Raw genomic sequence first — 56,944 nt, 5'->3', positions numbered from 1 at the left:
GGCGAGCTGCAGCGTTCGCTGGAAACCGCGGCCGCGCAGGAAAAGTCGCTGGTCGATGAAGAACAGCGCGCCACCGACGAACTGGCCCGCCTGAGCGCCGCCGCCGCCGAGGCCGGGTTGCAGAACGTGCTGGCCGTGAAGCTCGAACGCGAGCAGACCCTGGGGGCCCTGCGCAGCCAGTACGACGACCTCACGATGAAGCTGCGCGCCAGCGACGAGCGCCGCCTGCAGCTGGAGCGCGAACTCGATCCGCTGCGCAACCGCATCACCGAGTTCCAGCTCAAGGAACAGGCCGCGCGCCTGGGCGTGGAGCAATACAGCCAGCAGCTCGAAGAAGCCCAGGCCGACCTGGCCGCGGTGGCGCAAAGCATCACCGAAGGCAATGTGCGGCTCACGGGTCTGCAGGGTGAGATCGATCGCATGCACCGCGAGATCCAGGCGCTGGGCGCGGTCAACCTCGCGGCGTTGGACGAGCTGACCGCCGCGCGCGAACGCAAGACCTTCCTGGACGCCCAGTCGGCCGACCTGAACGACGCGATGAACACGCTGGAAGACGCGATCAAGAAGATCGACGCCGAGACCCGCGACCTGCTGGGCAGCACCTTCAACACCGTCAACGAGCACTTCGGCCGCATGTTCCCCGAGCTCTTCGGCGGCGGCAACGCCCGGCTGGTGATGACCGGTGAGGAAATCCTGGACGCGGGCGTGCAGGTGCTGGCGCAGCCGCCCGGCAAGAAGAACCAGACCATCCACCTGCTCTCGGGTGGTGAAAAGGCGCTCACCGCCATCGCCCTGGTGTTCGCCATCTTCCAGCTCAACCCGGCACCGTTCTGTCTGCTCGATGAGGTCGACGCGCCGCTGGACGACGCCAACACCGATCGCTACGCCCGGCTGGTCACCAGCATGAGCAAGCAGGGCACCCAGTTCCTGTTCATCAGCCACAACAAGATCGCCATGGAAATGGCCGAACAGCTGATCGGTGTGACCATGCAGGAGCAGGGCGTTTCGCGTATCGTCGCGGTGGACATGGAGTCCGCCGCCGGCATGCTCGAAGCCTCCTGAGCACCCCACCCCACCTCCCATTTCTCCTCGCACCATGAGCACACTGCAACTCAGTCTGGCCATCATCGGAGGGCTCGTGCTGGCGGGCGTGGTGGCCTACAACGCCTGGGTCACCAGCAAGAGCGCGCCCCGCACGGCACGCGAGCGCGGGCCGCAGGACGCCGCGCCTGGCGCCTACGAGGGCGGCGCCCAGACCGGACGCTTCGACGACACCGCCCCGGTGGACCTCGCCGAGCGGTCGCACACCGGGCCGGGGCTGGACATCTCACAACGCATCGAACCCGTGCTCGACGACGGTCCGTCACCGGTCGCCGCCAGCGACGAGCCGCCCCAGGAGGCCCGCCACCCGGGGCCACCGGTGGTGCCCGTGACCCTCAGCAACGTGGTCCATGTGCCGGAGAAAAAGCCCGCGCTCGACGCCCTGATTGACGTCATCACGCCGATGCTGCTCGATGGCGAGGTGTCGGGCGACGCCTTGCTGGCCGCGCTGCCGGGCACGCGCCGCGTGGGCAGCAAACCGTTCGCCGTGGAAGGGCAAAGCGAAACCACCGGCGAGTGGGAAAGCCCGCGCGCGGGCCAGCGCTACCGCGCGCTGCAGGCCGGGGTGCAATTGGCCAACCGCGCCGGCGCGCTCAACGACATCGAGTTCTCCGAGTTCGTCGTGAAGGCCCAGGCTTTCGCCGACGCCGTGGGTGCCACCCCCGATTTCCCCGACATGCGGGCCGAAGTGGCCCGTGCGCGCGAGCTCGACGCTTTCGCCAGCGGACACGATGCCCAGCTCGGTTTCGTGTTGCGGGCGCGCCGCGCCGCCTGGAGCCCGGGCTATGTGGCGCAGAACGCCGCCCGGCTCGGCTTCGTGGCCGGTGCCTTGCCCGGGCGCATGGTGCTGGCGGGCAGCCAGAGCGGGCAGGCGCCCATCCTGAGCCTGGTGTTCGACCCGCAGGCCGCCATGGCCGAAGACCCCGAACAAAGCGCGCTGCGCGAGATCGCGCTGTCGCTGGAAGTGACGCACGTGCCGCGCAGCGAACAGCCGTTCGTGCGCATGCGCCAGGCCGCGATCGCGCTGGCCGAAGCCATGGACGGCGTGGTCACCGACGATGCCGGACAGATGCTGTCCACCGACACCATGGACCGCATCGGGGCCGACCTGGAAAGCCTGTACGACGCTCTGGACAGCCACGACCTGTCGGCCGGTTCGCCGCAGGCCCGAAGATTATTCAGTTGACCCCCCCCGCCACGCTTCGCGTGACCCCCCAGGGGGCGATGCTGGCGGCCCGGCAGAGCCGGTTCCGCGGCATCCTCGGTTGACTTCCCCTCATTCGCTGTGTGATCTTGTCTGCATGAGCACTTCTGATCTTTTTTCCTCTGAGCCCGCGCCGGCCGAACGCGCGGCCGAGTTGCGCGAGCAGCTGAACCACCACGCCCACCTGTACTACACGCTGGACGCGCCGGAGATTCCGGATGCCGAGTACGACCGGCTGTTCCGCGAATTGCAGGCGCTCGAAGCCGCGAACCCGGAGCTGTTGACGCCGGATTCGCCGACCCAGCGTGTCGGTGGTCGGGTGCTGGACGCGTTCACGCCGGTGCGTCACGCCGTGCCCATGCTGTCGATCAACACCGAGACCGACACCGAACCCAGCGGCGCGCGCCAATTCGACACCCGCGTGCGCCGCGCGCTGGGGCTGGCCGAGGCCGACCCGCCGGTGGCCTACGTGGCCGAGCTCAAGTTCGATGGCCTGGCCATGAGCCTGCGCTATGAAAACCGCGTGCTGGTGCAGGCCGCCACGCGGGGCGACGGTGAGGTGGGCGAGGACGTGACGAACAACATCCGCACCATCGGCCAGATTCCCCTGCGCCTGCCGTCCGACGCTCCGCCGGTGCTGGAGGTGCGCGGTGAGATCTACATGCGCCGCGATGATTTCGACGCGCTCAACGAGAAGCAGCGCGCCAAGATCGCCGCCGGTGCCAAGGGCGAAAAGACCTTCGTGAACCCGCGCAACGCCGCGGCCGGCGCGGTGCGCCAGCTGGACTCGGGCATTGCCGCCCAGCGCCCGCTGAGCTTCTTCGCCTACGGCCTGGGCGAGATCACGCCGCCGGAGCAGGGCGGCCCGGTGTTCGACACCCACTACGCATTGCTCATGCAACTCAAGGCCTGGGGCTTTCCTGTGGCCGAGCAGACAGCGGTGGCCACGGGGGCCGACGAGCTGGTCGCCTTCCACCAGCGCATCGGCGCCAGCCGCGACCAGTTGCCCTACGACATCGACGGCGTGGTCTACAAGGTCAATTCGCTCGCGTTGCAGCGCCGGCTCGGTTTCGTCACGCGCGAGCCGCGCTGGGCCGTGGCGCACAAATACCCGGCGCAGGAACAGCTGACCACGGTGCTCGCCATCGACGTCCAGGTGGGACGCACCGGCAAGCTCACGCCGGTGGCCAAGCTCGCGCCGGTGTTCGTGGGCAACGTGACGGTGACCAACGCCACCCTGCACAACGAGGACGAAGCGCGCCGCAAGGACGTGCGCGTGGGCGACACGGTGATCGTGCGCCGCGCGGGCGACGTGATCCCCGAGGTGGTGGCTGTGCTGCCCGAAAAGCGGCCCGAAGGCGCCGAGGTGTTCACCATGCCGCGCCAGTGCCCGGTGTGCGGCAGCGATGCCGTGCGCGAGGAGGGCGAGGTCGACTACCGCTGCACCGGCGGCCTGTTCTGTGGCGCCCAGCGCAAGGAGGCGATCCTGCATTTCGCCCACCGCCGTGCGGTGGAAGTCGAGGGCCTGGGCGACAAGCTGGTGGAACAGCTGGTGGACTCGGGCGTGGTCAAGACCCTGCCCGACCTGTACCGCCTGGGCTTCACCGCGTTGGCCAGCCTGGACCGCATGGCCGACAAGTCGGCGCAGAACATCGTGGCCGCGCTGGAAAAGTCCAAACACACCACACTGCCGCGTTTCCTCTTCGGCCTGGGCATCCGCCATGTGGGCGAGGCCACGGCCAAAGACCTGGCGCGCCACTTCGGTCAGATCGACCGCATCATGGACGCCACGGTCGAGCAGTTGCTGGAGGTGAACGACGTGGGGCCGGTGGTGGCGCAAAGCATCCGCACCTTCTTCGAGCAGCCGCACAACCGCGAGGTGGTGGAGCAGTTGCGGGCCTGTGGCGTCACCTGGGAAGAGGGCGAGCCCGCGGCGCAGGTGCCCAAACCGCTGGCGGGCAAGACCTTTGTGCTGACCGGCACTTTTCCGACCCTCAGCCGCGATCAGGCCAAAGACCTGCTGGAAGCCGCGGGCGCCAAGGTGGCGGGCTCGGTGAGCAAGAAGACCGACTACGTGGTGGCCGGCGCCGAGGCAGGCAGCAAGCTGGACAAGGCACACGACCTGGGTGTGGCGGTGCTCGACGAGGCCGCCATGCTGGCCCTGCTCGCGCCCGGTGCGGACGCCTCAACCGGCGACGCCTGAAGCCAGGGGCGGCTCAGCCGTTCAGTCTTCTTCCCACCACGACGCTTCTTCGTCTGTCGGTGCGCTGCGTGCCGCGTCCACGCGCTGTTGCAGCGCGGCCGCGCGGTCGCTGAAATCCCCCACCGGCACGGGCCGGGCCAGGCGCCAGCCGGGGTGGGCAATCTCTTCCATGGTCTGGATGTCGCTCAGCCGCTGCTGCGAAATCCAGGTCTGGCCCAGCGGCACCAGGAAGGCGCCCACCGTGACCACCAGCACTCCCCAGCGCGTGGTGGGCCAGTGCCGGGGGTCGGCCAGGCGCAGGTGCTGGCGCACCGCCAGGGCCACCACCACGATCAGCACATAGGGCGCGATCTGCAGCGGCCACAGCCAGCCGGTGGAAAAGGCCAGCGACTCCAGCCCCGCGTGGATGGCTTCCGCGCACAGGTAGCCGCAGCAGGCGATCAGCAAGTGGGAAAAGAAGCGGTCGACACCGCTGATGAGCCGGCCGAACAGCGCATAGGCGGCGCTCCAGATGCCAAACACGGCGGCGACGCCGCTCAGCACGTACAGGTAAGGGGGCGACTTGTCGTTCAGGTCGCTGAGCCAGACCTCCCAGGCGCTGTAGCCCAGCACCGCCGCCAAGGCGAGCAGGGCCCAGGGCCATACCGTGCGTGAAGACAGCGGTTTTTCGGGCGCCAGCGGCCAGTCGGTGGACCGCACCCGCAGCAGGCTTTGCCCGACGCGCAGCGGCTGCTCGCCGGTGATGGCGATCGACCCGGCGGGCTTGCCCGGGTGCCGCGCGATGCCGTTGACGCTGCCCAGGTCTTCCAGCACGGCGCTGCCGTCGGCCTGGAGGCGCAGACACGCGTGGTGCGCCGCGCAGTGCGCGTCGTCCAGGACCAGGTCGTTGTCCAGCGCGCGGCCGATGCGAAAGGCCTCGCCGTGCACCGCCACCCGGGCCAGCACCGAACCATCGCGGTGCACATGTTCGACAAACCAGGTCATTGCAGCCGCTCCAGGAACATGCGGCCCAGGCGCTGGGCGTTGTCAAACGAAAAACCGCGCAGGTCGATGTGGCTGCTCAGCCGTTCCCGGGCGTCGTCCACCTGGGTGGCCTGCACGCTGTAGTCATACACGCCTTCGAACTTGCGGTAGGCCCGCGCGCAGATGGCCACGCGGTACACATGGCTGGTGGTCTGCACGTAGTCGTCCTGGCATTCGGCCCGCGTGAGCTCGCCCGTGCCCTGGCCAAAGCCGCGCCAGCCGGGGCTGCCCAGCGCACCCAGGGCGAGGAACTGGGGGGTGGCCAGCCGGTCGTTGCGCAGCAGGGTGTGGCCGATGCTCAGGCTGCCGGTGTGGAGGTTGCCGCGCACGAACAGCTCGGACTGCAGGTCGCAGTTCAGGCGATCGCGCTGGTAGCGCAGGCGTTCGCCGTCCATGCCGCTGGCCCAGCACTTGGTGAGGTTGCCGTCCAGCGTGGGCACCGGGCGGCCACTGAGCACCTGGCTGGAGAAGCCCGCCTGCGCTCCGGCACCACTGGGCGCGGCACTGGCGGCGGGGTCGAGCAGCTTGCCCGCCACGAAGTGCTGGTGGGTCAGCAACTGCCGGGCGATCTCGCTGCGCCATTCCGGGCGTGCGCCGCCGTCGTTGCGCCAGGCGGTCTGCAGCAGGTCGAGCGCATAGCGCTTGGGCACGAGGAAGCTCAGCTGTTCACCGTCGCGGCGGGTGGCCACGTTGACGCCCACCACCTGGCCGTTTTCGTCGATGGCCGGGCCGCCGCTCATGCCCGAATTGAGCGCGCCCGAAAACAGCATCTGTTCGTAGATCCGGGACTCCACCGAGCCGTTGTAGATGCCCTCGGAGATCAGGAACCCGAGTTCCAGCGGGTTGCCGAGCGAAAACACCTTGCTGCCCTGCACCAGCGGAGCCTCGCGCAGCGTGAGCACCTGCCAGGCGGTGTTGCTGGCGCTGGCCTCGGGTTCGGTGCGCAGCACGGCCAGGTCGTGCACCACGTCCAGGGCCACCAGCCGGGCCCGGGCCACGCGCTGGTTGCTGCCGCGCAGCTCGATGCGGTACTTCTGCGGGTCGATCGCGAGCGCCGACACCACGTGGTAGTTCGTCACCACCCAGGCGCCCTGGGCGCCGTCGTCGCGCACCAGAAACCCGGAGCCCAGCGACGACTGCTCGCCCGCGCTGGCCAGCAGCACCCGCACCTGCACGATGCCGTCCTTGGAGCGGGAAAACAGCGCACGCGCCGACGACGAGGGTTCGGGGAGGGCGGCCTGTGCCACCGAGGGGGCTTCGGTGGTGGCGTTGGCCGGTGCCTTGTCCTGGGCCAGAGTGGCCGGTGTGCTCAGGAGGAGCCCGAGGGCAAGACAGGCGGGCGCAAACGGGGTGAAGAAAGACATGGAGGCGTGCTGTAACAAGCGGTGAGCCAGTCTAAAGCAGGGGCCGGTTGCCTCTGTCTGCGGCACGCCACACCGGGTGTGGCTCGGAAAAGCCTATTTGAACTTGTAGTGGTCGCGGTTGAGCACCGCGGCCACGGCGGTCACATCTTCCGGAAACATCTGCAGATTCATCGTGGTGTTGCACTGCTCGACCATGCCGCGCAGCAGCCCGGCGGTGCTGATCCGACCCTGGGGTTTGTAGATGCGGCTGCCGTCGCCGCCGACCTTGCTGGCGTGGCATTGCGCGCAGCGGTGTTCGGCGATGAGCTTCTCGCCCAGCGCGAGGTCGGCGCCCTTGAATATCTCAGCGCCTTGGGCGCGGGCCGGGGCGCTCCACAGCGCCAGGCCGGCGGCCAGCAGCAAACCGGTGGCGAGCGCGGCGCTGAGCCCAGGCCTGGACGGTGCGGCCTGTGCCCGGGTAGCTGCGGAACGGGATGAATGCATGGAAAATCCTCCTGAAGCGCCCCGGGCACACTGTGCCCGGTGGGCGAAGGTCAATGTACCGCGACCCGCGCCCGACACCCTACGGGGTAAACCACTGAACCGCCATCCATTTCCGCACCATGACCGTTCAAACCATCCTGAAAATGGGCGACCCGCGCCTGCTGCGCGTGGCGCATCCCGTGACCGCGTTCGACACCCCCGAATTGCACCAACTGGTGACCGACCTGCTCGACACCATGGCCGCCGCCAACGGCGCGGGCCTGGCCGCGCCACAGATCGGCGTGGACCTGCAGGTGGTGATCTTCGGCAGCGGCATGCCCAACCCGCGCTACCCCGACGCGGCGCCCGTGCCGCGCACGGTGCTGGTCAACCCGGTCATCACCCCGCTGGGCGACGAGGAAGAAGAGGACTGGGAGGGCTGTCTGTCGGTGCCCGGCCTGCGCGGGGTGGTGCCGCGCTGGCGGCGCATCCGCTACCAGGGCTGTGACATCATGGGCAAACCGATCGACCGCGAAGCCGCCGGTTTTCATGCGCGGGTGGTGCAGCATGAATGCGACCACCTGGTGGGCAAGCTCTACCCCATGCGCATGCGCGATTTCAGCCGGTTCGGGTTCAATGAGGTGCTGTTCCCCGGGTTGGTGCCCGAGGACGACTGAAGGCGCCCGGGGGAAATACCCGGGATGCCGGCAGGGACGTAACGCATGGTCACACCCGTGACGTGAAAACAGCAGAGAGTCAACCGCCCAAAAAAGCCATCCAATGGGGGAGTTCCGAGTTTCATGAAGAGAACGTTTGCCATGGCGGCACTGGCCACCGTGCTGGCCGCTTGCAGTACCACCACCCCGCCCACCGACACAGCGGTGGCCTTGCCCGAAGCCTGGTACGCGCCACCCCTGGCGCACCAGGGCAGCAGCCAGAACCTGACGCAGTGGTGGAACCAGTTTGATGACCCGGTGTTGACCGGGTTCATCCAGAGCGCCCAGACCCTGAGCCCCAGCATCGCCGCTGCACGGGCGCAGGTGTTTGCCGCGCGCGCCGACCTGGCGGGCGCGCAGAGCGCCGCCGGCCCCCAGGTCGCCGCAGTGGCCAACGCCTCGCGCGGCGAAACCCCGGGCCAGCAGCCCCTGGGCACCAGCCTGAGCGCGGGCGCCCAGATGTCGTGGGCGCTGGACGTGTGGGGCGGCCAGGCGGCCGGTGCCCGGCGCGCCCAGGCCCAGCAGGACGCGGCCCAAGCGGGTTGGCACGAGGCGCGCGTGCTGGTGGCGTCCGAGGTGGCCCAGCTCTATTTCGCCCACCGCCTGTGCCTGGCGCAGCTCGCCGTGGCCAGCGGCGACCGCGACTCGCGCGCCGCCACGGCCAACGCCAATGCGCAGAGCGAGCGTGCCGGACTCACCGCGCCCGCCGTGGCCGCCCTGGCGCGCGCCAGCAGCGCCGATGGCGCCATTCGCGCCGAGCAGCAGACCGAGCAGTGCGAGCGGCAGCTCAAGTCGCTGGTGGCGCTCACCGGCCTGGACGAGCCCACGCTGCGGGCCCTGCTGGCCGCTGCGCCGGGCTTGCCAGCCAGCCCCCGGCTCGAAGCCATGCTGGCGGTGAACGCCGTACCGGCGGAGGTGATCCGCCAGCGTCCCGACGTCTATCGCGCGCAGCGCGACCTGGTGGCCGCCAGCGAAGGCGTGGGCGTGGCCCGCGCGGCGCTGCTGCCCAGCCTGAGCCTGTCGGGCAACGTGCTGCGCAACCGGGTGTCCAGTGGGGGCACCACCAGCTCCTTCAACAGCTGGTCGGTCGGTCCGCTCACCTTGAGCTTGCCGGTGATCGGGCGTGCCGGCCTGCGCGCTGGCGCGGACGCCGCCGTGGCCCGGTACGACGCCGCTGGCGCGGCCTATGCCGGCACGCTGCGGCGCGCGGTGTCCGAGGTGGAGCAGGCGCTGGTGAGCCTCGCCAGCCTGCAGCAGCGGGTGGACGCCACCCGGATCGCCGTGGAGGGCTACACCCGCTCGTTCAACGCCACCGAGGCGCGCTACCGCGTGGGCCTGGCCAACCTGAACGAGCTCGAGGAGGCGCGCCGCCTCAAGCTCAACGCCGACAGCAGCGCCGTGACGCTGCAGCAAGAACGCATCAACGCCTGGATCAGCCTCTACGTCGCCCTGGGCGGCGGCTTTGATCCGCTGGACACCCTCAACGCATCCAAAGAGCCGTCATGAACCCCGCGCCGCTGCACACCCCATCTCCCCGCAAACGCTGGCTCTGGCTGGCGGTCGCCCTGGCGGCGCTGTTGCTGCTGGTCCTGGCCGTGTTCCTGCGCCAGCCTGCGCAATCGGCCGAGGCCACCCTGCCGGCCGACGAGGTCGGCCCCAAGCCGTCCATGACGATCACGGTGGCCCGGCCTTCCAGTGACAACCTGGCCATGACCCTGCAGGCCAACGGCAACATCAGCGCCTGGCAGGAGGCCAGCGTGGGCGCCGAGGTCAACGGGCTGCGCCTGTCGTTGGTGAATGTCAACGTCGGCGACGTGGTGCGCAAGGGCCAGGTGCTGGCGGTGTTTGCCAACGAGACCACCCACGCCGAGAGCCTGCAGAGCCGGGCCAGCCTGATGCAGGCCGAGGCCAGCTATGAAAACGCCAAGGCCGATGCCGAGCGGGCCCGTTCGATCCAGGACACCGGCGCCTTGTCGGCCTCGCAGATCGCGCAGTACCAGACCCAGGAAAAAGTGGCCCACGCCCAGTGGGAAGCGGCCAAGGCTGCCCTGGGCGCGACCCAGGTGCGCCTGGACAACACGAGGGTGCTGGCGCCGGACGACGGCATCATTTCCGCGCGCGCAGCCACCGTGGGCGCGGTGGTGGGCGCCGGGCAGGAACTGTTTCGCCTGGTGCGCCAGGGGCGCATGGAGTGGCGCGGCGAGGTCACGCCCAGCGAAGTGGGGCGCATCAAGCTGGGGCAGAAGGTCCAGGTGACCGCGGCCACCGGGGTGCAGATCGCCGGCACGGTGCGCGCCATCGCGCCCACGGCCGACCCGCAGACCCGCAACATCCTGGTGTTCGTGGACCTGCCCCGGCACGGCGACCTCAAGGCCGGCACCTTCGCCAAGGGCAGCTTCGCGCTGGGCGAGAGCACCGCGCTCACCGTGCCCACGCAGTCCATCGTGGTGCGCGACGGCACCACCTTCGTGTTCGTGATCGACGCGCAGAACAAGGCGAGTCAGCGCAAGGTGACGACCGGGCGGCGCGTCGGTGAGCGCGTGGAGGTGCTCACCGGACTCAAGGCCGACGAAACGGTAGCGGTGCAGGGCGCGGGCTTCCTGAACGAAGCCGACCTTGTCAAGGTGACGCAATGAACGTCTCGGCCTGGTCCATCCGCAACCCCATCCCCGCGGCGATGCTGTTCGTCATGCTCACGCTCGCCGGGCTGTTTTCGTTCCAGTCGATGAAGGTGCAGAACTTCCCCGACCTGGACGTGCCCAATATCACCATCGTGGCCAGCCTGCCCGGTGCCGCGCCGACGCAGCTCGAAAACGACGTGGCGCGCAAGATCGAGAACAGCCTGGCCGCGCTGCAGGGGCTCAAGCACATCTACACCAAGGTGCAGGACGGCACGGTCTCCATCACGGCCGAATTCCGCATCGAAAAGAGCACGCAGGAAGCGCTGGACGACGTGCGCTCGGCCGTGGCCAAGATCCGGGGCGATCTGCCCACCGACCTGCGCGAACCCATCATCAACAAGCTCGAACTCGCCGGCGGCGCGGTGCTGGCCTACACCGTCAGCTCTGACAAGATGGACGACGAGGCCATCTCCTGGTTCGTGGAAAACGACATCGCCAAGCTGCTGCTGTCGGTGCGCGGCGTGGGCGCGATCAATCGGGTGGGCGGGGTCAACCGCGAGGTGCAGATCCTGCTCGACCCGCTCAAGCTGCAGGCGCTGGGCGCCACGGCGGCCGACATTTCGCGCCAGCTCGCCAAGGTGCAGATCGAAAGCGCCGGCGGCCGCGCCGACGTGGGCGGCAGCCAGCAGCCGCTGCGCACGCTCTCCATGCTGACCTCGGCCGAAGAGCTGTCGCGTCTGGAGCTCTCGCTCCCGGACGGGCGCAGCATCCGCCTGGACCAGATCGCCGAGGTGAAGGACACCGTCGCCGAACCCACGGCCGCCGCTTTCCTCGACGGCAAGCCGGTGGTGGGCTTCGAGGTGGCGCGCAGCCGTGGCGCCAGTGAGGTCGAGGTGGGCCATGGCGTGCGCGCCAAGCTCAAGGAATTGCAGGCCAGCCGCCCCGACCTGAAGATCACCGAGTCGTTCGATTTCGTGACACCGGTAGAAGATGAATACGACGCATCAATGACCCTGCTGTATGAGGGCGCCATCCTCGCGGTGCTGGTGGTCTGGCTGTTCCTGCGCGACTTCCGCGCCACCGTGGTGTCGGCCGTGGCGCTGCCGCTGTCGGCCATTCCGGCCTTCATCGGCATGCACTATATGGGCTTCACCATCAACGTGGTGACGCTGCTGGCCATGTCGCTTGTGGTGGGGCTTCTGGTGGATGACGCCATCGTCGAGGTGGAGAACATCGTGCGCCACATGCGCATGGGCAAGACGCCTTACCAGGCGGCCATGGAGGCGGCCGACGAGATCGGTCTGGCGGTGATCGCCACCACCTTCACCCTGATCGCGGTGTTCCTGCCCACGGCGTTCATGTCGGGCATCCCGGGCAAATTCTTCAAGCAGTTCGGCTGGACCGCGTCGTTCGCGGTGTTCGCTTCACTGGTGGTGGCGCGCGCGCTCACGCCCATGATGGCGGCCTACCTGCTCAAGCCCGTGGTGCTGGCCAAGGACCGGCCCGCCTGGGCGCGCCGCAACCGCGTGCTGGGCGCCATCTGGGGCTGGATGACCAACCAGAGCGAGCCGGGCTGGCTGCACACTTACGGCGGCTGGGCGGCCTGGTGCATCCGCCACCGCTGGATCACCATGGTGGCCGCCGGCGCGTTCTTCGTGGGTTCGCTGATGCTGGTCCCACTGTTGCCACAGGGCTTCATCCCGGCGGACGACAACTCGCAGACGCAGGTCTACCTGGAGCTGCCACCCGGCGCCACGCTCAAGCAGACCGTGGCCACGGCCGAGCGCGCCCGCCAGCTGGTGGGCGCGGTGCCCCATGTGAAGTCGATCTACACCACCATCGGTTCGGGCTCGGCGGGCACCGATCCGTTCGCGCCGCAAGGGGCGGCCGAGTCGCGCAAGGCGGCGCTCACGATCCAGCTCGACGAGCGCGGTACGCGCCCGCGCAAGCAGCTCATCGAAAACCAGATCCGCGCGGCCATGTCCAACCTGCCGGGCGTGCGCAGCAAGGTGGGCCTGGGCGGTTCGGGTGAGAAATACATCCTCACCCTGACCGGCAACGACGCCGGCGCGCTGGGCACCGCGGCCAGGGCGATCGAGCGCGATCTGCGCACCATCCCGGGCGTGGGCAGCATCCAGTCCACCGCGGCGCTGGTGCGCACCGAGATCAGCGTCGCGCCCGATCTGGCCCGCGCCGCCGAGATGGGCGTGACCAGCAGCGCCATCGCCGAAACCCTGCGCATCGCCACCGTGGGCGACTACGACAGCGACTTGCCCAAGATGAACCTGCCGCAGCGCCAGGTGCCCATCGTGGTCAAGCTGGACGCCGCCGCGCGCGAGAACCTGGAGGTGCTGGGGCGCCTGGCAGTGCCGGGCAGCCGGGGGCCGGTGATGCTGGGGCAGGTGGCCACGCTGTCGTTTGGTGGTGGCCCGGCGGTGATCGACCGCTACGACCGCTCGCGCAACATCAACTTCGAGGTCGAGCTCGCCGGCATTGCGCTGGGCGACATGAAGACCGCGGTGGAGAAGCTGCCCAGCATCCACAACCTGCCCGCAGGCGTGTCGGTGCTGGAGATCGGCGACGCCGAGGTGCAGGGCGAGCTGTTCGCCAGCTTCGGTCTGGCGATGTTGACCGGTGTGCTGTGCATCTACATCGTGCTGGTGCTGCTGTTCAAGGCCTTCCTGCACCCGGTCACCATCCTGGCCGCGTTGCCGCTGTCGCTGGGCGGCGCTTTCGTGGCGTTGCTGCTGACGAACAAGGCGTTCTCCATGCCCTCGCTGATCGGTCTGATCATGCTGATGGGGGTGGCCACGAAGAACTCGATTCTGCTGGTGGAGTACGCGATCGAGGCGCGGCGCGAACACGGCATGGACCGGGTGCACGCCATTCTGGACGCCTGCCACAAGCGCGCCCGCCCCATCGTCATGACCACCATCGCCATGGGCGCGGGGATGTTGCCGATTGCGGTGGGCTGGGGTGCGGCCGACAGCAGTTTCCGTTCACCGATGGCGGTGGCCGTGATCGGTGGCCTGATCACCTCAACTTTCCTGAGTCTGCTGGTGATTCCGGCGGTATTCACCATCGTGGACGACGTGGCCAATTTCTTTTCGCGGCTGTTCGGACGTCGGCCGGAACCCATGGAGGTGCCGCCAGCGGTGGCACCCTCCAGCACCTGAAGGGTTCGCAGGCATTGCGCTCAGAGGGGTGGGCGGGCACTTGAGACTGGGCGGGCGACTCCGCTCATGTCCCCCGACGCGGGCTGCGCCCGTGTCTCCTCCTTGACTTCGCTGCGTCACCCACCCAGCATCAAGTGCCAGGCCGAACGACCTATCGCATGCCGGCCCGCTCGCAAGATCAGGAGGGCGGCCCGCTCAGCGCAGCGAAGTAAAGGAGGAGGAACGGCGCAGCCGTTCCGGGGGACATGAGCGGAGCTGAGCGGGCCGTCCTCCTGATCCCGCCAATCCGCCATGTATTGGAGGGCTTCACCCCTCCAACGTCTCCAGCAGCTCCGTCTCGATCTCGATCTGGCGCTTGTTCACCTGCAGTTGCGGGCCGCTGATGAGGAAAGTGTCTTCCACACGCTCGCCCAGCGTGGTGATCTTGGCCAGTTGCACGCTGATGCCGTTCTTCGCCAGCACGCGTGAAATGCAGTACAGCAGGCCGGTGCGGTCGCTGGCCGACACGCTGAGCAGCCAGCGCTGGGCCTTTTCGTCGGGCCGCAGGTCCACGCGTGGCGTCACCGGGAAGCTCTTGACCCGGCGCGACAGCCGGCCCTTGTTTGGCGCGGGCAGCGGGCCGCGCTGGTCGATCGTCTGGGCCAGGTTGTTTTCCACCATCGCGATGAGTTCGCGGTAGTGCTCCGACAGCGTGGGCGCCACCACCTGGAAGGTGTCGAGCGCATGGCCGTTGTGCGTGGTGTGGATGCGCGCGTCCAGGATGCTGAAGCCCGAGGCGTCGAAATAGCCGCAGATGCGGGCAAACAGGTCGCTCTGGTCGGGCGCGTACACCAGCACCTGCAGGCCGTCCCCTTCGGGTGACAGGCGGGCGCGCACGATGCAGTTTTCCGTGGCGGCGGCGGTCTCGCTTCCCGGGGCTTCGGCCGGGCGCAGTGCCGCGGCGCGCGCGTGTTGCGTGGCCAGCTGCGACGGGGTCTGGGCCGCGTTGAGCGCGAGCTGGCGCGTCAGCACCCGGGTGTGCCAGGCGATCTCGTCGGCCTGGTGGCGCATGAAATAGCTCACGTCCAGCGTGTCCCACAGCGCCTTGTGCGCCAGGTGGGGCAGGGCGTGCAGCGCCAGCATGGACAGGGCTTCGCGCTTGCGCGCCTCGATCACGGCGCCTGGGTCGGGCGCGCGGCCACCGAGCGCGCGCAGGGTGTAGCGGTACAGGTCTTCCAGCAGCTTGCCCTTCCAGGCGTTCCACACCTTGGGGCTGGTGCCGCGGATGTCGGCCACGGTCAGCAGGTAGAGCGCGGTCAGGTAGCGCTCGTTGCCCACCCGCTGGGCGAACGCGTTGATGACGTCGGGGTCGCTCAGGTCTTCCTTCTGCGCCATGCGGCTCATGGTCAGGTGCTCGGCCACCAGGAACTCGATCAGTTTGGCGTCTTCGCGGTCCAGCCGGTGCTGGCGGCAGAAGGTGCGCACGTCGCGCGAGCCCAGTTCGGAGTGGTCGCCGCCTCGGCCCTTGGCGATGTCGTGGAACAGGGCCGCGATGTAGAAGATCCAGGGCTTGTCCCAGCCGGCGGCCAGCTGCGAGCAGAACGGGTACTCGTGCGAGTGTTCCGCGATGAAGAAGCGGCGCACGTTGCGTAGCACCATCAGGATGTGCTGGTCCACGGTGTAGACGTGGAACAGGTCGTGCTGCATCTGGCCCACGATGTTGCGGAACACCCAGAGGTAGCGGCCCAGCACCGAGGTCTGGTTCATCAGCCGCATCGCGTGGGTGATGCCTTCGGGCTCCTGCAGGATGCGCAGGAACTGCGCGCGGTTGACCGGATCGGCGCGAAACTGCGCGTTCATGACCGGGCGGGCGTTGTAAAGCGCGCGCAGCGTGCGCGCCGACAGGCCCTTGATGCCCACCGTGGTCTGGTAGATGTGGAAGGTCTCTAGGATCGCGTGCGGCTGCTGCACATACAGGTTGTCGCTCGCGACCTCCAGCATGCCGGCCTTGTCGAAGAAGCGCTCGTTGATCGGACGCAGGCGGTCCACGCCGATGTCGTCGCTGTTGAGGCGCTCCTCGATGTTGAGCAGCAGGATCTGGTTGAGCTGGGTCACCGCCTTGGCGGCCCAGTAGTAGCGCTTCATCAGTTCTTCGCTGGCGCGCCGCGCGCCGCGCACGGCGGGCGCCGGAGCCTTGTAGCCGAACGACTCGGCCACCACGTTCTGCAGGTCGAACACCAGGCGGTCCTCGCGCCGGTTCGACAACAGGTGCAGGCGCGCGCGGATCAGGCTCAGTAGGGCCTCGTTCGACTTGATCTGGCGCGCTTCGAGCGGCGTGGCCAGGCCCCGGCGCGCGAGCTCGTCCCAGCTGCGGCCCAGGCCGGCGGCCTTGGCCACCCAGAGGATGATCTGCAGGTCGCGCAGGCCACCGGGCGACTCCTTGCAGTTGGGCTCGAGCGAATAGGGCGTGTTCTCGAACTTGTGGTGGCGCTGGCGCATCTCCAGCGTCTTGGCCACGAAAAAGGCCTTGGGGTCCATGGCCTCGTTGAGCTGGTTGACCAGCGCCGCGAACTGGGCCTTGCCGCCGCGGATCAGCCGGCATTCCAGCAGCGAGGTCTGCACCGTCACGTCCTTGACCGCCTCGGCCACGCAATCGGCTGTGGTACGCACGCTGGAGCCGATCTCCAGCCCCACGTCCCAGCAGGCGCCGATGAAGGTTTCCAGCCGGGCCTTGAGGGCGCTGTCCTCGTCGGGTTGGCTGCCTTCGGGCAGCAGCACCAACACGTCCACGTCGGACGATGGAAACAGCTCGCCCCGGCCGTAGCCGCCCACGGCGATGAGCGAAAAACCAGGGCCGAAGCCGGCGCGCGCCCAGAGTTCCCGCAGGGTCTGGTCGGTCAGTCGCGAGAGCTTTTGCAGCGCGCTGTGCACGCCGCGGGTGGACGAACCCTGCACGGCCAGTTGGGCCAGCAGGGCGGCTTTGTCGCGGCGGTATTGCAGCCGCAGTTCACTGAGATCGCCCATGGCGGCAGCGTGTTGGCCCTTCACGGGCTTACGCGGTGAGGCTGTTGGCTGGGGGCACGAAGGCGGGTGCGGCGGGGCTGCCCGCCGACAGCGTGAGCACCTCGTAGCCGGTTTCGGTGACCAGGATGGTGTGTTCCCACTGGGCCGACAGCGATCGGTCCTTGGTGACGATGGTCCAGCCATCGCCCATTTCCTTGATGTCGCGCTTGCCCGCGTTGATCATGGGCTCGATGGTGAAGGTCATGCCGGGTTTGAGCTCTTCGAGCGTGCCCGGGCGGCCATAGTGCAGCACCTGGGGTTCTTCGTGGAAACGGCGTCCGATGCCGTGGCCGCAGAACTCGCGCACCACCGAATAACCGTTGCTTTCCGCAAAGACCTGGATCGCGTGGCCGATGTCGCCCAGGTGCAGGCCGGGTTTGACCATGACGATGCCCTTCCACATGGCCTCGTAGGTCACGCGGCACAGGCGCCTGGCCTGGATGCTGCAGGCGGCCTCGCCGCCGATCATGTACATGCGGCTGTTGTCGCCATACCAGCCTTCGGGCGTGATCACGGTCACGTCCACGTTCAGGATGTCGCCCTTCTTGAGCGGCTTCTCGTTGGGGATGCCATGGCACACCACGTGGTTGATCGAGGTGCAGAGGTGGCCGGGGTAGGGGGGGTAGCCGGCGGGCTGGTAGCCGATGGTGGCGGAGACCGTACCCTGCTGCTTCATGTACTCGGCCGCCAGGCGGTCGATCTCCAGCGTGGTCACCCCCGGCTGGATCAGTGGCGTGAGGTGGTCCAGCACTTCAGAGGCCAGCTTGCAGGCCACGCGCATGCCCGCGATGCCGGCTTCGTCTTTGTAGGTGATGCTCATGGGACGCGATTATCCTGCGGACCGCAACGCCTTGAAACGACAGGGGAATCCGCCACGGGCCCCGAGTAAAATGCCGGGTTTCCACCCATCCCCCCGGGCCATCCCGCGCCCGCCAGCCCCAAGGCCACCCACCGTGACCCTGCACCTGCGCTTCTTCGATGGCGGCAACGCCGTCAGCGACTTCAAAGTCCAGCAAATCCTGCCCCGTCTCGCGGGTATTTCCGACAAGATCACCGGCCTCTCGGCCCGCTTCGTGCACCTGGCGTCGTTCGACGCGGCGCCTGATGCGGCCACGCTGGACCGTGTGGGCCAGCTCATGGCCTATGGCGAGCCGGCCACCGAGGCCCACTTGGCGCTGGAAAAAGCGGGCGCTCCAGCCCTGCTGGTGATGCCGCGCCTGGGCACCGTGTCGCCCTGGGCGTCCAAGGCCACCGACATCGCGCACAACTGCGGCCTGGCGCTGCACCGCGTGGAGCGGCTGGTCGAGTTCCGCATTGGCCTCAAGAGCGGCTTGCTGGGCAAGGCCAGCCTGAGTGCCGAGCAGTTGCGCGCCGTGGCCGATGTGCTGCACGACCGCATGACCGAGGCCGTGACCACCGAGCGCAGCCAGGCCGAAGCCCTGTTCACCGAGCTGCACCCGGCGCCGATGGAACACGTGGACGTGCTCGGCGGTGGCCGCGCTGCCTTGGAAAAGGCCAACGCCACATGGGGCCTGGCGCTCGCCGACGACGAGATCGACTACCTGGTCAACGCGTTCAATGGTCTGAAGCGCAACCCGACCGACGTCGAGTTGATGATGTTCGCGCAGGCCAACAGCGAACACTGCCGCCACAAGATCTTCAACGCGCAGTTCACCATCGACGGCGTGGCGCAGGACAAGAGCCTGTTCGGCATGATCCGCCACACGCACCAGACGGCGCCGCAGCACACCATCGTGGCGTACTCCGACAACGCCTCCATCATGGAAGGCAGCGAGGTGGAACGTTTCGTGGCGCGCGCCGGGCAGGGCGCATCGCCGGCCTACGCCAGTCAGGCCGCGACCAATCACATCCTGATGAAGGTGGAGACCCACAACCACCCGACCGCGATTTCCCCGTTCCCCGGCGCCGCCACCGGTGCGGGTGGTGAGATCCGCGACGAAGGAGCCACCGGTCGCGGCTCCAAGCCCAAGGCCGGCCTGACCGGATTCACCGTTTCCAAACTCTGGGGCGGCCTCTCCGACCAGCCGGGCGGCAAACCCGAGCACATCGCCAGCCCGCTGCAGATCATGACCGAGGGCCCGCTGGGCGGCGCCGCGTTCAACAACGAATTCGGCCGGCCCAACCTGCTGGGCTATTTCCGCGAATACGAGCAGGACGTGGCGGGCGTGACCCGGGGTTACCACAAGCCCATCATGATCGCGGGCGGTCTGGGCGTGATCGATTCGAAGCTCACGAAGAAGATCGATTTCCCGGCCGGCACGCTGCTGATCCAGCTCGGCGGCCCGGGCATGAAGATCGGCATGGGCGGCGGCGCCGCCAGCTCCATGGCCAGCGGCACCAACGCCGCGTCGCTGGACTTCGACTCCGTGCAGCGCGGCAACCCCGAAATCGAGCGCCGCGCGCAGGAGGTCATCAACCACTGCTGGGCGCAGGGCGAGCAGAACCCGGTGCTGTTCATCCACGACGTGGGCGCGGGCGGCCTGTCCAACGCCTTTCCCGAGCTGGTGAACGACGCCGGCCGGGGTGCCCGCTTTGATCTGCGCGCCGTGCCGCTGGAAGAGAGCGGCCTGGCACCCAAGGAAATCTGGTGCAACGAGAGTCAGGAACGCTACGTGCTGGCCATCGCGCCGGAGTCGCTGGAACAGTTCAAAGCCTTCTGCGAACGCGAGCGCTGCCCGTTTTCGGTGGTGGGCGTGGCTACGGAAGAACGGCACCTGTTCGTGGGCAATGAAGACGCCGTGCGCCGCGCCGGGCCGCCCCAAGCAAGCACAGCCCCCTCGGGGGGCAGCGAACCACACGAAGTGGGGAGCGTGGGGGCTGCAGTCAACATGCCCATGGACGTGCTGCTGGGCAAACCGCCCAAGATGCACCGCGACGTCAAGACAGTCGAACGCACTGGCCAGCCCATGGACCTGACGGGCGTGGACCTGCAGCAGGCCGTGATCGACGTGCTGAGCCACCCGACCGTGGCGTCCAAGCGCTTCCTCATCACCATCGGCGACCGCACCGTGGGTGGACTGTCGCACCGCGACCAGATGGTTGGCCCCTGGCAGGTGCCGGTGGCCGACTGCGCCGTGACCCTGGCCGATTTCCAGGGCTTCGCGGGCGAAGCCATGAGCATGGGCGAGCGCACACCGCTGGCCGGCATCAACGCCGCGGCGTCGGGCCGCATGGCGGTGGCCGAAGCCATCACCAACCTGCTGGCCGCGCCGATTGAATTGCCGCGCGTGAAGCTGTCGGCCAACTGGATGGCCGCTTGCGGCGAACCGGGCGAAGACGCCGCGCTGTACGAGACCGTGAAGGCCGTGGGCATGGAGCTGTGCCCGGCGCTGGGCATTTCCATCCCCGTGGGCAAGGACAGCCTGTCCATGCGCACGCAGTGGAGCGCCGGCTCGGACAAGAAAAAGGTCACCTCGCCGGTGAGCCTGATCGTCACCGGCTTCGCCACCCTGGCCGACGTGCGCGGCACGCTTACGCCGCAGCTGAACAACCAGATCGAAGACACGACGCTCGTGCTGATCGACCTCGGCAAGGGCCAGAACCGCATGGGCGGCAGCGTGCTCGGCCAGGTGCTGGGCCAGTTCGGTGACACCGTGCCCGATCTGGACGATGCCAAAGACCTCGTTAACCTCGTCAACGCCATCAACACCTTGCGCGCCCAGGGCCGCATCCTCGCCTACCACGACCGCAGCGACGGCGGCCTGCTGGCCACCGTGGCCGAAATGGCCTTCGCCGGCCACGTGGGCGTGGCGCTGAACGTGGACATGCTTCTGCTGGAGGGCGACGGCATCAGCGACAGCCGCATGGACAGCGGCGACGCCAAGAACTGGGCCACCCAGGTGGCCGCGCGCCGCCAGGAACTCACGCTCAAGGCCCTATTCAGCGAAGAGCTGGGCGTGGTGCTGCAGGTGGCCACCGAGCACCGCAACGACGTGATGCAGACGCTGCGCGAGCACGGCCTCTCCAAACACAGCCACTTCATCGGCAAGACCCGCCCGGCGTCGTCCGGCATGGATGTGGGCAAGGGCCAGTTGCAGGTCTGGCGCGACACCAAGGCCGTGTTCAGCGCCAGCCTGTTCGACCTGCACCAGGTCTGGGACAGCGTGAGCTGGAAGATCAACCAGCAGCGCGACAACCCGGCCTGCGCCGACGCCGAACACGCCGCGGCCGGCTTGGCCGCCGACCCCGGCATGCACGTGGCGCTGAGCTTCGATTCGGCGGACAACGTGGCCGCGCCGTTCCTGAACCTGTCGAAACCGAAGGTCGCCATCCTGCGCGAGCAGGGCGTGAACTCGCACGTGGAGATGGCGTATGCCTTCACCCAGGCCGGCTTCGAGGCCTACGACGTGCACATGACCGACCTGCAGTCGGGCCGCGCGAAACTGGCCGACTTCAAGGGCGTGGTCGCCTGTGGCGGTTTCAGCTACGGCGACACGCTGGGGGCCGGCATCGGCTGGGCGCGCAGCATCACCTTCAACCCGCTGCTGTCCGAGCAGTTCCAGGGCTTCTTTGGCCGCCAAGACACCTTCGGCTTGGGCGTGTGCAACGGCTGCCAGATGTTTGCCGAGCTGGCCGACATCATCCCCGGCGCCGAGGCCTGGCCGCGCTTCACCACCAACCAGAGCGAGCGCTTCGAGGCCCGCCTGTCCATGGTCGAGGTGCTGGAATCGCCCAGCCTGTTCCTGCAGGGCATGGCCGGCAGCCGCCTGCCGATCGCGGTGGCGCACGGCGAAGGTTTCGCCAACTTCAAGCACCGCGGCAATCCGGCGCAGGCCATTGCGGCCATGCGTTTCGTGGACAACCAGGGCGCGGCGACCGAGCAATACCCGTTCAACCCCAACGGCAGCCCGGCCGGCCTGACAGCCGTGACCACGGCCGACGGCCGCTTCACGGCCATGATGCCGCACCCCGAGCGCGTGTTTCGCAACATCCAGATGAGCTGGACCAGCGGCGACCCGAGTGCCCATAGCCCGTGGATGCGCATCTGGCGCAACGCGCGCAAATGGGTGGCTTGACTCGTTGTTTATCTAAACCTGACTGAACGCAACCATGGCCGCCTCCAGCCTCTTAGCCCTGATCGACGACATCGCCACCCTGCTTGACGACGTGGCCGTCATGACCAAGGTGGCTGCCCGCCAGGGCATGTCCGCCGCCGACGACGTGGCTGCCATGACGCAGATGGCGGCGAAAAAAACCGCCGGTGTGCTGGGTGACGATCTGGCGCTCAACGCGCAACAGGTCACCGGCGTCAAGGCCGACCGGGAACTGCCCGTGGTCTGGGCGGTGGCCAAGGGTTCCCTGAAGAACAAGGCGATCCTCGTGCCCGCCGCGCTGGCCATCAGCGCCGTGGCGCCCTGGGCCATCACGCCTCTGCTGATGCTGGGCGGCCTGTTCCTCTGTTACGAAGGTACCGAGAAGGTGGTGCACGCGCTGGCCAGCCGCAAAGCCGAAGACCAGCAGCACCACGCCGAACTGGTGCAGGCGGTCAACGACGAGCAGGTCGACCTGGTGGCCTTCGAGAAGGAGAAGATCCAGGGCGCCGTGCGCACCGACTTCATCCTCTCGGCCGAGATCATCGTCATCACCCTGGGCAGCGTGGCCGACGCCAGCTTCGCGCGCCAGGTGGCCGTGCTGGTAGGCATCTCCATCATCATGACCATCGGTGTTTACGGCCTGGTGGGCGGCATCGTCAAGCTCGATGACGCTGGCCTGTACCTCAGCCGCCAGGCGGCGGCCTGGAAGCAGGCCATCGGACGCGGCATCGTCGGCGCGGCACCGTGGCTGATGAAAGGCCTGTCGGTCGTGGGCACGGCCGCGATGTTCCTGGTGGGCGGCGGCATTCTGGTGCACGGCGTGCCCGCCATCGGCCACGGCATCGAAGACTTTGCGCACACGCTGGGCTGGATGGGTCCCATCGTGTCCAGCCTGGCCGGCGCCCTGGTCGGGCTGGCCGCGGGCGGCGTGGTGCTGGCCGTCGTGGGGCTGTGGGGTCGATTCCGCTCGTCCGGGAAATCGGCTGCGGCCCACTGAGCGCGCGCGGCACGTCCTGAACCCACACGGCTTGCACGGCGGGCGTATCCCCCATCAGAGGGGCGGGGGCCCTTGCAAATTGCGGGTGATGAGCCCCTAATACGCCTTGATCTGGCCCGGGCGGGCCGCGCCACGGCGCAGCGCCTGCGCCCGGGGATCGACAGTCGTGAAGAACGGGGGTCGAGCGCCCATGGACGGGATCTTCATCAGCTACCGACGCGACGACTCGGCGGGCTACGCCGGGCGCCTGTACGACCGGCTGGCCACCCACTTCGGCACCGAGCGCGTGTTCATGGACGTCGAGGGCATCGAACCCGGTGCCGATTTCGTCAACGCGATCGAAGAGGCGGTGAGCTCCTGCCGCGTGCTCATCGTCATGATCGGTGACGAATGGACCCACGGCACCGACGCCGCCGGGCGCCGCCGGCTCGACGACCCCAACGACTTTGTCCGGCTCGAAACCAGCGCGGCGCTCCAACGCGGTATCCGTGTGGTGCCGGTGCTGGTGGGCGGTGCAGTCATGCCGCGCGCCGAAGAATTGCCCGAGGACCTCAAGCCGCTGACACGCCGCCAGGCGGTGGAGATCAACCACAAGCAGTGGGACGCATCCTCCAGCGAACTGATTGCCACGCTGGAGCGGATTCTGGTGCACGAGGGCGGCCCGGAGCCGTTGCCGCTCAAGGTTGCCCGCCGGGGCCCGGCCGCGTTGGCGAGCAAGGCCGTGGGGAGAAAGGTGCCCTGGGTCTGGCCGGCCGCCGCAGCGGGCACTGTGCTGCTGGGTGCGGGCTTGTGGTGGCTGCTGCCGCTGGGCGGGCCGCCTTCCGAAGCACGGGCGCCAGCGCCGCCGCTGGTGGCGGCCGAGCCCGAGCCGGCCGCGCCGGTGGTGGTCGCCTCCGCGCCGAAGACCGAAACGCCGACCCCGGTGGCTGTGGTGGTCCCCAGTGCGACCACCCCGCCACCGGCGGCCCCGAAGGCATCGGGCGAGGTGGTGAAACCATCCCCATCCCTGCCAAACCCAACACCAAACCCAACCCCGGCGCCGGCGCCGGCGCCGGCACCGGTGGTCACACCGCCACTGATCCACGAATTCAGGGCCGAGGCGGGCGAGGGCGGCACGCGCCTGTGTTACCGGGTCAGCAACGCCGACAGCGTCACGCTGTCACCGCGCCCCGGTGAACTCGAACGCTCCGGCCGCGACTGTGTGGTGGTGGACGTGGATGCCATCACCACGTTCACGCTCACCGCGCGCCACGCGGACCAGGCGGTGCGCAAGACCCTGCGGGTGTCGCCGCCCCGGGTCATCGTGGCGAGACCTGTGGCGCCTGTCGTGCCCGTGGCACCCGAGGCGCGACCCGTCCCGACCGTGCCCGCGTCGTCGGCCTCGGCCCTGCCGCGCAGGGGCGAGAGCTGGGTCTACCAGTCGTCCGGCAAATGGCGCACCAGCCCGAAGCGCCGGTTCGAGGTGACGATCCAGTCGCTGGTCGACGGCCTGGCCACCGATGCCCTTCGCCCCGTCGATCCCGACGCCGGGCCGAGGGCCGAATCGCGGCGCTCGCGCAGTGGCGTACCGGGCTTCGTCACCTGGAGCGAGATCGGCTTCGAGTTCAGTCCCTATCTGGGCGCGTCCGTCTCGCTCGCCGAGATGGGCTCGCAGCGCGGCTTCGCCACCCCCGACCACGACCCGCAGTGGGGCAACTGGTATTCGCAGGCCAAGGTGCTGGGGCAGGAGCCGGTCAGCGTGCCCGCCGGCAGCTTCTCGGCCCACAAGGTTGAGGTCTGGAGTAGCCGTGGCGCCACGGGCGGACCTACCGTGGCCCAGGTCGAACCGGTGCGTGTGCACTACCTGGTGTGGTACGCGCCCGAGGTGAGACGCTACGTGAAGATGCAGCGCCGCATTCTGTCCGCGGCCGGCAGCGAAATGGAGAAAGACGTGTTCGAACTCGTGGCGCACCGCCAGCCCTAGGCCGCTTGACATGCATCAAGCCTTGCTCACGCCCCGTCCCTGAACGCCCGGTCATGCGGTACAAAGAACCATTCCCAGCGGTCGGGCGCCATGCGCCGCGCTGATCACCCTCACACCTCTCAGGAGCCCCCATGATTGCCCAGCCCCCGGTCGATGCCGACGCCCCGCTGAACAACTTTTCCAACTGCCACGCAGGGATCGTCAAGCGCCTGACCGCGCTTGACGAGTTGCCCGCCTTGCTGGAGCCTGCCGCCAGGGCGCGCCAAATTGCCGAGGAATCGCTCGAATTTTTCCGCGAAGCCATCTTCGAACACCACCTGGAAGAAGAGCGTGAACTGTTCCCCGCGGTGATCGCCAGTGCCCAGCCCGGCGCGGAACTCGAACGGGTCAAGGCCATGGCCAAGCGTCTGACCGATGAACACCGCGCCATTGAGGCCCTCTGGAAACAGCTGGAAAAAGGCCTGAAGCCGGTCGCCAAAGGCCAGAGCACCCGGCTGGACGTGAGCGAGCTGCACCGCCTCGTCACCGAATACAAGGCCCACGCCACCTTCGAGGAAACCGAGTTCCTGCCCCTGAGCGAAGAAATCCTCGGTCGCAACAGCAACCACATGGCCGCGCTGGGGATGTCGCTGCACATGCGGCATGTGCCGCCGGTGAACGCCTATATCTGATCGGGTGCTGGGCCGGCTTCAGCCCGCCGCCGAGCGGTTCGGCCGCGCCTTATAGAACGTCACCGGGCTCGCCGGGACGGCGTTCAACACGCTGCGCTTGATTTTGCCCACCACGTGCATTTCGCAGGGCTTGCAGTCAAAGCGCAGCGTCAGTTTTTCGTGGCCGTTGATGAGCTGCATGGGTTCGGCACGCACGGTGCCCTGAACCCCCGTCACGCCCTTGGCCTGCTTGGGGCACAGGCTGAGGCTGTAGCGCACGCAGTGTTTGGTGATCATCAGGCTGACTTCACCTTCTTCCTCGTGGCTCTCGTAGGCCGCGGCGATCACGTTCACGCCATGTTTCGCGTAGAAGTCGTGGGCCTTGTGGTTGAACACGTTGGCCAGGTAGCTCAGCGTGTCTTCGGGGTAGGGGGCGGGCGGCTCCACCGGTTTTGCGCGCGGCAAGCGCTGCCACGCGGCGGCGCGGACGGCTTCGAGTTTGTCGATGGCTTCGCGGCGCAAGGGGTTGAGCAGCGAGGCGGGGACGAAGCGGGGTCCACTCAAATTCAGCGCCACGTCAATGGGCTGGAAGATGGTTTCGCCCAGGCGTGAGAGGCTGTCGCGCAGCCGGGCATCGGCCTGCGCCGGGTCTTTCGCGGGCTCCAGCTTGCAGGGCAGGGTGGCCGTGGCGCTGTGGCCGTCTTCATCGGTGACCGTCAGGCTCAGGCCGTCGGTGGTTTCGTCCAGTCTGAGCCAGGCGCCTATCCGGCGTTCGGCCGACTTCTTCTCCAGCCCGCGCACCCAGTCCATGTCGCGGTTGCGGTTGACCTGCACACCGCGCTTCAGGTCCTTGAAGCTGTCCATCGGGTCTTTGGGATAGACGCGCCAGTGGTTGCCGAGTTTTTCGGCCCGGTTGATCTGCAGGCCCACCAGCTCTTTCTGCAGGTCCAGGTAACACAGGCCGTCACCGTTGTGGATCACGGTGGCGGGGTCGTCGGTCTCCAGCTCCACAAAGTTGGGGCCGACCTTGGTCACGTAGCCGATGGGGCGACCGGGGTTCTTGGGGGTGTCGAAGGCACCGATGTCTTGCTGGCGGCCCTGCACAAAATAGTCGGTGAACTCGCGGTTGAAGTTCTGGTCCGGGTCGGGCTGGAAGTGGAAGGTGCATTCGCCGCTGGAGGCCCGCGCCAGCTCGGGGCGCTCTTCCAGAATCGCATCGAACAACACCCGGTAATGGGCGGTGATGTTCTTCACGTAGCCCATGTCCTTGTAGCGGCCTTCGATCTTGAAGCTGCGCGCGCCGGCGTCGATCAGGGCGCGCAGGTTGTCGCTCTGGTTGTTGTCCTTCATGCTCAGCACGTGCTTGTCGTGCGCGACGATGCGGCCCTGGCTGTCTTTCACTTCATAGGGCAGGCGGCAGGCCTGCGAGCAGTCGCCGCGGTTGGCACTGCGCCCGGTGTGGGCGTGGCTGATGAAGCATTGGCCGCTGTAGGCCACGCAGAGTGCGCCGTGGATGAAAAATTCCAGCGTGCAGCGATCCGGGTCGGTGGCGGCGCGGATGGCGGCGATCTGCTGCAGCGTGAGTTCACGCGCGAGCACGATCTGGGACAGGCCGGCGTCCTGCAGGAAGCGGGCTTTCTCGGGTGTGCGAATGTCGGTCTGGGTGCTGGCGTGCAGCTGGATCGGTGGCAGGTCGATCTCCAGCAGGCCCATGTCCTGGATGATGAGCGCGTCCACCCCCGCGTCGTAGAGCTGCCAGGCCAGCTTGCGCGCCGGCTCCAGCTCGTCGTCGCGCAGGATGGTGTTCATGGTCACGAAGATGCGGCTGCCGAAGCGGTGCGCATGTTTCACCAGCCGGACGATGTCCTGCACGCGGTTGTCGGCGCTGGTACGGGCGCCGAAGCCCGGTCCACCGATGTAGACCGCGTCGGCCCCGTGGTTCACAGCCTCGATGCCGATGTCGGCGTCGCGCGCGGGGGAGAGCAGTTCGAGTTGGTGCGGCAGCATGGTCGGTGGGGCTGGGCGAAGAGGCAGAATCGGGGAAAAAACCAAACCCGGTATTGTCCTGGAGAACGCCCATGAACGCAGCCACCGAAACTCCAAACACCGCCATCGTGCTCGTGCACGGTTCCTGGCACGGCGCCTGGTGCTGGCGCCGCGTGCTGCCGCTGCTGCGCGGCGCGGGTGTCGAAACCCATGCCGTCACGCTCACCGGCGTGGGCGAGCGGGCGCATCTGCTGAGCCCCGAGGTCGGCATCGATACCCACACCCAGGACGTGGTCGGTCTGATCGAGGCCGAAGAGCTGCAGCGCGTGGTGCTGGTGGGCCACAGCTATGGGGGCAACCTCATCACCTGCGTGGCCGACCGCCTGCAGCGCGCGCACCCGGGTCTGCTGCGCCACCTCGTTTACGTGGACGCGGGCGTGCCCAACCCCGGCGACAGCTGGAGCACGCCACACAGCCCGGAAACCGTGGCCAAGCGCGTGGAGCAATCGCAGGCCAGCGGCGGCCTGAGTTTTCCGCCGCCGGACGCTTCGTTGTTCGGCCTGGAAGGCGCCGACCGCGACTGGGTCAACCGCCGGCAGACGCCCCAGCCGTTCCGGCTGTACCAGGAGCCGCTGCACTTCGACCCGAACCTGGTCTGGGCCGTGCCACACAGCTTCATCGACTGCACCAACCCGCCGCTGGCCACCATCGCGGCGTCGCGCCAGCGCGTGCGCAGCGAACCGGGCTGGACGGTGTACGAACTGGCGACAGGGCACGACCCGATGGTGAGCGCGCCGCAGGAGTTGGCTGAGTTGCTGTTGGGCATCCACAGGGCCGCATGATTCAGACAGACAGATGTACAGGGAAGACATGAGCTTTTCGATCACTATCCGGCGAGCGATCCGCCGGAACTTGGCCTGGGTCGCCTTGCTGATGGCATGGCCTGTGGCGGTCCTCGCCAATTGCGAACGTTCGGACAAGGACTGGGGCCTGGTCACGTTCGGTCTTGATCTGCCCAGCCCGGGCCCGGTCAAAGGAGGGGCGCTGCCAACGGACATTGTTCAGCGCTACGCCAAAGGCCCCGTGCGCCTGGCACCTTTGTTGGCCGCAGGTGATTTTTCGGGTGCCCAGGCCCATTGGGACCAGATAGCCCAGCTGGCCGTGCGAGAGCAGCAGACGAGGGCGATGACCCGCAGCCTGTTTTCTCTGGATGGGCGGGGCCTGATGCTCTTGGACAAGGCGCAGGCCTGGTTGACCCGTCACCCCCAGTCCCCCGCGGCTCAATTGACCTTGGCGACGGCCTACGTCGAAGCTGCGACGGAGGCCAGGGGCGGAAATGCCATTGGGTTTACGCGCTCGATCCAGTTGGATCACATGCGCGCGCGCTTCCAACTCGCCGACCCGTTGATCGAGGCACTGTTGCCTAGAAAAGATATCTACGGCATGGGTGCGCGCTACCTGTTGGCCACTCGCGGCATGCTGGGGGGCAGCTCCAGCGCGGGGTGGTCCGCGCTCATGGAGGTCATTGCCTACGCGCCGCACGACGAGAACCTCTACCAGATCGCTGCCGGGTATGCACATCCCCGGTGGTCCAGCGGCACCTCGCCCATGCGCCTCCGGGCCCTGCTGGCCCTGGCGCACCGGCACCGGCTTCCCGAGCCGCACATGACCGCGCTGAAGCAGGCGTTTGACGCCATCGATCGCCCACCCGAACGCATCGCCAACCCGCAGGCGGTGCGCCCGTACTGGGAAGCGCGCGTGTCGGCGGCGCCGACACTGCACAATCTGGTGGACTGGATGGAGGCCGAGTACCGCCTGACGAACTGGCCGCTGCTGCTGGACATCACGCAGCGCATTCACGTCCTGTACCCGCAGCACCGCCGCGCCTGGGAAGTCAGGAGCTGGGCCCTCAAACAGATGGACCGCCCCCATGAGGCGTACCAGGCGGCCATGGCCGCGGCCACCGTCGGCAGCGACTGGGCCATGAGCGAAGTGATCCAAAGCCATGTGCGGGGTGGCATGGGGCGCCCACTGAAAGACTTCGCCGGCCTGTACGCTCACTGCCAGATGGCGGGTGCTCTGGCCTTGCCCAGCGGTGCCAATTGCCTGGGGTCGTCCCACACCGAAGGATTTGGTGGCGCGCGCATTGACCATCGAGAAGCCCTGCGCTGGCACCTGATGGCCGCACGGGGCGGGCACAGCAATTCCGCCCACGACGTGGCGGTGCTGTTGCCTCGCATCGTGAAGGACGCCGCTCAACGGGCCGATGTGGATGCGGCGGCGGGCTATTGGCTGCAGGCCGCCGCCAGGAAAGGTCATCAAATCGCCAGCAACAAGCTGGCCGCGCGTCCCGGCTGGGGGCTGTCGTGTGACGATCGGCGCAAAGCGAACATCGCGCCGCCATGATGCAGCGCGTGGGCCCGATGGCCAGCCGTCTCGACCGCATCGACCTGCTGCGCGCCACCGCCATGCTGTGGATGACGGTGTTCCATTTCTGCTTTGACCTCGACCACTTCGGGTTCATCCGCGCGGACTTCCACCACGATCCGTTCTGGACCTGGCAGCGCAGCGCCATCGTGAGCCTGTTCCTGTTCACCGCCGGGCTGTCGCAGGCGGTGGCCTTGTCGCAGGGGCAGGGCTGGCCGCGTTTCTGGCGGCGCTGGGGACAGGTGGCGGGCGCGGCCCTGCTGGTCACGGTGGGCTCGATGCTGATGTTTCCCAAGAGCTTCATCTACTTCGGGGTGCTGCACGGCATCGCGGTGATGCTGATCGTGGTGCGGCTGACCGCTGGTTGGGGCGCCTGGCTGTGGCCGCTGGGCGCGCTGGCGATCGCGGCCAAATTCATCGCCCCGGTGGTGATCGCCGCCGTGCCGGCACTGACCGTGTTCAACAGCCCGGGCCTGAATGCGCTGGGCTTCATCAGCCGCCTGCCGGTGACGGAGGACTACGTGCCGCTGCTGCCCTGGCTGGGCGTGATGTGGTGGGGCGTGGCCGCGGGGCGCTGGGCCTTGCTGCACCGGCCGCAGTGGCTGGGCTCGGGGGACGCGCCGGCCACCGGCCTGCAACGCGGCCTGGTGACGCTGGGGCGCTGGAGCCTGAGCTACTACCTGCTGCACCAGCCGGTGTTGATCGGATTGCTGACGGCCCTGGTCTGGCTGCGCGGGCCCTGACCCCCCGCCTGGCCGTCCCAGGGTGGATCAGCCCCCTTGGGTGGTGCGACCCGTGGAGCGTGGGGCGCCCATCTTCAGCCAGCACAGAACGGCCGCAGGAACTGCCCGGCCACAAAGAGGTCTTTCTCGATCGCGCGCCGCACCCCGGCGCTGTCGCGCAGCCGCAGCGCCATCACCGCGTCGCCGTGCGCCTCGTTGATCACGCGCAGCGAGGCAGGCACCTCGAACAGTTTGTTGGACAGTGGCCCGACCTTGAGCCAGACGGTTTCGATCAGCGAGAGCAGGGTGGGCGACGCGGCAGCCTGGTACAGGCGCTGGTGAAAGAGCTCGTTGGCGTCCAGGTAAGCCTTGGCGTCGTTGACCTTGAGCGCGTCGCGCATCTTCTGTTCCAGCGCCAGCAGCTCGGCCACGCCTGCGGCGTCCAGCCGGTGCGCGCCACGTTCGGCGGCTTCTCCTTCGAGCAGCAACCGCGTCTGCAGCACGTCATCGAACTCGGCGAGCGACAGCCTGGGCACCAGCATGCCGCTGTGCGGCACATTGACCAGCGCACCCTCGGCCGCCAGCCGCTGCAGAGCGGCGCGCACAGGCATGACGCCGACGCCCAGTTGCTCGGCGATGGGGTGGATCTTGAGCCGTTCGCCCGGCAGGAATTTGCCCACCGTGACCCACTGGCGCAGGCGCAGGTAGGTGCTGTCCTGCTGGGTGGTGGCGGTGGTGTGTTTCATCGGCTTGCGGGGGCCTTGATCTGGCTGATCACTTCGTCCAGCGCGGTGAGCAACTGCTCTACCTGGGCCACAGTGGTCTGCGGGCAGACCAGCATCATGTTGTGAAAGGGCGTGATCATCACACCGCGGTTGAGCAGGCCGAGGTGGATCAAGTGTTCCAGCTCGCCGTCGAGCGCATGCCCGGCCTCGCTGCCATTGCGCGGTGCCTGGGGGCAGAACTGGAATTCGGTACGCGCACCCATCTGGGTCACGCACCAGGGCAGCGCGTGGCGCGCGAGGGTCTGGCGAATCCCGTCCGCGAGCCGTGCCGAGAGGGCCAGCATGTGCTCGTACGCGGCGGGCGTCATCACCTCGGCCAGCGTGGCGCGCATGGCCGCCATGGCCAGCATGTTGCCGGTGAGCGTGGTGCCGATGCCGCTGTGGCCGGGTGGCGCATCCTGCTTGGCCTTCACGGCGCGCTCGGCCAGGCGGGCGCTCATGCCGTAGACCGCGCAGGGAACGCCGCCGCCCACCGGCTTGCCAAGCACCAGGGCGTCGGCCTCGATGCCGTGGGCGCGGGCATAGCCGCCGGGGCCGGTGCTGATGGTGTGGGTCTCGTCCATCACCAGCAAGGCGCCGTGTTGCTGGATGAGGACCTGCGCGGCCTGCCAGTAGCCGGGCTCGGGCAGCACCATGCCGATGTTGGTCATGACCGGTTCGGCCAGCACGCAGGCCACGTCGCCTTGTTTGAGGGCCGCTTCCAGCGCGGGCAGGTCATTGAACTCGATCACGACGGTGTGCTCGGTGAGGTCGTGCACCTGGCCGAGCAGGCTGTCGCGTTGGGCCGGCTGGCCGTTGACCAGATCGACGAACACGTCTTCGATGGTGCCGTGGTAACAGCCGTTGAACACCAGCAGCTTCTGGCGCCCGGTGGCCGCGCGGATCCAGCGCACGATGTAGCGGTTGGCGTCGGTCGCGCTCAGGGCGAACTGCCAGAACGGCAGGCCGAAGCGCTCGCTCAAGGCCTGGCCCACCGCCGCCGCATCGGCTGTAGCCAGCATGGTGGTGTACCCCCGCGTGGCCTGCCGCACCAGCGCGGCGGCCACCGGCGCGGGCGCATGGCCCAACATCGCGCCGGTGTCACCGAGGCAGAAGTCCACCAGCGTGTGGCCGTCCGCGTCGATCACCAGCGCACCCTGCGCGCTGTCCACGTGCAGGGCAAACGGCGTACCCCAGTCGTTCATCCAGTGCAGCGGCACGCCGAACAGCAGGTGCTGCCGGGCCTGTGCGGCGAGTTCGGCGGAGCGCGGGTTGGCTCTGGCAAAGCTGGCGCGCTCGCGAGCGAGGAAGGCCTGGGCACGAGCCCAGTCAAGACCGGAGCGGCTGGGGGAGGAAGTGGCGTTCATGGACATCGGTGATCAATGACTTCAAGGGTTCAGCCGGAGCACGTGCACCATCCAGGGCAACCGAGGAACCGGCTTCGCCGGGCCCCTGGTTGCGTCCCCCTCCCGCCGCAGGCGAGAGAGGGGGAAGCCGCGCAGCGGCGCAGGGGGTGCTCTTCTAGACCAACAACAGCAGGTGTTCACGCTCCCACGAGCTGATGACGCGGTTGTAGGTGGCGTACTCCACCTCCTTGACGGCCAGGAAGGCGTCGATGAAGGCGCCGCCCAGCACCTCGCGCAGCGGCTCGCATTCGCGCATGCGGCGGATCGAGTCTTCCATGTGGCTCGGCAGTTCGTGGTCCATGGCCCAGGCGCTGCTGTTCATGGGTTCGGTGGGCTGGCGCTGCTCGACCATCCCCAGATAGCCGCAGGCCAGCGTGGCGGCCATGGCCAGGTAGGGGTTCACGTCCACGCCGGGCACGCGGTTCTCCAGCCGGCGGTTGGTGGCGTCCGACTCGGGCACACGGATGCCGCAGGTGCGGTTGTCGTAGCCCCACTGCACGTTGATCGGCGCCGACATGTGGCGTGCGAGCCGGCGGTACGAATTCACATACGGCGCAAGCATGGGCATGAGCTGCGGCACGTAGCGCTGCAGACCGGCGATGTAGTGGTGAAACGCGGGGCTCACCGAGCCGTCGGGCAGGCTGAAGATGTTGTCGCGCGTCTTCGCGTCCAGGATGCTCTGGTGGATGTGCATGGCGCTGCCTGGCTCGGCCTCCATGGGTTTGGCCATGAAGGTGGCGAAGATGCCGTGGCGCAGCGCGGTCTCGCGCACCGTGCGCTTGAACAGGAACACCCGGTCGGCCAGGTCCATGGCGTCTCCGTGGGTGAAATTGATCTCCATCTGGCCAGCGCCGGCTTCGTGGATCAGGGTTTCCACCCCCAGGCGGTGCACCTCGCAGAAACGCGAGAGCTCCAGGAAAAACGGGTCGAAGTCGTTCACCGCATCGATCGAATACGACTGGCGGCCGGCCTCGGGCTTGCCGGTGCGGCCCAGCGGTGGCTGCAGCGGTTCGTGCGGGTTCTGGTGGCGTGCCACCAGGTAGAACTCCATCTCGGGCGCCACCACCGCTTCCCAGCCACGCTCCTGGTACAGCCGCAGCACGCGGCGCAAGACGCAGCGCGGCGACAGGCTCACCGGCGACCCGTCGAACTCCTCGCAGTCGTGGATGATCACCGCCACCTGTTCAGCCGCCCAGGGCACGACCCGCGCGGTCGCCAGGTCAGGCACGCAGACCATGTCCGGGTCGGTATCGCCCACGAAGGCGGCGTTGTCGGGCTGCTGGCCGTTGACCGTGTTGAGCAGCACGCTCTTGGGCAGGCGCATGTGGCCGGAGTTGAGGAACAGGTCCTTGGGCAGGATCTTGCCGCGTGCGATGCCCGTCATGTCGGGGATGACGCACTCCACTTCCTGGATGCGGTGCTGGGACAGAAAGTCCTGGATGCTGAGTTTGGGTGGATACATGGAAGTCACCATATTTGATCAAATCAAGGCATGAATTATGACAATTAAGCCATGAATATGTCTTGTTTGATCAAATGATAGGGTTGCGTCAATGTTCCACGCCACGCGCATGGGCAAAAAAAAGCGCGACCGGAGTCGCGCTTTTTGCAGGGAGGGAAGGGGCGCCGGAGCGCCGCATCGCTTCTTTCTTATTTGACGGTGGCCTTCTCACGCAGGCTTTGCTGGTACGCCATCAGCTTCTGCTGCTGCATCTGCTGGGCGATCTGCGGCTTGATCTCTTCGAGCTTGGGCAACTGGGCCTGGCGCACGTCGTCCACACGGATGATGTGCCAGCCGAACTGGCTCTTCACCGGTTCCTGCGTCATCTGGCCCTTGTCCAGCTTCACCATGGCCTCGGAGAACTCAGCCACGTAGCTGCCGGCCGCGGCCCAGTCCAGATCGCCACCGTTGGCGCCGGATCCCGGGTCCTTGGACTGCTTCTTGGCGAGATCTTCAAACTTGGCACCGCCCTTGAGCGAGGCGATGATGGCCTTGGCTTCGTCTTCCTTTTCCACCAGGATGTGGCGGGCGCGGTATTCCTTGCCACCATTGGCCGCGGCGAACTTGTCGTACTCGGCCTGCACCTCGGCGTCGCTCACCGGGTTCTTCTTCTGGTAGTCGGCGAACAGCGCACGGATCAGGATGGTCTGGCGGGCCAGTTCCATCTGGGTCTTGTATTCGGGGGTGGCGGCGATGCCGCGCTTCTGCGCTTCCTGCACGAAGATCTCGCGCAGCACCACTTCTTCTTTCAGCTGCGCACGCACGGTGTCATCCACCGGGCGGCCGGACGCCGCCACCTGCTGTGCCAGCGCCTCCACGCGCGCGGTGGGCACGGCTTTGCCGTTCACGACGGCCACGTTCTGCGCGGCAGCCCAGGGCGCAGCGACGATCAGGGCGGCCGCGGTCAGGGCCGACAGGGAAAATTTCATGGTGTTCCTCGGGTTGAAAAAAGGGGTTGGAGCGGCCGCGTGCGGTGAAGTTGCATGGCGCGGCGGCCGGGGAAAGGGTGTCAGGGTCGGTCGGGGCCAACGGGCAGGGCGGTTGGCGGTGCGTGCATCAACGGGTGGGTTCAGGGCCTGATTTCAATCGCCAGCGCGTGCAGGCCCGCACTGGTGAATTTTTGCAGCGCATCATACACAAGCCGGTGCTGGGCCACCCGGCTCTTGCCGGCAAACGCCGGCCCGCCGATGCGCACCCGGAAATGGGTGCCGTACCCCAGCGCGTTCGCGCCCGCGTGGCCAGCGTGCGCGGCGCTCTCGTCGATCACCTCCAGCGAGGTGGGTGCGAGCGCAGCGCGCAGGACCGCGTCCAGCGCCTCGGCGGTGGGCAGGGTCGTCTCTGTCATGGTTTCGGCTCCCCGTCCGCGGCGGAACCGTCGTCTTTCAGATAGCGCGCGATGTACAGCCCCTGGCCCACGATGAAGATCACCGGGAACACATAGCCCCAGAGCTTGAAGTTCACCCAGTCTTCGGTGGAATAGTACGCGGCCACGTAGGCGTTGATGCCCGCCATGAACAGGAAGTAGCCGATCCAGATCACCGTGAGCCGCGCCCACACCGGTGTGGGCAGCGTCAACTGGCTGCCCAGCAGCAACTGCAGGAAATTCTTCTTCCAGCCCCAGAGCGCGGCGCCCAGCACGACGGCCATGCTCGCGTACAACACGGTCGGCTTCCACTTGATGAAGCGTTCGTCCTGCAGGACCAGGGTGAGCGTGCCAAACACCAGCACCAGCACCAGCGTCACCTTGTGCAAGGTCTGCAACCGCCGGTCAATGGCATAGATGATGCCGGTCTGCACCACGGTGGCCACCATGAGCACGGCGGTGGCGGTGTAGATGTCGTGCAGTTTGTAGGCCGCAACGAAAAGGCCGATGGGGAAAAAGTCGATCAGAAAGCGCATGTGGGGATTATCGGGGTTGCGGCTCGGGGAACCGCTCTGGCGCTCCGGGTATCCCGTTGAACCCGCAAAGGTCTTGATACCAGAAGCATGAGCCCCGAAATGTTCGCGGCCCATACTCGGCGCCATTCCATCCAACCCAGGAGATTCCAGCCCATGTCCCCTCAAGAACAACAGTCCATTCTGAGCATCGCCTTGCTGGCCGCTTTCTCTGACGGTCACAAGGCCGATGCCGAGCGCGAGGCCATCCGCCACCTGGCCGACACCCTGGGCCAGGAGCCCGGCGGCGCCGGGCTTGCCAAGTTGTATCAGGACGTGCTGCTCCAGCGCGTTTCACTGGGCGACGCTGTGGCCGGTCTGGCGGACCCAGGCCAGCGCCAGCTCGCCTACGAAATGGCCGTGTGTGTCTGCGATGCAGACGGGCGCCAGAGCCCGGCCGAGACCGCCTTCCTGGCCGACCTGAAAACCCGTCTGAAGCTGGACGTAGCACAGACCCTGGCGTTCGAGCGCGAAGAAGCGGCCATCCTCGATGCGGCCGACAAAGCCACTCCGGTGGCTGCCACAGCCATGACCGCTCCGCCGGTGCCACAGGCTGCACCACGCGATGCCGCCCTCGACGCCCAGTTGGACAAGACCATCCTGAACGCGGCGCTGCTCAACGGTGCGTTGGAGCTGTTGCCGCAGTCCTGGGCCTCGATGGCCATCATTCCGCTGCAGGTTCGGCTGGTCTACAACATCGGCCAGGTCCACGGCGTGGAACTGGACCAAGGCCACATCCGCGAGTTCATCGCCGCCGCAGGAGTGGGCGCCACGTCGCAGTACCTCGAACAATTCGGTCGCAAGCTGCTCGGGGGCCTGCTCGGCAAGATGGCAGGGCGCGCCGTGGGCGGGCTGGGCCGTGCCGCGACGGGTGTGGCGTTTTCCTTTGCTACCACTTACGCGCTGGGTCAGGTGGCCAAGCGTTACTACGCGGGCGGCCGGGTGATGAGCACCGCACTGCTGCAGGAAACCTTCCAGAGCCTGCTGGCGCCGGCCAAGCAGATGCAGACGCAATACCTGCCGCAGATCCAGGCCACGGCGCAAACACTGGACGCGGGCAAGGTGCTGGCGATGGTGCGGGGCGGCTGAAGGACCCGGCCTCCTGCAGCCGGCTGTCGACCGTTCACGGATGCAAGCAGGTGTAAAACCGGGACTCCCGGACGGGCTCTGTGTCCGATCGCACCGAGCATGTGTTTTCCGTACTGCACAATCCGCGCTACTTTGACCCGTGAAGCGGTGGCCCACGGCCCGACCCAGGGCCCGGCGCCACCGTTTCACCCAACCTGGGAAATTCCATGATGACGAAGACTACAAACACCCGCCTCAGTTTCAAACTGCTTGGTCTGGGTCTGGCCATTGCCGCCTTGACCGCCTGCGGTGGTGGCAACGATGATCCTTTGCCCGGTGATGCGTCGGCTGACGTGGTGGCCAAATACATCGGATCGTGGGAAAGCGAGTGCTACACCGACGACGGCGCCTCCGCCCACCTGCGGGCCGACTTCACCAAGACCAGCGCCACCAGTTTTTCGGGCGACGTGATCGCCTACGCATATATCGGGCGCTCGTGCTCCGGCCCGAGCGTGAAGACCGAAAAGGTGTTGACGAATCTGCAGATGACCCACGTGGGCACCAAGCCGGCCGCGGGTGTGACCGCCGACAAGTTCACCGGTACCTCCGACCAGGGTTCGAGCAAGGTGCTGCTGCACAGCGATGGCACCCTGCTGCAGATCGGTGACCCGGACTCCGGCAAGGACGCCGAAGGCTACCCCAGCGAGTTCATCGAGTACAAGCTCTCGCGCATCTGATCGGGGGTTCTGGCGACCTCCCAGACCTTGAAGGCTTGACTTCAAGGTCTTGTTGAAGAAACGGTTGTAGTCGCCTGATTTCTTTGAAAAATCAGGCGCGCATATACCCTATCTAAGGCCGCCGATTGGCTTGCCTGACACGGCATCAGGGCCTTGTGCGATGCACGTTGCCGCGCCGTAGCGCGTTGTTGAGAATCCGGGCGGCCCTGCATCTTGCGGGGCCAGTGCTTTGTAGCGCTTCCTCACCCGTCTTCAACAACACCATGAATTACCAGACACTGATTCGGCACACTGCGGTGGCCGCTCTCGCACTGTGCGCCACCACCTGGGCCGGCGCCGAAGGGGCTCGCCCGCATTGGGCATACAAGGGCGAACACGGCGCCGCCCACTGGGGCGCGCTGGAGCCAGGCTTCGAGGCCTGCGCACGCGGCATGGCGCAAAGCCCCATCGACATTCAAAACACTGTGAAAGAAGCACTGCCCGCGCTGGACTTCCAGTACGCGGCTGGCGCCCCCACGCTGGTCAACAACGGGCACACCGTGCAGGTGAACATGCCCGCTGGCAGCAAGCTGGTGGTGGATGGCAAGGCGATGGAGCTGCTGCAGTTCCACTTCCACACCCCCAGCGAAGAAGCCATTGGCGGCAAGCGCGCGGCCATGGTGGCGCATTTCGTGCACAAGGGCGAGGACGGCAAGCTGGGTGTGGTGGCCGTGCTGATCCAGCCGGGCAAGACCAACGCGGCCTGGGCGCCCATCTTCGAGCACCTGCCGCGCGTGGGTGAACATGTGACGGTGGACGGTCTCACCCTGGATGCCAGCACCTTGTTACCCGCCCAGAAGGGCTACTACAGCTTTGCCGGTTCCTTGACCACGCCACCGTGCTCCGAGGGCGTGCAGTGGATGGTGCTCAAGGAACCCGTGAAGCTGGGCGCCCAGCAGATCAAGGCGTTCCGCCAGCTGTACAACGCCAACGCGCGGCCACTGCAGCCGCTCAATGGGCGCGTCGTCAAGGAAAGCACCTGAAGTAGCCCGCCACCCATGGAAATCATGGGGTGGGATGTGCCCTCGGGGCACATCCCTTTCGCAGGTCTCAGATGCTCAGGGACCTCAGGCCGGCAGGAAGCCTTCGACCGACAGGTAGCGTTCGCCGGTGTCGTAGTTGAAGCCCAGCACCACGGCGTTGGCCGGCAGGTCGGGCAGCTTCTGCGCAATCGCCGCCAGCGTGGCGCCCGAAGAAATCCCCACCAGCATGCCTTCTTCGCGCGCGCAACGGCGCGCCATCTCGCGGGCGGGTTCGGCGTCCACCTGGATCACGCCGTCGAGCAGCGTGGTGTCGAGGTTGTTGGGAATGAAGCCCGCGCCAATGCCCTGGATCGGGTGGGGCGCCGGGCTGCCGCCCGAGATCACGGGCGAGGCCACCGGCTCCACCGCGTACACCTTGAGCTGGGGCCATTTGGCCTTCAGCACCTGCGCACAGCCGGTGATGTGACCCCCGGTGCCCACGCCGGTGATCAGCACGTCCACCCCCTCTGGGAAATCGGCAGCGATTTCGGCGGCGGTGGTCTTGGCGTGGATCGCGACGTTGGCCGGGTTGTTGAACTGCTGTGGCATCCAGGCGCCGGGCGTGCTGGCCACGATCTCTTCGGCCCGGGCAATGGAGCCTTTCATGCCCTTTTCGCGCGGCGTGAGATCGAACGAGGCGCCGTAGGCCAGCATCAGTCGACGCCGCTCGATGGACATGCTGTCGGGCATGACCAGCACCAGCTTGTAACCCTTGACGGCGGCCACCATGGCCAGGCCGATGCCGGTGTTGCCCGAGGTGGGCTCGACGATGGTGCCGCCGGGCTGCAGGGCGCCGGACTGTTCGGCGTCTTCCACCATGGACAGCGCGATGCGGTCCTTGATGGAGCCGCCCGGGTTGCTGCGCTCGGACTTGATCCACACCTGCTGCGAGGCCCCGGCAAACAAACGGTTGATGCGGACGTGTGGCGTGTTGCCAATGGTCTTGAGGATGTTCAAGGCTTTCATGCGGTCTCCGGTTGATTGAAGCAGGGCGCCAAGTATCCCCCGATCGGGGGCGCCGTGCGGGCCGTTCACATGGCCGCTTCGAGCATGGCGCGGTAATCCTGCGCACTAGCGATGCGCGGGTTGGTTTTGTGGCAGTGGTCGGCCAGCGCGCCGGCGATCACCTGGTCGAACAGGTCGGGCGTGACGCCCATGGCGGCCAGGCCGCTGGGCAGACCCAGGCGGGTGTTCATGGCCTGGATGGCCTCGGGCACGTCGCTGCCGCTCGCCAGGCCCATGGCATGGGCCATGCGGTCCAGGCGCCGGTCCTTTTTCATCGAATCGGCCTCGGCGTTGAAGCGGATCACGGCGGGCAGAAACATCGCGTTGAGCGTGCCGTGGTGCAGGCGCGGGTTCACGCCGCCCAGGCTGTGGCTGAGCGAGTGCACGCAGCCCAGGCCTTTCTGAAACGCCATCGCGCCCTGCATGGAGGCGCTCATCATGTTCAGCCGCGCCTCGCGGTCCTGGCCGTCACGGGTGGCGCGCTCGATGTGGGCCCAGCCGCGCTCCAGGCCGTCCAGGCCGATGCCGTCGGCCGGCGGGTTGAAGGCCGGCGCCATGAAGGTTTCCATGCAGTGGGCGATGGCGTCCATGCCGGTGGCGGCGGTCAGCAGGGGCGGCATACCGAGCGTGAGCTCGGGGTCGAGCAGGGCGGTCTTGGGCACCAGGTGCCAGCTGTGGAAACCGAGCTTGCGGCCGTCGTCCACGATCACGATCGCACCGCGCGCGACTTCGCTGCCGGTGCCGGCCGTGGTGGGCACTGCGATCAGCGGCGGCACGCGGTCGGTGATCTTCGGCGAGCCGCCTTCGATGGTGGCGTAGGTCTTGAGCGGGCCTTCGTGCACCGCGGCGATGGCCACGCCCTTGGCGCAGTCGATGGCGCTGCCACCGCCCAGCGCAACGAGTCCATCGCAGCCTTGCGCCCGGTACACCGCCACGGCCGCGCGCACGGCGGCTTCGGTGGGGTTCGACGGGGTCTGGTCGAACACCGCAGGCTTCAGGCCGGGCAGGGCGGCCAGGGCCTTGTCCAGCAGGCCTGCGGCCTTCACGCCCGCGTCGGTCACGATCAGCGGACGCGTGATGCCCACCCGCTCACATTCGGCCCGCAGCTGCGCCAGCGCGCCGAAGTCGATCAGGATGTTGGTCACATAGAGTATCTGGGCCATGTTTGTCTCGCGGTGTGTTGGTCTGAATGGGGATTCAAAACTATACGGCCGCACCGCTCCCGGGCCAATGCCATGCCCACTGTGGCGGTCCCGCACAGGACATGGGCCACTTCGGCCGCCAGGCCATGCGTGAAAATCCCTCACCCATGTCGCACCACGCCAACCCCCGAACCCTGCTCACACCCGCCATGCGCGGATTGCTCGACCGCATCGCCCGCGCCGGGCATCCGCCCATGCACGCACTGTCACCCGCTCAGGCCCGGCAGAGCTACGAAGCGAGCGCGGGCGTGCTCGACGTTCCCTCGCACAAGCTCGCGCGCGTGGAGGACCTGCGCATCCCCGCACGCGACGGCCACGCCCTGCCGGCACGTCTGTTTGCGCCCGTGGCCGGGCAGGCGCTGCCGGTGCTGCTGTTCTTTCACGGCGGCGGCTTCACCATCGGCAGCGTGGCCACGCACGAACCGCTGTGCCGGCACCTGGCGCACCTGGCCCACTGCGCGGTGATCTCGGTGGACTACCGGCTCGCGCCCGATTGGCCCTTTCCTACGGCGGTGCATGACGCCTGGGACAGCCTGGCCTGGCTGCGCGAGCACGCAGCAGCGCTGGGCTTGGACGGCGCCCGGATCGCCGTGGGCGGTGACAGCGCGGGCGGCACGCTGTCGGCCGTGACGGCCATCACCGCACGCGACGCCGGCTGGCCGCTGGCGCTGCAACTGCTGTTCTATCCCGGCACCGCCGGCCACCAGAACACGCCGTCGCACCACACCTTCGCCAAAGGCTTCCTGCTCGAAGAGGCCCACATCGGTTTTTTCTTTGGCCACTACCTGCGCAGCGCGGCCGAGCGCGACGATTGGCGTTTTGCCCCGCTCGACGGCGTGGACGACAGCGGCCAGCCGCGCGACCTGGAGGGCATGGCGCCGGTCTGGATGGGGCTGGCCGAATGCGACCCGCTGGTGGACGAAGGCGTGTTGTACGCCGACCGGCTGCGCATGGCCGGCGTGGCGGTGGATCTGGAAATCTACGCCGGCATGGTGCACGGCTTCATCCAGTTCGGCCGCGCCATTCCGCAGGCGCTCCAGGCCCACAACGACGCGGCGCGCGCGCTGCGCCACGCCTGGGAACCGGGCGCGACCTGACCCCACAGACAGCAACCCACAGCCACCGACCCGGAGACCCCGACATGAACCTCAAACGATCCGACTTCCGCTTTGTCCACCGCCTGCGTGTGCGTTGGGCCGAGGTGGACATGCAGAAGATTGTCTTCAACGCGCACTATCTGATGTACTTCGACACCGCCATCTCCGACTACTGGCGGGCGCTGGCGCTGCCCTACGAGGCGGCCATGCAACAGCTCGAAGGCGATCTGTACGTGGTCAAGGCCACGCTGGAGTTTCACGCCTCGGCGCGGGTGGACGACCAAATCGAGGTGGCCATGAAATGCAGCCGCGTCGGTACCTCGTCGATCCAGTTCACCGGCGCCATCTTCCGGGGCGACGAGCACCTGATCTCGGGCGACATCGTCTACGTGTTCGCCGACCCGGCCAGCCAGCGCTCGCGCCCGGTGCCGCAGGCGCTGCGCGACATTCTCATGGGCTACGAGGCCGGTGAGGCCATGAGCACGGTGAAGCTGGGCGCCTGGAGCGAGCTCGGCGCCGACGCGCAGCACATCCGCACCGAGGTGTTCGTGCAGGAGCAGCGCATTCCCAAAGACCTGGAGCATGACGCGGCGGACCTGACGGCGCTGCACGGGGTGGCCTACAACCGGCTGGGCCAGCCGGTGGCCACCGGGCGGCTGATCCCCACCGGCGCAACGGGCGTGTCGCAGGTGGGCCGGCTGGCGGTGCACCGGGTACTGCGCGGCGGCCATCTGGGCCAGCAGGTACTGCAGGCGTTGACGGATGCGGCCCGCGCGCGCGGCGAGCGCGAGGTGATGTTGCACGCGCAGAGCAGCGCCATCGGCTTCTACGAGCGGCTGGGCTGGCAGCGGCGGGGCGAGCCGTTCGAAGAAGCGGGCATCGCCCACCAGGAGATGTTCGTTCCACTGAACTAGGACGCCCCCGCAGCGCTTCGCGCTACCCCCAGGGGCGACACCAGCCGTCCGGAGAAGCCGGCCCGGCGGTGTCCCCGGCTGGACCGCTTCATGCATAGCGGGTCGCGTGAAGCGACGGATGCGATCTGCCTGTGCTTACCAGACCAGGGTTTCGCTACGCCGGGCCTGCTCGGCCCAGGCGCGCGGGCCGTCCATCGCTGGGCCCGGGGCGTGTGTCCATTCGCTGATCTGGACCTGCCAGCGAGGGGCATGCGCCACGGTCTGAGGGGGCCTCGTCGCGGGCCGCACGCGCAGCACCATGCTGCTGCGTGTGCCGTAGCCGCGTTCGGGCATGTGCACAAAGGAACTGGACAGTACCGATTCCACCTCGGGCGACACACCGGTCAACGGGAGTTCGTGCGCGGCCGACACCTGCCGATCGGCGAGCGCTTCGGTCAATGGCGGCAACCAGCCGCAGGTTTCGTCGGTCGCCGCCATCCGCCGCAACGATGCGCCCAGCGCGTCCTTCAAACGCTCGGTCTTGGGCCAGGGCGTGTCCAGCGCGGCGTTGGACAGACCGTACACACCGCCCGGCAAGCGCCGGTGGTGCAGGGCCGCGGCGCCGTCGTCGTGGGGGCGCTCGGGGTGGCGGTTGCTGAACCAGGCCCAGACACCACGGCGGAAGTCGCCCACCACCAGATTGAACCCGCCGTAGGCGGCTGGGTCGATGTGCGCCAGCAGGGCCGCTTCGTCCCCGTCACCGCGCAACCAGCGGGTGGCCAGCTCGCCCCGGCTGCGCTGGCCGGGGCCGGGTTGGGCACTGCGCACATTGGTGAGCATGGCCACACGGCCGGCGTCGCTCACGCCCAGCCAGGTGCCGCCATCGCGCAGGTCGCGTCCGGCCACCACGGTGGGGCCGTCGGGCAGCGTCCAGCGGTGCAGCGGTGCGGTGGGGCGATCGAAAAACTCGTCGCGATTCGCCGCGATCAGCAGCGGGCAGGCCGGATCGGCGTCGATGGCGAAAGCGATCAGGCACATGGCGGTGTCCGTGCCGTGGCGGGCTCAGGCGCTCAGATGTCGTCCAGCAGCGGGTAGGGCAGGGGCAACAGGGTCAGCGCCACGCCGTCGGCAGCACCCGCGTGCAGGTGGCCCCCGGCCGCGGCACTGGTCTGCATGGAGACGATGGCGTCCCAACCGGCTTCGGGGTGGGGCGCCACCGCGGCCACGGTGCCGCAGGGCTGGCTGCCATCGCTGTCGTGGAACACTTCCTGCCCCACCTGCAGCGGCCCGTCGCCATGGACCAGATAGGCCCGGCGCTTGAGCGTGCCGCGAAACTGGCTGCGGGCCACGACCTCCTGGCCGGGGTAACACCCCTTCTTGAAGTTCACGCCGCCGACCGACTCGTAGTTGAGCATCTGCGGCACGAAGGCCTCGACGATGGGCTGGGTGAGGGTGGCCACACCGCTGTGCACCTCCAGCCAGGCCCAAAGCGTTTCGGGCAGGCGCTCGCCGGCCGGGGCCGGTTGCTCGGCGGGCGCCACCCACAGGGCGCGCGCCACGCCCGCAGCCGGGTACAGCTGCACCGTCTGGCCGCCATCGGGCCCATTGCTCAGGCTCCAGGGTTTTGGCGCGCCACCGGGCAGCGCGGCGCCACCCGCCAGGCCCCAGATCTGGAACGCATCGCTGGCGTCGACCAGTTTGACCTTGGCGCGCAACACAAACATCGACAGCCGTTTCAGCGTGGCCGCCAGCACGTCGCGGCTGCAGACCAGCAGGATGTCGTCGTGCGCCCGCTTGAAGCCGACAAAACTGGCCAGCATGCGCCCCTTGGCCGAGCAGAACCCGGCCAGCCGCGCCTCGGACAGGCCGAGCAGCGAAAAGTCCTGCGTCAACTGACCGTGCAGGAACTTGGCCGCGTCCTCGCCCTGGGCGCGGATGACGCCCAGATGGGGCAGGGGCGTGGCGCCCTGGAGCCGGGCCGGATCGGGTGTGGGGGCAGGAGTGGAAGGGGTGACGAGGGTCATGGTGGGCCGGGAGGTCAAAGGGCGGGAAAGCTGCGGTCGATTATGATCTTTGGCCCGATCCGCCGCCGGGCTGACCCTGGTTTATCCCCTTTCCTGTCCCTGTTCAAACCAAGCCCCCGATGCGTGCTTTCAAACTGCTGGTCGTCGCTGTCATCGTCGCTACGTTGCTGCCCGCGCTGGGCGCCTGGTGGCTGCAGAATCCCCTGGACATGCCGCCTTCAGTGAGCGTGGAAACCCCGCTGGAAGTGAACGTGCCCCCCGGGGCATCGGCCCGAGCAGTCGCTCAGGCGGTGAGCCAAGCCGGGGTACGCACTTCCTCCGTGCTGCTGTACGCCTGGTTCCGTTTGTCCGGCCAGTCGCGTGCGATCAAGGCCGGCACCTACGAATTCACGCCAGACACCACGCCGCGCAGCCTGCTGGACAAGCTGGTGCGTGGCGAGCAGGCGCTGCGCAGTCTGACCCTGGTGGAGGGCTGGAACATCCGCGAGCTGTTGCAGGCGGTGCGCAGCTCGCCCGACCTGACGCAGGACCTGGACGGTCTGAGCCCCGAAGAGGTGATGGTGCGCATCGGTTACCCGGAGCGCCACCCCGAAGGGCGGTTTTTCCCCGACACCTACCGCATGGTCAAGCACACCCCCGCGTCGACCGTGTTGCGCCAGGCCGCGCAGGCCATGGACGAGCGGCTGGCCCAGGCCTGGGCCGAGCGCACGCCCGACACGCCGCTGCAGTCGGCCGACGAAGCTCTGATCCTGGCCAGCATCATCGAAAAAGAAACCGGTATCGAGCGCGACCGCCCGATGGTGGGCGCCGTGTTCAACAACCGACTGCGCATCGGCATGCGCCTGCAGACCGACCCGGGCGTGATCTACGGTCTGGGCGAGCGCTTTGACGGCAACCTGCGCCGCGCGGACCTGCTGGCCGACACGCCCTACAACAGCTACACGCGCGCCGGCCTGCCGCCCACTCCGATCGCCATGCCGGGCTGGAACTCGTTGCGCGCCGCCGTGCAGCCGGCCGCCTCGCGCGCGCTGTATTTCGTGGCGCGTGGCGACGGCACCAGCCAGTTCAGCGCCACACTCGATGAGCACAATGCGGCGGTGCGCCGCTTCCAGCTGAAGCGCTGAACACCACCATGGCCGAAACCAGCACGCTCCCACCCGCCGGACTCTTCATCACCTTTGAGGGCATCGACGGTGCGGGCAAGTCCACGCACATCGCCGGGCTGGCCGAGGCGTTTCGTGAGCAGGGGCGCCGTGTCACGCTGACGCGCGAACCCGGTGGCACACCGCTGGCCGAGAAGCTGCGCGCCCTGGTGCTGGGCGATGCCATGGACCCGCTGACCGAATCGTTGCTGGTGTTCGCCGCACGACGCGACCACCTGCTGAGCGTGATCGAGCCGGCGCTGGCGCGCGGCGATGTGGTGTTGTGCGACCGCTTCACCGATGCCACCTTCGCCTACCAGGGCGGTGGGCGGGGTTTCGACCTGGCCACCCTCTCGGTGCTGGAGCGCTGGGTCCAGGCCACGCCCGCCATGCAGGCACCCGCCATTCGCCAGCCCGACCTGACGTTGTGGTTCGACCTGCCCGCCGAAACCGCGGCGGCACGCCTGGCCGATGCCCGCGCGCCCGATCGTTTCGAGGCCCAGCCTGTCGAGTTCTTCCGGCGCGTGTCGGCCGGTTATGCGGCGCGCGCCGCCGCCGAACCGCAGCGCTTCGCCCGCATCAACGCCGACCAGCCGCGCGAGCGGGTCTGGCAAGACATCACCCACACCTTTGTGCAACGCGGCTGGTGGCTTGGCGCGCCGCTGGCCCCGGGTGGTTCGCATTGAGCGCGCGACTATGACGGAACCGTCCCACGCCGCAACGGTGCCCGCGCCCTGGATCCAGCACCAGCTTTCGCGGCTGCTCGGCCAGCGTGGACACGCATGGCTGCTGCAAGGGCCCTCGGGCCTGGGACAGTACGAACTGGGCCTGGCCCTGGCCCAGGCCTGGCTGTGTGAAGCGCCCACCGCCGTGGGCCCCTGCGGGGTGTGCAGCAGTTGCCACCTGGTCGGCAGCCACGCCCACCCGGACTTCGTCGTCCTCATGCCCGAAACCGTGATGCTGGCGCTGGGCTGGCCGCTGTCCGAATCGGCGCAAAAAGAGATCGACGACAAGAAGCGCAAGCCGAGCAAGGAAATCCGTGTGGAGGCGATGCGTGACACGGTCGCCTTTGCCCAGCGCACCAGCGCGCGCGGGCGTGGCACCGCGGTGCTGGTGTACCCGGCCGAGCGTATGAACCACGTCACCGCCAACGCCCTGCTCAAGACCCTGGAAGAGCCGCCGGGCGACACACGCTTTGTGCTGGCCAGCGAAGCCACGCACCAGCTGTTGCCCACCATCCGCAGCCGCTGTCAGACCCATGCCATGAGCTGGCCGGAACCCGCCGAGGCGCTGGAATGGCTGCTGGCGCAGGCCCGCACCCAGGGTGCGCCGAAAGCCACGGCCGAAGAGGCCCGGGTGTGGCTGCTCGCCGCGGGCGGGCGGCCCGACGATGCGCTCGCCTGGGCACGCGCGGGGTTGAGCGCCCAGTCTTGGGGCCTGCTGCCCAAGGCACTGGCCCAGGGCGACTGGACCACCCTGGCCGACTGGCCCGCGGCACAGCAGCTCGAGGTGCTGCAAAAGCTCTGCCACGATCTGATGGCGTCGGCCTCGGGCGCTGCGCCGCGCTTTTTTGCCGCCGAGCACCTGCCCACGGCCCCACGCTGGGGCATCCTGGCGCGCTGGTCGCGCGAACTGATGGACGCCGCGCGCACGGTGGAACACCCGTTCAACCCGGGCCTGATGCAAGAAGCCTGGATCGCCAGTACCCGCCAGGCACTCGGTAGCCGTCCCCCTCGCGGCTGAGCCGCGATGTGAACCGGCGGGGCGGCCAGCAAGACGGTCGCTGGCCACGGGTTTGCCGCTAAACTTGAGCGCCATGAGCACCTCTCCCTCTTTATCGGCCAATGCAGCGCGCCCGAGCGTGATCCAGCTCTCCATCAAGGAGAAGGCGGCGCTCTACGCGGCCTACATCCCGCTGTTTTCCGATGGGGGCATCTTCATCCCCTCGGCGCGTGAGTACCGCCTTGGCGACGACGTGTACGTGTTGCTCAGCCTGCCCGATGATGCGCAGCGTTACCCTGTGGCCGGCAAGGTCGCCTGGGTGACCCCCGCCAAGGCGCAGGGGGGACGCACCCAGGGCGTGGGCATCCGTTTCCCGGCCGACGAAAAATCGCGCCAGCTCAAGAACAGGATCGAGGAGATCCTGGGTTCCCACCTGGGTTCGGAACGATCGACCCAGACCATTTGAGCCCGCGGCACTCGCCAGCCCGCTGAACACCCGAGCGCCCGCCCGCATTGCCGGCGGGCGCTGTCTTTGATGGATCGTTTCGCTTCATGTTCACCGACTCCCACTGCCACCTGAGTTTTCCCGAGTTGCGCGAGCGATTGCCCGCCATCCTGGAGGCCATGCAGCAGGCCCAGGTGGAGCGCGCACTGTGCATCTGCACCACGCTGGAAGAGTTTGAAGATGTGCACGCGCTGGCGCGCGAGCACACCAACCTGTGGTCCACCGTGGGTGTGCACCCGGACAACGAAGGCGTGCTCGAACCCACGCTGGACGATTTGTTGACGCGGGCCGCGCGCGCGCGCGTGGTGGGCATCGGCGAAACCGGACTGGACTATTACCGCCTGGGCGAGCGCAGCGTGGCCGACATGGAATGGCAGCGCGACCGCTACCGCACGCACATCCGGGCCGGGCGGCAGACCGGTCTGCCTCTGGTGATCCACACCCGCAGCGCGTCCGACGACACCCTGGCCATCCTGCGCGAAGAGGGGGGGTTTTCCAGTCCGGCCCAGCCATCGTCCGACCACGCGGTTTCACGCGGTGTGTTTCATTGCTTCACCGAAACCGAGGCGGTGGCCCGTGCGGCGCTGGACCTGGATTTCTACATCTCGTTTTCCGGCATCCTGACCTTTCGCAACGCCGCCGACTTGCGCGAGGTGGCCCGTTTCGTGCCCCTGGAGCGCATCCTCATCGAAACCGACAGCCCCTATCTGGCACCGGTGCCGCACCGCGGCAAGACCAACAACCCCTCTTTCGTGCCATTCGTGGCGCAGCAGATTGCCGAGATCAAAGGGCTGCCGCTGGACGAAGTGGCCCAGGCGACGAGCCGCAACTTTGAGCAGCTATTTGACCGTGTGGTGGGGTGATAAATGTTAAGAAATCACTTCAACAAATTTGCAAAGTCATTTGTTATTTCATGTGTTTTATGTTTTTCCGGACTCCTTCAGGCCGGTTCTTTTGAAGACTATTTCAGCGCCGCCGTGCGCGACGACGAGTCGACGGTGATCGCGCTGACCCTGCGGGGCTTTGACCTCAACACCCGAAATCCCGACGGAGACCACGCCCTGTTTCTGGCCTTGCGCGAGGACTCCTTGAAAGTGGCGGACTTCCTGCTTGACCAGACGGTGGTTCAAGTCGAAGCGCGCAACCCCCAGGGTGAGAGCCCGCTGATGATGGCGGCACTCAAGGGCCATCTGGCCCAGGCTCGCCGGCTCATCCAGCGCAAGGCCGAGGTCAACAAACCGGGCTGGACGCCGCTGCACTATGCGGCCAGCAACGCAGCGCCGGTGAGCGTGGACATGGTGCGCCTGCTGCTGGAACACCATGCCTACATCGATGCTGCCTCGCCCAACGGCAGCACACCGCTGATGATGGCCGCGCACTATGGCTCGACGGAAGTGGTCCAGCTCCTGCTGGAAGAGGGCGCGGACCCGATGATCCGGAATGAGCAGGGCATGACCGCGATCGACTTCGCCCGCCGGGCCCAGCGCGACGCCCATGCCAGCCTGATCGCATCCTTCGTGCGCGCTCGGCAGCCCAAGGGCCGCTGGTAGATAGGTGTAACCCACATGGCCGGGGGCCCCTGCGGCCTTCAGAATGCGTGCACATCCAAAACTTGAGGAGACGCACCGTGGCCCTGGCCAGTCAGAAGGATTTTTTCTCGGGACTCATGTTCACAGCAGTGGGCGGCGCCTTTGCCTGGGGCGCCACCACCTATGAAGTGGGAGAGGGCGCACGCATGGGCCCTGGTTACTTCCCACTCATGTTGGGCATCCTGCTGGTGATCCTGGGGATCATCGTCACATTCAACTCGTTCAAGGCCGGCCCTCCCGGTGGGGACCGCATCGGTGCGTTTGCCTGGCGTCCCCTGGGTTTCGTGTTGGGTGCCAACCTGGCCTTCGGCGCATTGCTGGTGGGTCTGCCGGCCCTGGGCATTCCCGCCATGGGCTTCATTGTCTCGATCTACGCACTGGTACTGATTGCGAGCATGGCGCGCAAGGGCTCCAGTCTGAAAGAGTCGCTGATCCTGGCCACCCTCCTGGCCATCGGCAGCTATGGCGCGTTTGTGTATCTGTTGAATCTGCAGTTCCCGGTGTGGCCTGCGTTCCTCTCGAACTGATCAGGAGTACACACGATGGAACTGTTTGACCACTTGTCGCTGGGGTTCGGCGTCGCCTTCACCTTCCAGAACCTCATCTACGCCTTCGTCGGCTGCCTGCTGGGCACCCTGATCGGCGTGCTGCCAGGCATCGGTCCGCTGGCGACCATTGCCATGCTGCTGCCCGCCACCTACGGTCTGCCCCCGGTGGCGGCGCTGATCATGCTGGCCGGCATCTACTACGGTGCACAGTACGGCGGCTCCACCACCGCCATCCTGGTGAACCTGCCCGGCGAGTCTTCGTCGGTGGTGACGGTGATCGACGGCTACCAGATGGCGCGCAAGGGCAGGGCGGGGCCCGCCCTTGCCGCGGCCGGTCTGGGGTCCTTCTTCGCCGGGTGCGTGGGCACCCTCATCCTGGCCGCCTTCGCGCCTCCGCTGACCGAAATCGCGCTGAAGTTCGGCCCCGCGGAGTATTTCGCCCTCATGGTCGTGGGTCTCATCGGTGCCGTGGTGCTGGCTTCGGGCTCGCTGCTCAAGGCGCTGGCCATGATCGTGCTCGGTCTGCTGCTGGGTCTGGTGGGCACCGACGTGAACTCCGGGGTGGCGCGTTTCAGTTTCGACATTCCCGAACTCACCGACGGCATCAGCTTCCTGGCCATCGCCATGGGCGTGTTCGGTTACGGCGAGATCATCAGCAATCTGTCTCGGCCCGATGAACACCGCGAGGTCTTCACGGGCGATGTGCACGGCATCATGCCGACGGCCGCCGATTTCAAACGCATGCTTCCCGCCGTGCTGCGGGGCACCGCGCTGGGGTCGGTGCTGGGCATCCTGCCCGGTGGCGGCGCCTTGCTGTCTTCGTTCACGGCCTACACGATCGAGAAGAAAACCAAGCTGCACCCGGGTGAAGTGCCCTTTGGACAGGGCAATATCCGCGGCGTGGCCGCACCGGAAGCCGCCAACAACGCGGGAGCCCAGACCTCGTTCATCCCCCTGCTGACCCTGGGCATTCCGCCCAACGCCGTGATGGCGCTCATGGTCGGTGCCATGACCATCCACAACATCCAGCCCGGCCCGCAGGTCATGACCAGCAACCCGGAACTGTTCTGGGGCCTGATCGCCTCGATGTGGATCGGCAACGCGATGCTGATCATCCTGAACCTGCCGCTGATCGGCATCTGGATCAAGCTGCTGACCGTGCCGTACAAGTGGCTGTTCCCGGCCATCGTGCTGTTCTGTGCCGTGGGGGTCTATTCCACCAACAACAACGTGTTCGATATCTGGATGGTGGCGTTGTTCGGCCTGATCGGCTACATCTTCATCAAGCTCGGCTGCGAGCCTGCGCCTCTGTTGCTCGGGTTGATCCTGGGGCCGATGATGGAAGAGTATCTGCGCCGGGCGCTGCTGATCTCACGCGGCGACTGGTCGGTGTTCGTCACGCGGCCGTTGTCCGCCAGCCTGCTGGCCATCGCGGCCCTGTTGCTGGTGGTGGTGCTCATGCCGTCGATCAAGAAGAAACGCGAAGAGGCCTTTGTCGAAGACTGAGTGCTCCCGTTGAACACAAAAAGCCCGGCGCAGAGATTGGCCGGGCTTTTTTCATGGGCGCCTGCAGGCGCCTTTTCTTTGATCCGAGCGGATGGATCAGAGAAACATGCGCAGATGTTCGCCCGCCCATTGCAGCACCCAGAAGAAGGCACTGATGATGGCGCCGATGGTCAGGAATGGATGGTCAACCATGGTCTTGGTCTCTGAAGGTGAACGAACATCTCGGCCTGTGGTGTGCGCCGGAAGCTAACCCTGTATCGGCAGCCGACATGGGAGGCCACAGCGGTTTTCTGTATCAAAGTGTTCCCCTGGTTCTTACCGATTTGATATTCCACGATGTATATCGCGAATTAGATTTAATCATAGCGAAATTCTTTCAATTGAAGCGCAAATAAACGCCCGTTTTTCAGGGCGCGAATGACTTAATTGGCGTAACTAGGTTACTTCCGCGTATTGATCAATTGGCTATCAACCTCTTGTGTCACCATGGGGGCCACAGCCCCCATACCCCCACAATTGGCGATTCGAATACGAGCGGTCGCGGCAACGGCCTTGAGCCACAGCGCAACCACCTCAGGAGCGTTGCCAGGACGCGCCGACACCTCTGCCACCGGCAGCAGGAACTCACAGGAGGAGAGCAGCTCTTGCAGCTCACCCAGGTGAGCAGACCAGTCAAGGGGAGCAAGGCCCGCCGCTTTCACCAATCCCATACGCAACAGATAGTCGCGTTCAAATTCAGGATCACCACGACGGACACGAGATGTAGACTTAGGCTTAGCCATTTTTGAGACCTCAGATTTTTCAATTTGGTTAGAGATGCCCGGGTGTTGCTACCACCTGGGCATTTCGCTTTGTAAACGCCTACCAGAGGACTTAAGACACACCCCCCAGCGGCCGGAATGCGGCCATCAAGGGGTCGGCCTGCACGATCCGCAGTGCCTGACCCTCAGGGAGGGCATGCGATACCCGTTTGCGCGGTGTACGCAGAACAGCCGATGCAGCTTGATTCGCAAGCTTTCGACGCACCGCAGCCTGATGACCAGAGCGATAGCCGCGCCGATATTCAGGGTCCACCGGCTTCTGCGCCCGTCCAGAGCCGACACGGAACCCAGCCCGATAGCCACGCATGTACGCGGCGCTTTTCGTGTCCAGGGAGTGCATCAGTGCCCCCCTTGATCACTTGGAGGGGTTGCGCTGGTGCCACTGCGCAAGGCGAGTGCGGTCGGCCTTCGTGGGGTTCGCCGGTAACACTGGCTTGGGATCAGATGGCGCGAGCCCTTGCTGTGCTTCCTTGAGTTCCCGGAACCGCTGAATGCGCTGCTGCTCTTCTGCTTTGAGGTCTCGATGCCGCTGGAGCAGGGCAGGGTCAGGCGGGGCAAAAGGCACGACAGGGGCAGGACTTGGACCGAGTGCCGGAGCAGGTGGCTCAGATGCAGAGGTGACAGACGGTCGCTCAGACTGTCGCAAATAGGCGTCAAGAGAGACGCCGACGAGCGAGTTAAGACTGATGCCGACGCGCTCGCAGTACTGCCGCGCAAGGGCTTCGAGAGTGGGTGAAAGACGTATGTTGATGGCCATGCGTAGCAGTATGGCCCCAAACTGGCCCCACCTACAACATAAATCTCCCCGTGATTACCATCGGGGGCGCTTCGCGCGGACACTTCCAGGGCGGGCGCAAAACTTTGAGCACATGGTTCAGCATAGCTCCGAACATCGCCTGCGGGCCGCCCGGACGTGTGCGCAAGCGCCCCCAACCAGGCGGCCCGCAAGCTCACCAGTTCCGTGTAACAGACCGAGAACATCGCAGCCCGTCGCACCAGCAGACCCCACCAGCTGAAATCGTGCGGGTTCAGCTCAAGGCCCTCAGGCGTGTACAGCCGGCCAGCGCTCAGGTGCCAGCCTTTCCAGGCATCACCCGGCAGCTCGTAGCGCAGTTGCAGCCGCATCAGCTTGTAGGCCGCGTAAGGGATGCGCACGCGCCCCGAGATCCACAGTTGCACCGTGCGAGGTGACACCTGAAGAAAATTCGCCACGTCATCGACCGTGAGGCCCAGGCTGGCGTACATGGCTTTGAACCGGGTTCCTTGTTCCATGCGGGCTTCAGGGCTGCAGGGCTGTTTTCGGGCTGGTGGTTTGATGTTCCACGATGTATATTATGTTAAGCAAAAGAATCCGCAAAGGCCTATCCACCCCCGGCCCAAATATTGCGTCAGCCATGCCTGGTGTCGCCAATGCGGGGAAACACCTGCTGGCGATGCCCCGAAATTGGACTGCCCAGACCTACAATTGGTGCGCCCGTCAGGAGGCCAATCCTGTCGATCCGTTTATTTGATGACCAAGGACATCCATGAAAAACCTGATTCTTTCCCTGAGCCTGATTGGTGCAGCCACGTTGGTGGGCTGCGGCAAGACCGAAGCGCCAGCGCCTGCTGCGCCTGCACCGGCCGAGCCCGCGGCTGCGGCACCCGCTCCCGCCAGCCAGTGGCCCGAGTTGCGCGTCGCCATCGACCCGACCTACAAGCCGTTCACCTACAAGACCGAAGCTGGCGAACCCGCCGGTTTTGACGTGGACATCGCCAAGGCCCTGTGTGACGAGCTCAAGAGCAAGTGTGTCTTCGTCGAGCAAGCCTGGGACGGCATGATCCCCGGCCTGCAGGCCAAGAAGTACGACGCCATCATTTCCTCGATGTCGATCACCGAGGAACGCAAGCAGGCCGTGGATTTCACGGGCAAGTACTACAACACGCCGTCGTGCGTGGTGGTGAAGTCGGCGCTGAACCTGGGTGCGGAAGCGGCCAACTTCAAGGGCAAGAAGATCGGCGTGCTCAAGGCATCCACGCAAGAGAAATACGCCATGGGCGAACTCCAGCCCGCGGGCGCCACCATCGTGCCTTACGACGCGCAGGATCAGGTCTACCTGGACATCAAGTCCGGCCGCCTGGACGGCACCGTGGCCGACGTGGTCGAAGTCAACGGCGGTTTCCTGTCCACCCCGGACGGCAAGGACTACTCTTGTGCGGGCGGCCGCGTTCCGGTCGAGTTCGAGAAGTACTTTGGCGCTGGCGCCGGTGTGGCGATCCGCAAGGAAGACACGGCCCTGCGTGATGCGCTGGATGCGGGCATCAAGGCCATCCGCGACAACGGCAAGTGGAAAGAACTCGCCGAGAAGCACGTCCCTGGCGTGGACATCTGGGGCTCCTGAGCCTGAGCGCCCGGAGGCCACCCACCGATGACGACTTACCTTCTCAGCATTCTTCAAGGACTGTTGGTCACCATTGGTGTGTCCCTGGGCGCGCTCATCGTGGCCGCCCTGCTGGGTCTGGCCGGAGCGGCAGCCAAGCTGTCGCACCACCGATGGCTCAACTGGCTCGGTGACATCTATTCCACCGTGATCCGGGGCGTCCCGGATCTGGTGTGGATGCTCCTGCTGTATTTCGGTGGCCAGATCCTGGTCAACGACATTGCGGAAGCCCTGGGCTTTCGCAGCGGTCCACAGATCAACCCGTTCGTGGCGGGTGTGCTGACCATCGGTTTTGTGTATGGCGCCTACATGACGGAAACCTTCCGGGGCGCGATCATGAGCGTGCCCAAAGGCCAGTCGGAAGCCGGCTGGGCTTTTGGCATGAGTCGGTTCTACACGTTTCGGCGCATGGTGCTCCCGCAAATGGTGCGCTTCGCCCTGCCCAGCTTCACCAACAACTGGCTGGTGCTGCTCAAGGCCACCGCCCTGGTGTCGGTGATCGGCCTGGCCGACATCACCAATCTGGCCAAACAGGCCGGCGCCGCAGCCCGCGGACAGATCCCCGGCGCGGCCATCATCTTCATGGCCTTTGCCGGCCTGTTGTACCTATTGATCACCAGCATCAGCCTGCTGCTGCTGCGCCGCGCTGAAAAACGCTACTCGGTCGGCGTCAAGCGGGGGGATTTCTGATGGACAAATTCGCCATCATTTTCCAGCCGCAGAACCTGCAGCTCTACTGGACCGGCCTGATCGCCACCATGGAGCTGCTCGGGGTCAGCCTGATCGCGGGCGCCCTGCTGACGCTGCCGCTCACGCTGATGCGTGTGTCGCGCAACCGCTGGGTGTCGTCCCCGATCTGGCTGTTCACCTATGTGGTACGCGGCACGCCGTTGCTGATCCAGGTCTATTTCATCTACTACGGCATCGCCCAGCTGGAGTGGGTGCAGGGCCTGTGGGACACCCACTGGCCCTTCACCTGGTTCAAAGACCCCTTCTTCTGCGCCGTGCTGGCGTTCACGCTCAACACCTGCGCCTACACGGTGGAAATGCTGGCCGGCGCCATCAAGGAAACCCCGGCGGGTGAAATCGAGGCGGCCCAGGCGGCGGGCTTCGGCAAATGGAACATGATGTTCCGCCTGATCCTGCCCAGCGCCATGCGCCGCACCCTGCCCGGCTACTCCAACGAGGTGGTCATGATGTTGCACGCCACCTCGCTGGCCAGCGTGGTGCCCGCGCTGTACGACCTGACCAACGCGGCCTACGCCATCTACAAGACCTATTACCTGG

General features: G+C 67.1%; 48 protein-coding genes and 1 pseudogene (2 of these 49 running past the window's edge). 30 read left to right on the top strand and 19 right to left on the bottom strand.

The window, feature by feature from the left end:
* The 3 genes from smc to ligA form a co-directional block, all read left to right on the top strand.
* Window positions 1–1,062: the final stretch of a chromosome segregation protein SMC gene (gene smc, locus HTA01S_RS08360; protein ID WP_068169200.1), read on the top strand. It extends 2,460 nt beyond the left edge of the window; only the last 1,062 of its 3,522 coding nucleotides appear in the window; the start codon falls outside the window, past its left edge; it ends in the stop codon at window positions 1,060–1,062.
* A 34-nt stretch (window positions 1,063–1,096) separates the two neighbouring features.
* Complete coding sequence (locus tag HTA01S_RS08355) at window positions 1,097–2,287, top strand: cell division protein ZipA C-terminal FtsZ-binding domain-containing protein (protein WP_068169197.1); 1,191 nt, start codon at window positions 1,097–1,099, stop codon at window positions 2,285–2,287.
* 115 nt (window positions 2,288–2,402) lie between these two features.
* A complete protein-coding gene (gene ligA / locus HTA01S_RS08350; RefSeq protein ID WP_068169193.1) occupies window positions 2,403–4,508 on the top strand; it encodes an NAD-dependent DNA ligase LigA in 2,106 nt (701 codons plus the stop codon).
* 21 nt (window positions 4,509–4,529) lie between these two features.
* On the opposite strand, the gene HTA01S_RS08345 is transcribed toward ligA, so the two are convergent.
* The 3 genes from HTA01S_RS08345 to HTA01S_RS08335 form a co-directional block, all read right to left on the bottom strand.
* The gene (locus HTA01S_RS08345; protein WP_068169190.1) at window positions 4,530–5,492 is read right to left on the bottom strand and encodes an FHA domain-containing protein; all 963 of its coding nucleotides are present in this window, start codon (window positions 5,490–5,492) and stop codon (window positions 4,530–4,532) included.
* Window positions 5,489–6,895: a S1 family peptidase gene (locus HTA01S_RS08340; RefSeq protein WP_068169187.1), complete on the bottom strand. Its 1,407-nt coding sequence runs from the start codon at window positions 6,893–6,895 to the stop codon at window positions 5,489–5,491. The genes HTA01S_RS08345 and HTA01S_RS08340 overlap by 4 nt, the downstream gene beginning before the upstream one ends.
* A 93-nt stretch (window positions 6,896–6,988) precedes the next feature.
* Complete coding sequence (locus HTA01S_RS08335) at window positions 6,989–7,378, bottom strand: hypothetical protein (protein ID WP_245638032.1); 390 nt, start codon at window positions 7,376–7,378, stop codon at window positions 6,989–6,991.
* Between the two features lie 119 nt (window positions 7,379–7,497).
* On the opposite strand from HTA01S_RS08335, the gene def reads away from it, so the two are divergent.
* The 4 genes from def (at window position 7,498) to HTA01S_RS08315 (ending at window position 13,870) form a co-directional block, all read left to right on the top strand.
* Window positions 7,498–8,034 (top strand): peptide deformylase, encoded by a 537-nt coding sequence (gene def, locus HTA01S_RS08330; RefSeq protein WP_068169181.1) that lies wholly within the window; start codon window positions 7,498–7,500, stop codon window positions 8,032–8,034.
* 123 nt (window positions 8,035–8,157) lie between these two features.
* Complete coding sequence (locus HTA01S_RS08325; RefSeq protein WP_084235948.1) at window positions 8,158–9,579, top strand: efflux transporter outer membrane subunit; 1,422 nt, start codon at window positions 8,158–8,160, stop codon at window positions 9,577–9,579.
* A complete protein-coding gene (locus tag HTA01S_RS08320; protein WP_068169159.1) occupies window positions 9,576–10,709 on the top strand; it encodes an efflux RND transporter periplasmic adaptor subunit in 1,134 nt (377 codons plus the stop codon). Before HTA01S_RS08325 ends, HTA01S_RS08320 begins: the two co-directional genes overlap by 4 nt.
* Entirely contained in the window at window positions 10,706–13,870 is a 3,165-nt protein-coding gene (locus HTA01S_RS08315) for an efflux RND transporter permease subunit (protein WP_068169156.1), read from the top strand. The genes HTA01S_RS08320 and HTA01S_RS08315 overlap by 4 nt, the downstream gene beginning before the upstream one ends.
* Window positions 13,871–14,176: 306 nt before the next feature.
* Here the strand turns inward: HTA01S_RS08315 and HTA01S_RS08310 are convergent, their stop codons facing one another.
* Entirely contained in the window at window positions 14,177–16,873 is a 2,697-nt protein-coding gene (locus tag HTA01S_RS08310) for a [protein-PII] uridylyltransferase (RefSeq protein ID WP_068169646.1), read from the bottom strand.
* Between the two features lie 28 nt (window positions 16,874–16,901).
* Entirely contained in the window at window positions 16,902–17,732 is an 831-nt protein-coding gene (map, locus tag HTA01S_RS08305; protein ID WP_068169152.1) for a type I methionyl aminopeptidase, read from the bottom strand.
* Between the two features lie 133 nt (window positions 17,733–17,865).
* Between map and purL the strand changes: the two genes are divergently transcribed.
* The 4 genes from purL to HTA01S_RS08285 all read left to right on the top strand — a co-directional run bounded on the left by purL (window position 17,866) and on the right by HTA01S_RS08285 (window position 25,597).
* Window positions 17,866–21,948, top strand: coding sequence for a phosphoribosylformylglycinamidine synthase (gene purL, locus HTA01S_RS08300; protein ID WP_068169150.1), 4,083 nt, complete (start codon window positions 17,866–17,868; stop codon window positions 21,946–21,948).
* 34 nt (window positions 21,949–21,982) lie between these two features.
* Entirely contained in the window at window positions 21,983–22,963 is a 981-nt protein-coding gene (locus HTA01S_RS08295; protein ID WP_068169147.1) for a DUF808 domain-containing protein, read from the top strand.
* Window positions 22,964–23,153: 190 nt separating this feature from the next.
* Window positions 23,154–24,926, top strand: a complete 1,773-nt coding sequence (locus HTA01S_RS25745; protein WP_068169144.1) for a toll/interleukin-1 receptor domain-containing protein — start codon at window positions 23,154–23,156, stop codon at window positions 24,924–24,926.
* A 131-nt stretch (window positions 24,927–25,057) separates the two neighbouring features.
* Entirely contained in the window at window positions 25,058–25,597 is a 540-nt protein-coding gene (locus HTA01S_RS08285; RefSeq protein WP_068169141.1) for a hemerythrin domain-containing protein, read from the top strand.
* Window positions 25,598–25,615: 18 nt separating this feature from the next.
* Here the strand turns inward: HTA01S_RS08285 and HTA01S_RS08280 are convergent, their stop codons facing one another.
* Complete coding sequence (locus tag HTA01S_RS08280) at window positions 25,616–27,583, bottom strand: peptidase U32 family protein (protein WP_068169137.1); 1,968 nt, start codon at window positions 27,581–27,583, stop codon at window positions 25,616–25,618.
* A 71-nt stretch (window positions 27,584–27,654) separates the two neighbouring features.
* On the opposite strand from HTA01S_RS08280, the gene HTA01S_RS08275 reads away from it, so the two are divergent.
* The 3 genes from HTA01S_RS08275 to HTA01S_RS08265 are packed head-to-tail and all read left to right on the top strand — an operon-like array spanning window position 27,655 to window position 30,732.
* Window positions 27,655–28,404: an alpha/beta fold hydrolase gene (locus HTA01S_RS08275; protein ID WP_068169135.1), complete on the top strand. Its 750-nt coding sequence runs from the start codon at window positions 27,655–27,657 to the stop codon at window positions 28,402–28,404.
* A 28-nt stretch (window positions 28,405–28,432) separates the two neighbouring features.
* On the top strand, window positions 28,433–29,968 hold the full coding sequence (locus tag HTA01S_RS08270) for an SEL1-like repeat protein (RefSeq protein WP_157572019.1): 1,536 nt from the start codon (window positions 28,433–28,435) through the stop codon (window positions 29,966–29,968).
* The gene (locus HTA01S_RS08265; protein WP_068169131.1) at window positions 29,965–30,732 is read left to right on the top strand and encodes a DUF1624 domain-containing protein; all 768 of its coding nucleotides are present in this window, start codon (window positions 29,965–29,967) and stop codon (window positions 30,730–30,732) included. The genes HTA01S_RS08270 and HTA01S_RS08265 overlap by 4 nt, the downstream gene beginning before the upstream one ends.
* Window positions 30,733–30,806: 74 nt before the next feature.
* On the opposite strand, the gene HTA01S_RS08260 is transcribed toward HTA01S_RS08265, so the two are convergent.
* From HTA01S_RS08260 to HTA01S_RS08235, 6 genes are all read right to left on the bottom strand, one after another.
* Window positions 30,807–31,457 carry a GntR family transcriptional regulator gene (locus HTA01S_RS08260; protein WP_068169128.1) on the bottom strand — a complete coding sequence of 217 codons (651 nt, stop codon included), beginning with the start codon at window positions 31,455–31,457 and terminating at the stop codon, window positions 30,807–30,809.
* Entirely contained in the window at window positions 31,454–32,842 is a 1,389-nt protein-coding gene (locus HTA01S_RS08255; protein ID WP_068169643.1) for an aspartate aminotransferase family protein, read from the bottom strand. Before HTA01S_RS08255 ends, HTA01S_RS08260 begins: the two co-directional genes overlap by 4 nt.
* A gap of 154 nt (window positions 32,843–32,996) precedes the next feature.
* Window positions 32,997–34,343: a glutamine synthetase family protein gene (locus HTA01S_RS08250; protein ID WP_068169126.1), complete on the bottom strand. Its 1,347-nt coding sequence runs from the start codon at window positions 34,341–34,343 to the stop codon at window positions 32,997–32,999.
* Between the two features lie 188 nt (window positions 34,344–34,531).
* On the bottom strand, window positions 34,532–35,311 hold the full coding sequence (locus tag HTA01S_RS08245; protein WP_068169123.1) for a foldase protein PrsA: 780 nt from the start codon (window positions 35,309–35,311) through the stop codon (window positions 34,532–34,534).
* A 140-nt stretch (window positions 35,312–35,451) separates the two neighbouring features.
* Complete coding sequence (locus tag HTA01S_RS08240; RefSeq protein WP_068169119.1) at window positions 35,452–35,727, bottom strand: BolA family protein; 276 nt, start codon at window positions 35,725–35,727, stop codon at window positions 35,452–35,454.
* Window positions 35,724–36,281: a septation protein A gene (locus HTA01S_RS08235; RefSeq protein ID WP_068169115.1), complete on the bottom strand. Its 558-nt coding sequence runs from the start codon at window positions 36,279–36,281 to the stop codon at window positions 35,724–35,726. Before HTA01S_RS08235 ends, HTA01S_RS08240 begins: the two co-directional genes overlap by 4 nt.
* Window positions 36,282–36,434: 153 nt before the next feature.
* On the opposite strand from HTA01S_RS08235, the gene HTA01S_RS08230 reads away from it, so the two are divergent.
* The 3 genes from HTA01S_RS08230 to HTA01S_RS08220 all read left to right on the top strand — a co-directional run bounded on the left by HTA01S_RS08230 (window position 36,435) and on the right by HTA01S_RS08220 (window position 39,144).
* Window positions 36,435–37,406, top strand: coding sequence for a YcjF family protein (locus HTA01S_RS08230; protein ID WP_068169113.1), 972 nt, complete (start codon window positions 36,435–36,437; stop codon window positions 37,404–37,406).
* 209 nt (window positions 37,407–37,615) lie between these two features.
* The gene (locus HTA01S_RS08225) at window positions 37,616–38,122 is read left to right on the top strand and encodes a hypothetical protein (protein WP_157572018.1); all 507 of its coding nucleotides are present in this window, start codon (window positions 37,616–37,618) and stop codon (window positions 38,120–38,122) included.
* Window positions 38,123–38,385: 263 nt separating this feature from the next.
* Window positions 38,386–39,144, top strand: coding sequence for a carbonic anhydrase (locus tag HTA01S_RS08220; protein ID WP_068169106.1), 759 nt, complete (start codon window positions 38,386–38,388; stop codon window positions 39,142–39,144).
* Between the two features lie 84 nt (window positions 39,145–39,228).
* On the opposite strand, the gene cysK is transcribed toward HTA01S_RS08220, so the two are convergent.
* The gene (gene cysK / locus HTA01S_RS08215; protein ID WP_068169102.1) at window positions 39,229–40,149 is read right to left on the bottom strand and encodes a cysteine synthase A; all 921 of its coding nucleotides are present in this window, start codon (window positions 40,147–40,149) and stop codon (window positions 39,229–39,231) included.
* Window positions 40,150–40,214: 65 nt separating this feature from the next.
* On the bottom strand, window positions 40,215–41,351 hold the full coding sequence (locus HTA01S_RS08210; protein ID WP_068169099.1) for an iron-containing alcohol dehydrogenase: 1,137 nt from the start codon (window positions 41,349–41,351) through the stop codon (window positions 40,215–40,217).
* Between the two features lie 146 nt (window positions 41,352–41,497).
* Between HTA01S_RS08210 and HTA01S_RS08205 the strand changes: the two genes are divergently transcribed.
* Together HTA01S_RS08205 and HTA01S_RS08200 are read left to right on the top strand one after the other, a co-directional pair.
* Window positions 41,498–42,487 carry an alpha/beta hydrolase gene (locus HTA01S_RS08205; RefSeq protein ID WP_084235974.1) on the top strand — a complete coding sequence of 330 codons (990 nt, stop codon included), beginning with the start codon at window positions 41,498–41,500 and terminating at the stop codon, window positions 42,485–42,487.
* A gap of 44 nt (window positions 42,488–42,531) precedes the next feature.
* The gene (locus HTA01S_RS08200; RefSeq protein ID WP_068169096.1) at window positions 42,532–43,401 is read left to right on the top strand and encodes a YbgC/FadM family acyl-CoA thioesterase; all 870 of its coding nucleotides are present in this window, start codon (window positions 42,532–42,534) and stop codon (window positions 43,399–43,401) included.
* A 135-nt stretch (window positions 43,402–43,536) separates the two neighbouring features.
* Here HTA01S_RS08200 and HTA01S_RS08195 read toward each other — a convergent pair whose 3' ends face one another.
* Together HTA01S_RS08195 and ygfZ are read right to left on the bottom strand one after the other, a co-directional pair.
* The gene (locus tag HTA01S_RS08195; protein WP_068169094.1) at window positions 43,537–44,418 is read right to left on the bottom strand and encodes an NRDE family protein; all 882 of its coding nucleotides are present in this window, start codon (window positions 44,416–44,418) and stop codon (window positions 43,537–43,539) included.
* A 32-nt stretch (window positions 44,419–44,450) separates the two neighbouring features.
* Window positions 44,451–45,404, bottom strand: a complete 954-nt coding sequence (gene ygfZ / locus HTA01S_RS08190; protein ID WP_068169091.1) for a CAF17-like 4Fe-4S cluster assembly/insertion protein YgfZ — start codon at window positions 45,402–45,404, stop codon at window positions 44,451–44,453.
* A gap of 119 nt (window positions 45,405–45,523) precedes the next feature.
* On the opposite strand from ygfZ, the gene mltG reads away from it, so the two are divergent.
* From mltG to HTA01S_RS08150, 8 genes are all read left to right on the top strand, one after another.
* Window positions 45,524–46,528 carry an endolytic transglycosylase MltG gene (gene mltG / locus HTA01S_RS08185; protein WP_068169087.1) on the top strand — a complete coding sequence of 335 codons (1,005 nt, stop codon included), beginning with the start codon at window positions 45,524–45,526 and terminating at the stop codon, window positions 46,526–46,528.
* Window positions 46,529–46,536: 8 nt separating this feature from the next.
* Complete coding sequence (gene tmk, locus HTA01S_RS08180) at window positions 46,537–47,232, top strand: dTMP kinase (protein WP_068169084.1); 696 nt, start codon at window positions 46,537–46,539, stop codon at window positions 47,230–47,232.
* Window positions 47,233–47,242: 10 nt separating this feature from the next.
* The gene (locus HTA01S_RS08175; protein WP_068169081.1) at window positions 47,243–48,289 is read left to right on the top strand and encodes a DNA polymerase III subunit delta'; all 1,047 of its coding nucleotides are present in this window, start codon (window positions 47,243–47,245) and stop codon (window positions 48,287–48,289) included.
* A 73-nt stretch (window positions 48,290–48,362) separates the two neighbouring features.
* Entirely contained in the window at window positions 48,363–48,734 is a 372-nt protein-coding gene (locus HTA01S_RS08170; RefSeq protein WP_068169078.1) for a PilZ domain-containing protein, read from the top strand.
* 86 nt (window positions 48,735–48,820) lie between these two features.
* The gene (locus HTA01S_RS08165; protein WP_068169075.1) at window positions 48,821–49,636 is read left to right on the top strand and encodes a TatD family hydrolase; all 816 of its coding nucleotides are present in this window, start codon (window positions 48,821–48,823) and stop codon (window positions 49,634–49,636) included.
* A 114-nt stretch (window positions 49,637–49,750) separates the two neighbouring features.
* Window positions 49,751–50,323: an ankyrin repeat domain-containing protein gene (locus tag HTA01S_RS08160; protein WP_245638031.1), complete on the top strand. Its 573-nt coding sequence runs from the start codon at window positions 49,751–49,753 to the stop codon at window positions 50,321–50,323.
* Between the two features lie 77 nt (window positions 50,324–50,400).
* A complete protein-coding gene (locus tag HTA01S_RS08155; protein WP_068169068.1) occupies window positions 50,401–50,889 on the top strand; it encodes a tripartite tricarboxylate transporter TctB family protein in 489 nt (162 codons plus the stop codon).
* 15 nt (window positions 50,890–50,904) lie between these two features.
* Entirely contained in the window at window positions 50,905–52,416 is a 1,512-nt protein-coding gene (locus HTA01S_RS08150) for a tripartite tricarboxylate transporter permease (RefSeq protein WP_068169064.1), read from the top strand.
* A 440-nt stretch (window positions 52,417–52,856) separates the two neighbouring features.
* Here the strand turns inward: HTA01S_RS08150 and HTA01S_RS08145 are convergent, their stop codons facing one another.
* The 3 genes and pseudogenes from HTA01S_RS08145 to HTA01S_RS26255 all read right to left on the bottom strand — a co-directional run.
* Window positions 52,857–53,198 (bottom strand): hypothetical protein, encoded by a 342-nt coding sequence (locus HTA01S_RS08145; RefSeq protein WP_157572017.1) that lies wholly within the window; start codon window positions 53,196–53,198, stop codon window positions 52,857–52,859.
* A 394-nt stretch (window positions 53,199–53,592) separates the two neighbouring features.
* Complete coding sequence (locus HTA01S_RS25910; RefSeq protein ID WP_245638030.1) at window positions 53,593–53,994, bottom strand: hypothetical protein; 402 nt, start codon at window positions 53,992–53,994, stop codon at window positions 53,593–53,595.
* A 221-nt stretch (window positions 53,995–54,215) separates the two neighbouring features.
* Window positions 54,216–54,482, bottom strand: a pseudogene (locus HTA01S_RS26255) (VC1465 family Xer recombination activation factor); the annotation flags it as partial.
* Window positions 54,483–54,763: 281 nt separating this feature from the next.
* On the opposite strand from HTA01S_RS26255, the gene HTA01S_RS08135 reads away from it, so the two are divergent.
* The 3 genes in view from HTA01S_RS08135 to HTA01S_RS08125 are tightly spaced (at most 27 nt apart) and all read left to right on the top strand, a layout consistent with a single transcriptional unit that may run on beyond the window.
* A complete protein-coding gene (locus tag HTA01S_RS08135; RefSeq protein WP_068169056.1) occupies window positions 54,764–55,618 on the top strand; it encodes a transporter substrate-binding domain-containing protein in 855 nt (284 codons plus the stop codon).
* A 27-nt stretch (window positions 55,619–55,645) separates the two neighbouring features.
* On the top strand, window positions 55,646–56,347 hold the full coding sequence (locus tag HTA01S_RS08130; protein ID WP_068169054.1) for an ABC transporter permease: 702 nt from the start codon (window positions 55,646–55,648) through the stop codon (window positions 56,345–56,347).
* Window positions 56,347–56,944, top strand: partial view of an ABC transporter permease gene (locus HTA01S_RS08125; RefSeq protein WP_068169050.1) — the 5' portion only. It continues 119 nt past the right edge of the window; only the first 598 of its 717 coding nucleotides appear in the window; the start codon lies at window positions 56,347–56,349; its stop codon lies off the right edge, out of view. Before HTA01S_RS08130 ends, HTA01S_RS08125 begins: the two co-directional genes overlap by 1 nt.

It is taken from the genome of Hydrogenophaga taeniospiralis CCUG 15921 (assembly GCF_001592305.1).
Taxonomy (GTDB): Bacteria; Pseudomonadota; Gammaproteobacteria; order Burkholderiales; family Burkholderiaceae_C; genus Hydrogenophaga; species Hydrogenophaga taeniospiralis.
The sequence above is the reverse complement of the archived record's forward strand: the minus strand, read 5'-3'. Positions and strand labels throughout refer to the sequence as shown.

Excerpts from the sequence above, each read along its gene's own strand:
- HTA01S_RS08355 (WP_068169197.1), top strand. The coding sequence starts at position 1,097 with ATGAGCACACTGCAACTCAGTCTGGCCATCATCGGAGGGCTCGTGCTG.
- ligA (WP_068169193.1), top strand. The coding sequence starts at position 2,403 with ATGAGCACTTCTGATCTTTTTTCCTCTGAGCCCGCGCCGGCCGAACGC.
- HTA01S_RS08345 (WP_068169190.1), bottom strand. The coding sequence starts at position 5,492 with ATGACCTGGTTTGTCGAACATGTGCACCGCGATGGTTCGGTGCTGGCC.
- HTA01S_RS08340 (WP_068169187.1), bottom strand. The coding sequence starts at position 6,895 with ATGTCTTTCTTCACCCCGTTTGCGCCCGCCTGTCTTGCCCTCGGGCTC.
- HTA01S_RS08335 (WP_245638032.1), bottom strand. The coding sequence starts at position 7,378 with ATGCATTCATCCCGTTCCGCAGCTACCCGGGCACAGGCCGCACCGTCC.
- def (WP_068169181.1), top strand. The coding sequence starts at position 7,498 with ATGACCGTTCAAACCATCCTGAAAATGGGCGACCCGCGCCTGCTGCGC.
- HTA01S_RS08325 (WP_084235948.1), top strand. The coding sequence starts at position 8,158 with ATGAAGAGAACGTTTGCCATGGCGGCACTGGCCACCGTGCTGGCCGCT.
- HTA01S_RS08320 (WP_068169159.1), top strand. The coding sequence starts at position 9,576 with ATGAACCCCGCGCCGCTGCACACCCCATCTCCCCGCAAACGCTGGCTC.
- HTA01S_RS08315 (WP_068169156.1), top strand. The coding sequence starts at position 10,706 with ATGAACGTCTCGGCCTGGTCCATCCGCAACCCCATCCCCGCGGCGATG.
- HTA01S_RS08310 (WP_068169646.1), bottom strand. The coding sequence starts at position 16,873 with ATGGGCGATCTCAGTGAACTGCGGCTGCAATACCGCCGCGACAAAGCC.
- map (WP_068169152.1), bottom strand. The coding sequence starts at position 17,732 with ATGAGCATCACCTACAAAGACGAAGCCGGCATCGCGGGCATGCGCGTG.
- HTA01S_RS08295 (WP_068169147.1), top strand. The coding sequence starts at position 21,983 with ATGGCCGCCTCCAGCCTCTTAGCCCTGATCGACGACATCGCCACCCTG.
- HTA01S_RS25745 (WP_068169144.1), top strand. The coding sequence starts at position 23,154 with ATGGACGGGATCTTCATCAGCTACCGACGCGACGACTCGGCGGGCTAC.
- HTA01S_RS08285 (WP_068169141.1), top strand. The coding sequence starts at position 25,058 with ATGATTGCCCAGCCCCCGGTCGATGCCGACGCCCCGCTGAACAACTTT.
- HTA01S_RS08280 (WP_068169137.1), bottom strand. The coding sequence starts at position 27,583 with ATGCTGCCGCACCAACTCGAACTGCTCTCCCCCGCGCGCGACGCCGAC.
- HTA01S_RS08275 (WP_068169135.1), top strand. The coding sequence starts at position 27,655 with ATGAACGCAGCCACCGAAACTCCAAACACCGCCATCGTGCTCGTGCAC.
- HTA01S_RS08270 (WP_157572019.1), top strand. The coding sequence starts at position 28,433 with ATGAGCTTTTCGATCACTATCCGGCGAGCGATCCGCCGGAACTTGGCC.
- HTA01S_RS08265 (WP_068169131.1), top strand. The coding sequence starts at position 29,965 with ATGATGCAGCGCGTGGGCCCGATGGCCAGCCGTCTCGACCGCATCGAC.
- HTA01S_RS08260 (WP_068169128.1), bottom strand. The coding sequence starts at position 31,457 with ATGAAACACACCACCGCCACCACCCAGCAGGACAGCACCTACCTGCGC.
- HTA01S_RS08255 (WP_068169643.1), bottom strand. The coding sequence starts at position 32,842 with ATGAACGCCACTTCCTCCCCCAGCCGCTCCGGTCTTGACTGGGCTCGT.
- HTA01S_RS08250 (WP_068169126.1), bottom strand. The coding sequence starts at position 34,343 with ATGTATCCACCCAAACTCAGCATCCAGGACTTTCTGTCCCAGCACCGC.
- HTA01S_RS08245 (WP_068169123.1), bottom strand. The coding sequence starts at position 35,311 with ATGAAATTTTCCCTGTCGGCCCTGACCGCGGCCGCCCTGATCGTCGCT.
- HTA01S_RS08240 (WP_068169119.1), bottom strand. The coding sequence starts at position 35,727 with ATGACAGAGACGACCCTGCCCACCGCCGAGGCGCTGGACGCGGTCCTG.
- HTA01S_RS08235 (WP_068169115.1), bottom strand. The coding sequence starts at position 36,281 with ATGCGCTTTCTGATCGACTTTTTCCCCATCGGCCTTTTCGTTGCGGCC.
- HTA01S_RS08230 (WP_068169113.1), top strand. The coding sequence starts at position 36,435 with ATGTCCCCTCAAGAACAACAGTCCATTCTGAGCATCGCCTTGCTGGCC.
- HTA01S_RS08225 (WP_157572018.1), top strand. The coding sequence starts at position 37,616 with ATGACGAAGACTACAAACACCCGCCTCAGTTTCAAACTGCTTGGTCTG.
- HTA01S_RS08220 (WP_068169106.1), top strand. The coding sequence starts at position 38,386 with ATGAATTACCAGACACTGATTCGGCACACTGCGGTGGCCGCTCTCGCA.
- cysK (WP_068169102.1), bottom strand. The coding sequence starts at position 40,149 with ATGAAAGCCTTGAACATCCTCAAGACCATTGGCAACACGCCACACGTC.
- HTA01S_RS08210 (WP_068169099.1), bottom strand. The coding sequence starts at position 41,351 with ATGGCCCAGATACTCTATGTGACCAACATCCTGATCGACTTCGGCGCG.
- HTA01S_RS08205 (WP_084235974.1), top strand. The coding sequence starts at position 41,498 with ATGTCGCACCACGCCAACCCCCGAACCCTGCTCACACCCGCCATGCGC.
- HTA01S_RS08200 (WP_068169096.1), top strand. The coding sequence starts at position 42,532 with ATGAACCTCAAACGATCCGACTTCCGCTTTGTCCACCGCCTGCGTGTG.
- HTA01S_RS08195 (WP_068169094.1), bottom strand. The coding sequence starts at position 44,418 with ATGTGCCTGATCGCTTTCGCCATCGACGCCGATCCGGCCTGCCCGCTG.
- ygfZ (WP_068169091.1), bottom strand. The coding sequence starts at position 45,404 with ATGACCCTCGTCACCCCTTCCACTCCTGCCCCCACACCCGATCCGGCC.
- mltG (WP_068169087.1), top strand. The coding sequence starts at position 45,524 with ATGCGTGCTTTCAAACTGCTGGTCGTCGCTGTCATCGTCGCTACGTTG.
- tmk (WP_068169084.1), top strand. The coding sequence starts at position 46,537 with ATGGCCGAAACCAGCACGCTCCCACCCGCCGGACTCTTCATCACCTTT.
- HTA01S_RS08175 (WP_068169081.1), top strand. The coding sequence starts at position 47,243 with ATGACGGAACCGTCCCACGCCGCAACGGTGCCCGCGCCCTGGATCCAG.
- HTA01S_RS08170 (WP_068169078.1), top strand. The coding sequence starts at position 48,363 with ATGAGCACCTCTCCCTCTTTATCGGCCAATGCAGCGCGCCCGAGCGTG.
- HTA01S_RS08165 (WP_068169075.1), top strand. The coding sequence starts at position 48,821 with ATGTTCACCGACTCCCACTGCCACCTGAGTTTTCCCGAGTTGCGCGAG.
- HTA01S_RS08150 (WP_068169064.1), top strand. The coding sequence starts at position 50,905 with ATGGAACTGTTTGACCACTTGTCGCTGGGGTTCGGCGTCGCCTTCACC.
- HTA01S_RS08145 (WP_157572017.1), bottom strand. The coding sequence starts at position 53,198 with ATGGCTAAGCCTAAGTCTACATCTCGTGTCCGTCGTGGTGATCCTGAA.
- HTA01S_RS25910 (WP_245638030.1), bottom strand. The coding sequence starts at position 53,994 with ATGGCCATCAACATACGTCTTTCACCCACTCTCGAAGCCCTTGCGCGG.
- HTA01S_RS08135 (WP_068169056.1), top strand. The coding sequence starts at position 54,764 with ATGAAAAACCTGATTCTTTCCCTGAGCCTGATTGGTGCAGCCACGTTG.
- HTA01S_RS08130 (WP_068169054.1), top strand. The coding sequence starts at position 55,646 with ATGACGACTTACCTTCTCAGCATTCTTCAAGGACTGTTGGTCACCATT.